47 protein-coding genes and 1 pseudogene (1 of these 48 running past the window's edge) are annotated in these 57,671 nt (G+C 62.9%); 32 read left to right on the top strand and 16 right to left on the bottom strand.

Translation table 11 applies throughout. The features are described 5' to 3' along the window. The 6 genes from EN869_RS26605 to EN869_RS26580 form a co-directional block, all read left to right on the top strand. Positions 1–511, top strand: partial view of an adenylate/guanylate cyclase domain-containing protein gene (locus EN869_RS26605; protein ID WP_127229938.1) — the 3' end only. Its footprint begins 827 nt before the window's first position; 511 of the gene's 1,338 nt are visible here — the last part of the coding sequence; its start codon lies off the left edge, out of view; it ends in the stop codon at positions 509–511. Positions 512–655: 144 nt separating this feature from the next. Then, positions 656–2,551: an ABC transporter ATP-binding protein gene (locus EN869_RS26600; RefSeq protein WP_127229939.1), complete on the top strand. Its 1,896-nt coding sequence runs from the start codon at positions 656–658 to the stop codon at positions 2,549–2,551. After that, positions 2,548–4,446, top strand: a complete 1,899-nt coding sequence (locus tag EN869_RS26595) for an ABC transporter substrate-binding protein (RefSeq protein ID WP_127229940.1) — start codon at positions 2,548–2,550, stop codon at positions 4,444–4,446. The genes EN869_RS26600 and EN869_RS26595 overlap by 4 nt, the downstream gene beginning before the upstream one ends. A 2-nt stretch (positions 4,447–4,448) precedes the next feature. Next, positions 4,449–5,447 (top strand): ABC transporter permease, encoded by a 999-nt coding sequence (locus EN869_RS26590; RefSeq protein ID WP_095817435.1) that lies wholly within the window; start codon positions 4,449–4,451, stop codon positions 5,445–5,447. After that, positions 5,444–6,625, top strand: a complete 1,182-nt coding sequence (locus EN869_RS26585; RefSeq protein ID WP_127229941.1) for an ABC transporter permease — start codon at positions 5,444–5,446, stop codon at positions 6,623–6,625. The genes EN869_RS26590 and EN869_RS26585 overlap by 4 nt, the downstream gene beginning before the upstream one ends. A gap of 209 nt (positions 6,626–6,834) precedes the next feature. Next, positions 6,835–7,314: a class I SAM-dependent methyltransferase gene (locus EN869_RS26580; RefSeq protein ID WP_127229942.1), complete on the top strand. Its 480-nt coding sequence runs from the start codon at positions 6,835–6,837 to the stop codon at positions 7,312–7,314. An 82-nt stretch (positions 7,315–7,396) separates the two neighbouring features. On the opposite strand, the gene EN869_RS26575 is transcribed toward EN869_RS26580, so the two are convergent. Then, a complete protein-coding gene (locus EN869_RS26575; RefSeq protein ID WP_127229943.1) occupies positions 7,397–8,812 on the bottom strand; it encodes an adenylate/guanylate cyclase domain-containing protein in 1,416 nt (471 codons plus the stop codon). A gap of 204 nt (positions 8,813–9,016) precedes the next feature. On the opposite strand from EN869_RS26575, the gene EN869_RS26570 reads away from it, so the two are divergent. From EN869_RS26570 to EN869_RS26560, 3 genes are all read left to right on the top strand, one after another. Continuing rightward, a complete protein-coding gene (locus EN869_RS26570) occupies positions 9,017–9,841 on the top strand; it encodes a hypothetical protein (protein WP_127229944.1) in 825 nt (274 codons plus the stop codon). 176 nt (positions 9,842–10,017) lie between these two features. Continuing rightward, a complete protein-coding gene (locus EN869_RS26565; protein ID WP_127229945.1) occupies positions 10,018–10,542 on the top strand; it encodes a GNAT family N-acetyltransferase in 525 nt (174 codons plus the stop codon). Positions 10,543–10,592: 50 nt separating this feature from the next. Next, positions 10,593–11,978, top strand: coding sequence for a hypothetical protein (locus tag EN869_RS26560; protein ID WP_127229946.1), 1,386 nt, complete (start codon positions 10,593–10,595; stop codon positions 11,976–11,978). A 46-nt stretch (positions 11,979–12,024) separates the two neighbouring features. Here EN869_RS26560 and EN869_RS26555 read toward each other — a convergent pair whose 3' ends face one another. Next, positions 12,025–14,931, bottom strand: a complete 2,907-nt coding sequence (locus EN869_RS26555) for a trifunctional glycosyltransferase/class I SAM-dependent methyltransferase/polysaccharide deacetylase (protein WP_245489306.1) — start codon at positions 14,929–14,931, stop codon at positions 12,025–12,027. A 386-nt stretch (positions 14,932–15,317) separates the two neighbouring features. Here EN869_RS26555 and EN869_RS26550 point away from each other — a divergent pair, with 386 nt between their 5' ends. Together EN869_RS26550 and EN869_RS26545 are read left to right on the top strand one after the other, a co-directional pair. After that, positions 15,318–18,617 carry an adenylate/guanylate cyclase domain-containing protein gene (locus EN869_RS26550; RefSeq protein ID WP_127229948.1) on the top strand — a complete coding sequence of 1,100 codons (3,300 nt, stop codon included), beginning with the start codon at positions 15,318–15,320 and terminating at the stop codon, positions 18,615–18,617. A gap of 19 nt (positions 18,618–18,636) precedes the next feature. Continuing rightward, positions 18,637–19,317 carry a redoxin domain-containing protein gene (locus tag EN869_RS26545; RefSeq protein WP_127229989.1) on the top strand — a complete coding sequence of 227 codons (681 nt, stop codon included), beginning with the start codon at positions 18,637–18,639 and terminating at the stop codon, positions 19,315–19,317. Positions 19,318–19,665: 348 nt separating this feature from the next. Here the strand turns inward: EN869_RS26545 and EN869_RS26540 are convergent, their stop codons facing one another. Then, complete coding sequence (locus EN869_RS26540) at positions 19,666–20,520, bottom strand: SDR family oxidoreductase (RefSeq protein ID WP_127229949.1); 855 nt, start codon at positions 20,518–20,520, stop codon at positions 19,666–19,668. 135 nt (positions 20,521–20,655) lie between these two features. Between EN869_RS26540 and EN869_RS26535 the strand changes: the two genes are divergently transcribed. Beyond that, positions 20,656–21,003 (top strand): helix-turn-helix domain-containing protein, encoded by a 348-nt coding sequence (locus EN869_RS26535; RefSeq protein WP_127229950.1) that lies wholly within the window; start codon positions 20,656–20,658, stop codon positions 21,001–21,003. 122 nt (positions 21,004–21,125) lie between these two features. On the opposite strand, the gene EN869_RS26530 is transcribed toward EN869_RS26535, so the two are convergent. Genes EN869_RS26530 through EN869_RS26520 form a run of 3 tightly spaced genes read right to left on the bottom strand, consistent with a single transcriptional unit; the run spans position 21,126 to position 24,683 of the window. Continuing rightward, a complete protein-coding gene (locus EN869_RS26530) occupies positions 21,126–21,941 on the bottom strand; it encodes an alpha/beta hydrolase (protein ID WP_127229990.1) in 816 nt (271 codons plus the stop codon). Positions 21,942–21,949: 8 nt separating this feature from the next. Beyond that, the gene (locus EN869_RS26525; RefSeq protein ID WP_127229951.1) at positions 21,950–23,437 is read right to left on the bottom strand and encodes an NAD-dependent succinate-semialdehyde dehydrogenase; all 1,488 of its coding nucleotides are present in this window, start codon (positions 23,435–23,437) and stop codon (positions 21,950–21,952) included. 19 nt (positions 23,438–23,456) lie between these two features. Continuing rightward, positions 23,457–24,683, bottom strand: coding sequence for an iron-containing alcohol dehydrogenase (locus EN869_RS26520; protein WP_127229952.1), 1,227 nt, complete (start codon positions 24,681–24,683; stop codon positions 23,457–23,459). 218 nt (positions 24,684–24,901) lie between these two features. Between EN869_RS26520 and EN869_RS26515 the strand changes: the two genes are divergently transcribed. Next, entirely contained in the window at positions 24,902–25,600 is a 699-nt protein-coding gene (locus EN869_RS26515) for a GntR family transcriptional regulator (protein ID WP_127229953.1), read from the top strand. 15 nt (positions 25,601–25,615) lie between these two features. Then, a complete protein-coding gene (locus EN869_RS26510; RefSeq protein ID WP_127229954.1) occupies positions 25,616–26,209 on the top strand; it encodes a DJ-1/PfpI family protein in 594 nt (197 codons plus the stop codon). Positions 26,210–26,297: 88 nt separating this feature from the next. Here the strand turns inward: EN869_RS26510 and EN869_RS26505 are convergent, their stop codons facing one another. The 6 genes from EN869_RS26505 to EN869_RS26480 form a co-directional block, all read right to left on the bottom strand. Then, on the bottom strand, positions 26,298–27,032 hold the full coding sequence (locus EN869_RS26505; RefSeq protein WP_127229955.1) for a ribonuclease activity regulator RraA: 735 nt from the start codon (positions 27,030–27,032) through the stop codon (positions 26,298–26,300). Positions 27,033–27,056: 24 nt separating this feature from the next. Beyond that, complete coding sequence (locus EN869_RS26500) at positions 27,057–28,214, bottom strand: mandelate racemase/muconate lactonizing enzyme family protein (RefSeq protein ID WP_127229956.1); 1,158 nt, start codon at positions 28,212–28,214, stop codon at positions 27,057–27,059. 30 nt (positions 28,215–28,244) lie between these two features. After that, positions 28,245–29,342 (bottom strand): ABC transporter ATP-binding protein, encoded by a 1,098-nt coding sequence (locus EN869_RS26495; protein ID WP_127229957.1) that lies wholly within the window; start codon positions 29,340–29,342, stop codon positions 28,245–28,247. A 10-nt stretch (positions 29,343–29,352) separates the two neighbouring features. Next, complete coding sequence (locus tag EN869_RS26490) at positions 29,353–30,243, bottom strand: carbohydrate ABC transporter permease (protein ID WP_127229958.1); 891 nt, start codon at positions 30,241–30,243, stop codon at positions 29,353–29,355. Next, on the bottom strand, positions 30,240–31,199 hold the full coding sequence (locus EN869_RS26485) for a sugar ABC transporter permease (protein WP_127229959.1): 960 nt from the start codon (positions 31,197–31,199) through the stop codon (positions 30,240–30,242). The genes EN869_RS26490 and EN869_RS26485 overlap by 4 nt, the downstream gene beginning before the upstream one ends. Positions 31,200–31,337: 138 nt before the next feature. After that, positions 31,338–32,819: a sugar ABC transporter substrate-binding protein gene (locus EN869_RS26480; protein ID WP_127229960.1), complete on the bottom strand. Its 1,482-nt coding sequence runs from the start codon at positions 32,817–32,819 to the stop codon at positions 31,338–31,340. A 217-nt stretch (positions 32,820–33,036) separates the two neighbouring features. Between EN869_RS26480 and EN869_RS26475 the strand changes: the two genes are divergently transcribed. The 5 genes from EN869_RS26475 (at position 33,037) to EN869_RS26455 (ending at position 38,014) form a co-directional block, all read left to right on the top strand. Further along, positions 33,037–33,747 carry a GntR family transcriptional regulator gene (locus EN869_RS26475; protein WP_127229961.1) on the top strand — a complete coding sequence of 237 codons (711 nt, stop codon included), beginning with the start codon at positions 33,037–33,039 and terminating at the stop codon, positions 33,745–33,747. 48 nt (positions 33,748–33,795) lie between these two features. Next, the gene (locus EN869_RS26470) at positions 33,796–34,962 is read left to right on the top strand and encodes a mandelate racemase/muconate lactonizing enzyme family protein (protein ID WP_127229962.1); all 1,167 of its coding nucleotides are present in this window, start codon (positions 33,796–33,798) and stop codon (positions 34,960–34,962) included. 53 nt (positions 34,963–35,015) lie between these two features. Continuing rightward, positions 35,016–36,374, top strand: a complete 1,359-nt coding sequence (locus EN869_RS26465; protein WP_127229963.1) for a mandelate racemase/muconate lactonizing enzyme family protein — start codon at positions 35,016–35,018, stop codon at positions 36,372–36,374. 104 nt (positions 36,375–36,478) lie between these two features. Continuing rightward, complete coding sequence (locus EN869_RS26460) at positions 36,479–36,805, top strand: NIPSNAP family protein (protein ID WP_127229964.1); 327 nt, start codon at positions 36,479–36,481, stop codon at positions 36,803–36,805. Positions 36,806–36,814: 9 nt separating this feature from the next. After that, a complete protein-coding gene (locus EN869_RS26455; RefSeq protein ID WP_127229965.1) occupies positions 36,815–38,014 on the top strand; it encodes a mandelate racemase/muconate lactonizing enzyme family protein in 1,200 nt (399 codons plus the stop codon). Positions 38,015–38,041: 27 nt separating this feature from the next. Here the strand turns inward: EN869_RS26455 and EN869_RS26450 are convergent, their stop codons facing one another. Both EN869_RS26450 and EN869_RS26445 read right to left on the bottom strand, forming a co-directional pair. Further along, the gene (locus tag EN869_RS26450) at positions 38,042–38,848 is read right to left on the bottom strand and encodes a class I SAM-dependent methyltransferase (protein ID WP_127229966.1); all 807 of its coding nucleotides are present in this window, start codon (positions 38,846–38,848) and stop codon (positions 38,042–38,044) included. A gap of 9 nt (positions 38,849–38,857) precedes the next feature. After that, on the bottom strand, positions 38,858–39,787 hold the full coding sequence (locus tag EN869_RS26445; protein WP_245489308.1) for a 2-dehydropantoate 2-reductase: 930 nt from the start codon (positions 39,785–39,787) through the stop codon (positions 38,858–38,860). 344 nt (positions 39,788–40,131) lie between these two features. Between EN869_RS26445 and EN869_RS26440 the strand changes: the two genes are divergently transcribed. From EN869_RS26440 to EN869_RS26425, 4 genes are all read left to right on the top strand, one after another. Continuing rightward, positions 40,132–41,016, top strand: coding sequence for an adenylate/guanylate cyclase domain-containing protein (locus EN869_RS26440; protein ID WP_127229967.1), 885 nt, complete (start codon positions 40,132–40,134; stop codon positions 41,014–41,016). A gap of 418 nt (positions 41,017–41,434) precedes the next feature. Then, positions 41,435–42,418 (top strand): ABC transporter substrate-binding protein, encoded by a 984-nt coding sequence (locus EN869_RS26435; RefSeq protein WP_127229968.1) that lies wholly within the window; start codon positions 41,435–41,437, stop codon positions 42,416–42,418. 92 nt (positions 42,419–42,510) lie between these two features. Then, complete coding sequence (locus EN869_RS26430) at positions 42,511–43,314, top strand: ABC transporter permease (RefSeq protein ID WP_127229969.1); 804 nt, start codon at positions 42,511–42,513, stop codon at positions 43,312–43,314. A 122-nt stretch (positions 43,315–43,436) separates the two neighbouring features. Next, on the top strand, positions 43,437–44,195 hold the full coding sequence (locus tag EN869_RS26425; RefSeq protein WP_210213828.1) for an ABC transporter ATP-binding protein: 759 nt from the start codon (positions 43,437–43,439) through the stop codon (positions 44,193–44,195). A 180-nt stretch (positions 44,196–44,375) separates the two neighbouring features. On the opposite strand, the gene EN869_RS26420 is transcribed toward EN869_RS26425, so the two are convergent. Continuing rightward, positions 44,376–45,995, bottom strand: a complete 1,620-nt coding sequence (locus tag EN869_RS26420; protein ID WP_127229971.1) for a GMC family oxidoreductase N-terminal domain-containing protein — start codon at positions 45,993–45,995, stop codon at positions 44,376–44,378. A 234-nt stretch (positions 45,996–46,229) separates the two neighbouring features. Here EN869_RS26420 and EN869_RS26415 point away from each other — a divergent pair, with 234 nt between their 5' ends. From EN869_RS26415 to EN869_RS26400, 4 genes are all read left to right on the top strand, one after another. Then, a complete protein-coding gene (locus EN869_RS26415) occupies positions 46,230–47,504 on the top strand; it encodes an NAD(P)/FAD-dependent oxidoreductase (protein WP_127229972.1) in 1,275 nt (424 codons plus the stop codon). A gap of 36 nt (positions 47,505–47,540) precedes the next feature. Beyond that, positions 47,541–47,957, top strand: a complete 417-nt coding sequence (locus EN869_RS26410) for a RidA family protein (protein WP_127229973.1) — start codon at positions 47,541–47,543, stop codon at positions 47,955–47,957. A 5-nt stretch (positions 47,958–47,962) separates the two neighbouring features. Then, positions 47,963–48,637, top strand: a complete 675-nt coding sequence (locus EN869_RS26405) for a DUF1028 domain-containing protein (RefSeq protein WP_127229974.1) — start codon at positions 47,963–47,965, stop codon at positions 48,635–48,637. Positions 48,638–48,787: 150 nt separating this feature from the next. Further along, entirely contained in the window at positions 48,788–49,717 is a 930-nt protein-coding gene (locus EN869_RS26400; RefSeq protein WP_127229975.1) for a LysR family transcriptional regulator, read from the top strand. 3 nt (positions 49,718–49,720) lie between these two features. Here EN869_RS26400 and argE read toward each other — a convergent pair whose 3' ends face one another. Further along, the gene (gene argE / locus EN869_RS26395; protein ID WP_127229976.1) at positions 49,721–50,878 is read right to left on the bottom strand and encodes an acetylornithine deacetylase; all 1,158 of its coding nucleotides are present in this window, start codon (positions 50,876–50,878) and stop codon (positions 49,721–49,723) included. A 222-nt stretch (positions 50,879–51,100) separates the two neighbouring features. Between argE and EN869_RS26390 the strand changes: the two genes are divergently transcribed. The 5 genes and pseudogenes from EN869_RS26390 to EN869_RS26370 all read left to right on the top strand — a co-directional run bounded on the left by EN869_RS26390 (position 51,101) and on the right by EN869_RS26370 (position 57,250). Then, positions 51,101–53,173, top strand: coding sequence for an NAD(P)-binding protein (locus EN869_RS26390; protein ID WP_127229977.1), 2,073 nt, complete (start codon positions 51,101–51,103; stop codon positions 53,171–53,173). 315 nt (positions 53,174–53,488) lie between these two features. Further along, the gene (locus EN869_RS26385; protein ID WP_127229978.1) at positions 53,489–54,442 is read left to right on the top strand and encodes a sulfonate ABC transporter substrate-binding protein; all 954 of its coding nucleotides are present in this window, start codon (positions 53,489–53,491) and stop codon (positions 54,440–54,442) included. 73 nt (positions 54,443–54,515) lie between these two features. Beyond that, complete coding sequence (gene ssuD, locus EN869_RS26380; protein ID WP_127229979.1) at positions 54,516–55,673, top strand: FMNH2-dependent alkanesulfonate monooxygenase; 1,158 nt, start codon at positions 54,516–54,518, stop codon at positions 55,671–55,673. Further along, positions 55,670–56,450 (top strand): annotated as a pseudogene (locus tag EN869_RS26375) (ABC transporter permease subunit). Before ssuD ends, EN869_RS26375 begins: the two are co-directional and overlap by 4 nt. Positions 56,451–56,458: 8 nt before the next feature. Next, positions 56,459–57,250, top strand: a complete 792-nt coding sequence (locus EN869_RS26370) for an ATP-binding cassette domain-containing protein (protein ID WP_127229980.1) — start codon at positions 56,459–56,461, stop codon at positions 57,248–57,250. Positions 57,251–57,671: the final 421 nt, after the last annotated feature.

The following is a 57,671-nucleotide window of genomic DNA, read 5'->3' as shown; positions in this document are numbered from 1 at the left end:
TTGCGAAAGGCACCGTTCGCAGTCCGAGATCGCCTGCCAGGCTGCCCTTGCGGCCGCGCACAAGGCCAGCGCGCGCATGATGGATCTCAACCTGCGCAGAAAGGAGCAGGGGTTGTCCGACATCAAATTTGGTATCGGCCTGCATGTCGGCAATGTGATGTTTGGCAATGTCGGGCTTACCGATCGGCTGACATTCTCTGTCTTCGGCTCGGCTGTGAACGAGGTCCAGCGCCTCCAGACCCTGACCAAGAAATATCCGCACAGCGTTCTGGCCAGCAAAGACTTCGCCGGCTATTGCGGCGCCAACAGCTGGCTGACGCTCGGCAACGAGGAACTGGCTGGCATCAAGAAGCTGACGGTCCTTTCCCCCGATCTGTCGGGAGCTCTCGCACCCGATGAAGACGGTGCGCCGGAGTATGCTCACGACAGAAGATCGGACGCCGAGCAGGTCATGCTGCTTCATCGCGATGCCGCGCGGATGGCGGCGGGCGACCCGAGCAAGCTCCAGTAACCGCCACAATCTGGCCCGATCGCCTTTGGTAGCCAGTTCGGTCGTCGGTTCCGTCGCTGGCGACCGTTTCGAATCCAAGTTGCTCTGGGCTGGCAATGCGCTAGTCTCGCTTTCTGGAGCTGCCAGAGTGGGGCTGGTGTGAGAATGAATTCGGGTGTCGATCTGCTGCGGATCGAAGACGTTGGCATCTCTTTTGCCATCATCGGGGGGCCGTTGCATGCCGTCAGGCGTGCAAATCTCCGCGTTCTGCCCGGTAAGGTTACCGCGCTTGTGGGCGAGTCAGGTTCCGGAAAATCGGTTCTCAGCCAGGCCGTGATGGGCATTTTGCCGAACACAGCCCATGTTCGCGGCCGGATCCTGTTTTCCGATCCTGAGAACCCCGGCACGACGCAGGATATTCTCAAGATGCCGCGTGATGGGCCCGAAATCCGGGCGTTGAGAGGCCGCCGCATCGGCAAGATCTTTCAGGAGCCGATGACATCGCTGTCGCCGCTGCACACGATCGGCAACCAGGTCAGTGAATCCCTGCAGATTCATACGCCCATGGCTCGGGCGGAGCGCAAGGCACGGACCGAGGAAATGCTGAGCCTTGTCGGCTTTCCCAATCCCAAGCGCGCCTATGACATGTATCCCTTTGAACTTTCAGGAGGATTACGTCAGCGTGCCATGATCGCCATGGCGCTTATCTGCCGGCCCGCTCTGTTGATCGCCGACGAGCCGACGACGGCGTTGGATGTCACCATCCAGGCGCAAATCCTGCAATTGCTGCGCGGGCTTCAGACCAAGCTGAACATGGCGATGCTGCTGATCACGCACGACCTCGGCGTGGTCGCCAATGTCGCCGACGAGGTGGTGGTCATGTACCATGGCGAGATCATGGAGGCGGGACCTGTGGAGGCGATATTCCGCCGGCCAGGCCATCCTTACCTTAAGGGGCTGATGGCAGCCGTTCCGCATTTCGACCTGAAGCCTGGCGAACGACTAAAGGCGCTGCGCGAGGTGCCGGTGAATGTCGGGAACCTGCTCGGCAAGCAGACCGCGCCGGCATCGAAGGGGCCGGACGACATCCTGCTGTCGGTCAGGGATCTGAAAAAGACCTTCACCATCCGCAAGTCCGGATGGTTCGGCGGGGATCATCAAACCTCCGTTCGCGCCGTGGACGGCGTGAGCTTCGATATAAGGCGGGGTGAGTGCCTGGGTCTGGTCGGCGAAAGCGGCTCCGGCAAAACCACCGTCAGCAAGATCCTCATGCGGGCTGTCACCCCAAGCGGCGGCTCTGTGATCTTCAACGGCCGCGATGGACCGATCGACGTCCTGGAAGGCGAGGGAGACGCCCTGCACACGCTCCGCGCGAAAATCCAGATGGTCTTTCAGGATCCGGTTTCGTCGCTTTCACCTCGCATGACGGTGGAAAACATCTTGAGCGAGCCGCTGGAAATCCATCAACGTGGCAATGCCGCGTCCCGGTTAGCCACGGTCAAGAGCTTGATGCAGGCAATCGGGCTCGATCCACGCTTCATCAAGCGGTATCCGCACAGTTTCTCCGGAGGGCAGCGCCAGCGTATCGGCATCGCGCGCGCGTTGGCGCTGGGGCCTGAACTGCTGATCTGCGACGAGCCGGTTTCGGCGCTCGATGTCTCTGTCCAGGCGCAGATCCTGAACCTTCTGAAGGACCTGCAGAAGGAACTGGGCCTTACCTACCTGTTCATATCGCACAACCTGGCTGTGGTGGACTACATGGCAGACCGCATCGCTGTGATGTGCGGCGGGCGTATCGTCGAGCTTGCGCCGCGCGAAATTCTGCTCAGGAAACCGATCCACCCCTACACGCGCTCACTGGTCGCCGCAGTACCTTTCCCCGATCTCGACAGGCCGATGGATTTCAAGACGCTGAAGCTCAGCGGCGCTTCCGACACAAGCGCATGGGGACCGCAATTCCGCGACGAGGGCGAAGAGGACGTGCTGTCGCCGCTCGATCTTGGCGGCGGCCACCTCGTTCTGGCCCGACGCTCGGCCGATGCCAGCGAGCTACGCCATTGATCAGCCGGCGCGCCCTCCTTGGACTGATGGCTTCGGCATTCGTGCCGAGCACTTTGCGCGCCGGCGATCTGGAACCGGAATTTCTTCAGCCTCTGCTGAAGGCCCTGGCGCTGCCGCCACTCGCCGAACGCTTGCCCAAGCGCCCGCGCGTGTTGAATCTCGCTGCGATGGGCCGGCAGCCCGGCCAGTATGGCGGCACGCTGCGCACGATCATCGGCAGCCAGAAAGATATCCGGATGATGACCATCTACGGATATGCTCGCCTGGTTGGCTATGACGAAAAGCTCAACCTGCAACCCGACATTCTCGAAAGTTTCGACGTGGCGGACGATCGCGTCTTCACTTTCAAGATACGGGAAGGACATAAATGGTCTAACGGCAGCCTGCTGACGCCGGAGGATTTTCGCTATTGCTGGGAAGATGTCTGGCTGAACGATGAGCTTACGCAGGGCGGGCTCCCCCCGACTCTGCTGGCGGACGGCAAGCCGCCACGCTTCGAGATCGTCGACCCGCTGACGGTCCGCTATAGCTGGGATGCGCCCAATCCCGACTTCCTGCCCAAGCTCGCTGCCGCTTCGCCGCTATCGCTTGTCCTGCCGGCCGCCTATCTCAAGCAGTTCCACAAGAAATACCAGGATCCGTTCCGGCTCGCCGGCCTGATGGAGGAGAACAGGGCCAAGAAATGGACGCTCCTGCATATCCGCATGTCGCGGCAGTATCGCCCGGAGAACCCGGAACTGCCGACGCTCGATCCCTGGCGGAACCGGACCAAGCCGCCGGCCGAGCAATTCATCTTCGAGCGGAACCCATTCTTTCATCGAATAGACGAGAATGGCCGGCAGCTGCCCTATGTTGACCGGGTAGTCATGAATGTGAGCTCGTCGGCAATCATTTCCGCCAAGACCGGTGCGGGTGAGAGCGACCTGCAATGCATGGGAATCGACTTTGCCGACTACGCCTTCCTGAAGGACGCGGAGAAGCGCTACCCGGTGAAGATGCATCTGTGGAAACGCACACAGGGTTCGCGGCTGGCGCTGCTGCCCAACCTGAATTGTGCCGACCCGGTGTGGCGTGGCATTCTTCGCGACGTGCGCGTGCGCCGGGCGCTTTCGCTTGCCGTGGACAGGCGCGAGATCAATTTGGCGGTGTTCTACGGATTGGCGCAGGAAAGTGCCGATACGGTCCTGCCGGAGAGCCCGCTCTACCGGCCGGAATTCGCGAAAGCCTGGGTCGCCCATGATCCCGACCAGGCCAATGCCCTGCTCGATGAGGTAGGGCTTCAGAGGCGCGACGATGACGGTCTGCGGATCCTTCCCGATGGACGCCCGGCGCAGGTCATCGTGGAAACGGCCGGCGAAAGCACGCTGGAAACCGACGCGCTCGAACTCATCACCGATCACTGGCGGCAGGTCGGCATCGCCCTGTTCGTCCGGACTTCGCAGCGCGATATCTTCCGCAGCCGCGCGCTAGGTGGCGAGATCATGATGTCGATTTGGTCGGGCATCGACAATGGTGTACCGACCGCCGATATGAACCCCTCCCAGTTGGCCCCCACCATGGACGACCAACTGCAATGGCCGCTCTGGGGTGCTCACTACCTGTCTCACGGCACGGTCGGGGAGGCGCCCGATCTTCCGCCTGTCGTCGAGTTGATGGCTTTGCTCAAGCGCTGGAACGTTTCGACCGAAGCCGCGGAGCGCGCAGAAATCTGGAATTCAATGCTGTCGATCTACACCGATCAGGTGTTTTCGATCGGCACGGTGAACGGAACGCATCAGCCGGTTCTGGCGTCCTCGCGGCTGCGCAATCTGCCTGACAAGGCGCTCTACGGCTACGACCCGACCGCCTATTTCGGTGTCTATATGCCGGACACATTCTGGCTTGGAGAGTCCTAAGCGTGCTTCGATATATTGTCTGGCGCATTGCTGTGATGGTTCCAACGCTGCTGATCATATCGGCGCTGGTGTTCACGATCATCGAACTTCCCCCGGGCGACTATTTCGACAGCTATGTTGCAGAGCTTCGGGCTCAGGGCGAAGCGGTGGATTCCGATCGCATCCAGATGATGCGCAAGGAGTATGGTTTCGACAAGCCGCCGGTCATTCGCTACTTCTACTGGGTCGGCGGAATGCTGCATGGCGATTTCGGCTATTCCTTCGAATATGAGCTGCCGGTTCGCGATGTCATCGGTGACCGAATGTGGCTGACCGTGCTGGTTTCCTTCGTCACGATCATCTTCACCTGGCTCATCGCCTTTCCGATCGGCATGTACTCAGCCACCCATCAGTACAGCTGGGGCGACTACGGCCTGACTTTCTTCGGCCTTCTTGGCCTTGCCATTCCGAATTTCATGCTGGCGCTGATCCTGATGTATTTCGCCAACATCTGGTTCGGCACGTCCATCGGCCATCTCATGGACCAGCAATATCTCGGCGAGCCGATGAGCTGGGCCAAGGCGAAGTCGATCCTCGCCCATCTCTGGATCCCGGTCTTGATCATCGGCACCGGTGGCACGGCAAGCATGATCCGGCGGCTGCGCGCCAATCTGCTCGATGAGCTACACAAGCAATATGTCGTGACCGCGCGCGCCAAAGGCCTTCATCCGTTCAAGGCGCTGGTCAAATATCCGCTGCGCATGGCGCTCAATTTCTTCATTTCAGACATCGGCTCGATCCTGCCGGCCATCATCTCCGGCGCCGAAATCACGGCGATCGTGCTGTCTTTGGAAACTACCGGGCCGATGCTGATCAAGGCGCTGCAAAGCCAAGACATGTATCTGGCGGGGTCATTCCTGATGTTCCTCGCCTTCCTGACGGTCATCGGCGTCCTGATTTCCGACCTGGCGCTGGCGCTGCTTGACCCACGAATTCGCTTGCAAGGCGGCAGCACCAAATGAACACGCAATCGCCGCTGCCCGCTCCGGGTGCTCCACTGCAACACTACGTTTCCATCGCGCCCTTTGACCTGCAGTCGGTCGAGGCGATGACGCCTGAGCAGTCGAAAGTCTTCCAGGCGTCGCAGTTGCGGCTGATGTGGTGGAAATTCCGACGGCACCGGCTTGCCCTCATTTCCGGCATATTCCTGGCAGCGCTTTATCTTGGGATACTGATCTGCGAGTTCCTGGCGCCTTACAATCTGCACACGCGCAACATGGACTACATCTATTCGCCACCGCAGCGGGTGCACCTGTTCCACAACGGCCAGTTCGTCGGGCCGTTCGTCTATGGCCGCCAGATGACGCTGGATATGGACACGCTCAAGCGGAACTATGTGGACAAGCAGGATGATGTTCAGCGGATCCGTTTCTTCTGCAAGGGCGACAGTTACCTGTTCTGGGGCCTGATCGAAGGTGACAGGCATCTTGTCTGCCCTGCCGAAAACGGCCAGCTGTTTCTAGCCGGCACCGACAGGCTGGGGCGCGATGTGCTCTCGCGCATCATCTACGGCGCACGCATTTCACTGACGATCGGCCTTGTCGGCATCAGTTTCAGCTTCGTCCTTGGCATCATCATCGGGGGGCTGGCCGGCTATCATGGCGGTATGTTCGACCTGATCGTTCAACGGATCATCGAAGTTCTGCAATCGATTCCCAGCATTCCGTTATGGCTGGCTCTGGCGGCGATCATGCCGATAACCTGGAGTCCGATCCTGATCTATTTCGGCATCACCGTCATCCTCGGGCTGCTCCACTGGACCGGGCTGGCGCGGGCCGTGCGATCAAAGCTTCTGGCCTTGCGCGAGGAGGACTACGTTCTAGCCGCGCAATTGATGGGCGCCAGCAGCAGCCGCATTATCCGGCGGCACCTCATCCCGGGCTTCATGTCGCATCTGATCGCGACGGCGACGATCTCCATCCCCGGCATGATCCTGGGCGAGACTGCGCTGAGCTTCCTTGGGCTCGGCCTGAGGGCGCCGATAACCAGCTGGGGCATCCTGCTCACCGAGGCGCGCAGCGTCAGCGTGATCGCGTTCTATCCATGGCTGCTTTTGCCGATCCTCCCCGTCATTCTCGTCATCCTGGCATTCAACTTCCTCGGCGACGGCTTGCGGGACGCGGCGGACCCCTACAAGTGACATCGCCGCCACGCCGCGCACCGGTTCGCCCGCTCGACCGGTACGACGCTTGTCGGCAGCCTGTTTGATTGTTGCAGGGTTCATCGTTCGCCTCTATGTCTGCCGAGAAGCGATCGGGGCTGAAGACGTCGCCCTCGGGTTTCACCCGTGAACCGCTCTGGTCGCGGGCATTTTCAATTGCTGAGCTGGTTCAGGACACATAGACGCATATGAGTCGCCTCGATAATTTCATCAGCAGGATGAGCGCACAGCGCGACATTCTCAATCAGATCTGCCCCGAGGTGGCGAAGATGGAGGGGCCGGTGCTCGAGCTGGGCCTCGGCAATGGCCGCACGTTCCACCATCTGCGTGAGCTCCTGCCCGGGCGCCGGATCCTGGTTTTCGACCGTGAGGTTGGCGCGCACGCCAGTTCGATTCCAGACGCTGAGAATCTCGTGCTCGGCGAGATCCGCGAGACAGCGGTCAGGTTCGTCGGCATCGACGCCGCTCTGGTTCATGCTGACATCGGCACCGGCTATGACGATCGCGATGCGATAACCTCTACCTGGCTTCCGGGCCTGATTGCGCGCCTGCTTCGCGTCGGCGGCTTCGCGGTCAGCGGCACGCCGCTCGATCACCCGCTGTTGCAACGCCTCCCGCCGCCGACTTCGGAGCCCGCCGATCGTTATTATCTCAGCCGACGCGTGTGAGGGCGCAGACGATCCAGGCCTTCAGGGGCCGAGCCTTCAGGGGCCGAGCCTTCAGGGGCCAAGTCTTCAGGACTAAGCTTCTTCAGGGGATCGTATATACTGCTATCTCCCGCTCAATGCCGCGCAGCGAGACCTCGTGGGGCACCGGCGTCAGCGCCTTGCTGTGCAATAGATCGGCGGTGAGATTGTCGTCGACCACCGCATGAGTGGCGAAGATCGCCTGTGCGTTAGCAAGGTTCTGCACCCGCGAAGCAATGTTGACCGTCTGGCCGAAATAGTCCTGTCGCTCGTTCATGGACACGGCGATGCAGGGACCGGCATGGACTCCGATCTTGAGCAGCAGGTCCTCGCGCCCGCTCTTCTCGTTGAGCGCACGCATGGCATCGCGCATCCTGAGGGCCGCGGCAATCGCACGATCAGGCGTCGCGAAGGTCGCCATCACCGCATCGCCGATCGTCTTCACCACGGCGCCCGCCTCCGCCGCCACGATCTCGTGCAGAACTTGGAAATGCGCGCGCACGAGATCGAAGGCCGAAAGGTCGCCCACCCGTTCGTAAAGCGCGGTCGATCCGCGCAGGTCAGTGAACAGGAAGGTCAGGCTGGTGATCTTCAGGCGCTGGTTGATGTCGAGCGTATCCGTGCGGTAGAGGTCGCGGAACGTCTGATTGGTGAGCAGGCGCTTGGCGGTGAGGAAGGGCCGGCGCCTGCCCAGCAGATCGTGCAAGCCCTGGCCGGCGATGAACACCGTCGGCAGCACGCGTGTGTCGGTCCTGTTTTCCAGTGAAATGCGCAACGGGCCGGGTTGCATCTCCAGCGTCTGGCTCTGGACATGGTCGCGATCGAAGACCAGCGAAAGGCTTCGGCGCTCCTTTGTCGGCTCACCCTTCACGTCGATGAACTGCACCGAATGGGTAACCGGCTCGAAGACGATGATGAAATCGGACGGAAGCTGTACGGTCAGAACCGCCTTTTCACCGGGCGCAAGCTCGATGTCCTCCAGCGAGATATCTTCCATGATTTTCGCGAAGTCTTCATCGGGCAGATCAACGCCGGACGCCCAATAGATCTGCCGGAAATATTCCAGCGGCGGCAGCTCATGCGGATTGTGGGCTGCAATCCTGCGTATGCGGGGACTGACGGTGAATGTCACCTCGACCATCTCGTCGAGGGTCGGCGAATAGCCCGAGGCGCAAAGCGCGCATGTGTATTCGTCCTTCTGCACGGTTTTCAGCGTGGCGTTGGTGTCGAGCACGCCGCCACAGCCGGGGCACAGGACATTCCAGGAGACGTCGAAGATTCCCACCCGCGCCGCGTGGAGAAAGGCTCCTATGGCGCGCTCCTCGTCGAGCCCATGCTTGCTGGCGAAAGCCGGCACATTGATGCGGCAAAGCTCGCGGTCATCGCCCTCCGCGATAGTTCGCCTGATCGCGTCGACCGCTATCGGATCGACATCGCTCGATTGCCGCAAAAGCGAGAACAGATCCTGGGCTTCGTTCATCGTAAAGGCTCCGGAAAATGCGCCCCGGGGGCGTGTTGACCGGACCGCGCTTGGTCCGAATGACGCATTTTACTTCGAAACGGACCGTACGGCCAATTCGAATAGACAAGCACGGCGACGGTTCGATTTCCATTGGACGGATTTTCTCCGACTCCAAGCGGCACTATGATGGCGCATGGGCATCGATCTTTGGGGCTCTCTCCCATGCCGAAATCCGACAATCCGCCGTTTCCAGGGGCCCTGCGCCTTTTCTCCGCGGCCGTCATCATCGTCCTGATCGTGGGCGCCGGCCTGTTTTTCGCGCCCGCGCTGGTCAAGCCGCGCTGGCCCTGGCCCGTCACGCCGTTCAGCGCCCGCTTCCTCGGCGGCTTCTACACCGCCGAAATGGCGGTGATGGCGGCGCTCTTGTTCTGGAATCGCTGGTCGCCCGGCAGGCTGGTGCTCGTCATGGCCTTCATCTTCACCGTCATCGTGTCGGCGGCTTCGTTCATCAATCTCGGCTATTTCAATTTCGAACGAAAAGCGGCCTGGCTCTGGTTCCTGGTCTATCTTGCCTCGGCCGCGGTATCCGGGCTGTTCCTGTGGCGGGCCAGGGCCCGTCCTTCGGCAAAAGGCGTGACCTTGACCCCCGCATGGCGCGGCTACATGTCAGCGGAAACGGCGATCCTTGGGCTATACGGCATCGGCATGTTGGTGGTTCCCCGGGTGGTCAGCAGCAGCTGGCCATGGCCGGTCGATCCCTTCCACGCCCAGGTCTACAGCGCCATCTTCCTCGCCGGCGCCGGCGGTGTATATCTCCTCTGGAAAAACGCGCCGCGCGAGGAACTGCTTGTGCTCGGCCTGGCGCAGTTTCTTGTTGGCCTGCTTGCCATCCTTGGCCTGGTCATCACCGACGCTGCGGTGCACCGGATCGACTGGACGGCGACAAAGACATTATGTTGGCTCGCCCTTTTCGGCTGGATCGGTCTCAGCGGCGTCTTCAAACTCTACGCTTCCTTCGGGCATTTTAGCTCGCAATCGGCATCATAGTTTAGGGACACGACTGGATTTTCAGGTGACGTCCGGTGCATCGTGCCGGACCGATTGCCTTAGAGCATTTCACCGTTTCAAAGGAAACGGCGAACTGCTCTATCTCTTTGTTCTGACGCAATTCCGGGCGGAAAACCGCTTACACTTTTCCTGGAATTGCTCTAGCCGGGAACGCCATGACCAGTACGACCTCGCCATCCTCCGAGAAGATCCAGCCGCAGCTCCGAGCCGTCCGGCCAAGTGATGCGGAGGCGCTTTGCGCTATCTTCAACATGCCGGGCTTCCGCTGGGGCACGCTCCGAATGCCCTTCGAGAGGGTGGAGCAGGTGGAGCGGCGCATCGCCAAGTCCGGCCAGGAAACCACCTGGATCGTCGCGGAGCTGGAGGGCAAGGTCGTCGGCCATGGCAACCTGGTCGTGCAGAGTTCGCCGCGCCGTTCGCATGTCGGCGAGATCAATATCGGCCTTGACGATGCCTTTGTCGGCAAGGGCATCGGCTCTGCCATACTTTCCGCGCTGCTTGACGTGGCCGATAACTGGCGGGCCCTGAAGCGGGTCGAATTGACCGTCTATGCCGACAACGAACCGGCCGTCCGTCTCTACACGAGCCACGGCTTCGAGGTCGAAGGTCGGCATGTGAAGGCCGGCTTCACCGACGGGCAGTACCACGACCTCCTGAGCATGGCCCGACTGCGGTTCTGAGATTCGCTGTTTCCCTTGGCGTTTGCAACACATGCGGCTAGACGGGACCAATGACCGCCGTCTTTGATCCAACCCCTACGCCTCCGGTGGAAATTCTGGCTGTGCTGTCGCTGCTCTGCCCGGAAGTCGCACGCGACATCGAGCAGAACTGGAATGCACCGGTTTCCGACTACGCCCGCCATCTGTGGCGGCCGGTGGCAAGGCCTGTATCGGGCCCGGCGATCGCCGCCCGCTCGATCCTGCGCGACGTCCTGCGTCAGCGCCTCGATGCGATCATGCAGCCTGAGGAGGTCGCCAAGGTCCTGGAAGAGTTCGAGCACAGACCGGTCATTCAATCCGGCCTGCACTGCCTCCTCCTAATGGATCGGATTACCTTCGATGCCCTCCTGCTTGCCTGGCTCGGCGCGGTAGAAAACGGGCTGTCGGCCTTCTTCGGCTTCATGGGAACGACGATGACCATGGAGACCGTTGGCCGGGAGGGGCCGGGATGGCTCGATGTCGGCGACGACAAGGTCAACCTGTTTGGCTTGGGGCGCCACAAACTGTGCCGCAAGAGCGTCTGCGTGGCCGGTCCTGTCTCCCTCAACAAGCGCGCGATCGAAGCGGTTGGCGATGAAAAGGATGCCAGCCGCTGGCGGGGCACACTGCTTGCCAGTCAGGACAAGGTGTTTGGAACCGCCGCCGATGCGCTGACAGCCCTCAACGAGGATCTGGTCGCCAATTGGGATCGTTCCGGCATGGCCGCTCCCGTCTTCATCGATGATCGGCTCGCCGCTTCTGCCATGGCTCGGCATCTGGAACATGACGGCAGCCTTCTTTCCAGGCTGCTCACCCAGCCCGCAAGACGCCAGCGTCTCGACCGTGCCTTGCAAGAGGCCATGTCGAGCCCGTTTGGCAGATTCCTGCCCAATGCCACGGACTATTTCTGGGGCATCCGCGAGGAGCGCGTGCGCAGGCTCGTCCTCGACAACGGGCACCTGATCGAGCCTGACAGGCCGCATGGTCTTTCCGTCCCGTTCGAGCGGCCGCATCTCAGGCAGGCGCTGCTGGACGGCATGCTGCTGCCGAACCTGTTTCTGATGTTCCTCGTGCTTGCCATATTGCCACGGGTGCGGGTTGTGGGCGGCCTGAGACAGATTGGCTATGTAGCGCTTTTCCACTCGATCCTGCTGGCTGCGCTGGACGAAAACGCACCGGAAGAACTTGATCTGGCTGCGGAGCTGCAGATTCGGGAAAATGCCTGGGGCACGCGGGTCATCGATGAAAAGATCTCGGTCCGCGAGCAGCTGGCCGGCCTGCCGGAAGGGGCGCTCTTCCCGGACCTGCTCCGGCAATACCGATTGCGGACATTTGCCGAGACGACCGACGACTTGAAACTGGTTCGCGAAAACGCCCGATGGCGCAAGATCGGCAAGGCAGCGATCAACGCGACCTGAGGCGCATAAACCGGAAGCGACGGGGCTTATCGATGGGCCGGCCGCTTCATCCGAGCACGGCCTCGACAATGGCAACAAAGTCATCGAGCGAGCGATCCCCACGAATCTCGATGCGCGGAAGGTCGATGGGATCGCAATCGAGGTCCGCCGGCCCGTGTCTGCCGCCGAAGCCGATCCGATAGCCGCACTCCCTGGCCAGCCGGCCAAGCCGCCGGTCGGTGACAGAGAAGGGCGCCGCGAACGCCGTGGTTGGCCGACCGGTCCACCGCTCGATGAACATACGAGAGCGCAGGAGCTCGGCGGCCAGGTCGGAAGTCGACAGACCATCGATCGCGCGATGCGTCGCCATATGGCTTCCGAAAAACGCACCTTCGCCCGCGAGGCGTCGCACCGTCCCGGCGTCCATAAGCGGCGTCAGCGGACCGTTGTGGGCGTCCCACTCTGCACTTTTGCCCACCAAGTCCGTCACCAGGAATACTTCCGCGGTCAGGTCGTTCTTGCGCAAGGCCGGCCAGGCATGGTCGGCAAAGTTCTGGAAACCGTCATCGAATGTGATGAGCACCGGGCGGCCAACGAAAGGCTGACGGTCGGCGATGAACCGTTCGAGCTGCTCGGAACTAATCGCGTGGAAGCCGTTGGCGCGCAGCCATGCCATCTGGCTGGCGAATGCGGCGGGCGTGCACCGAAAACGGGCGAGGGCGGCCGGACCATCGTCGGCGACGCTGTGATACATGAGGACAGGGATGCGCTGCCGCCGCTCGCTGCGTGCGACGTCGCGGCGCAAGGCCCGCGCCCCGCCCCAGACGATATTTCGCGCGACTCCTAATCCGACGGGCGCGCGTATTGGCACATGATCAATCATCGGTTCCGTCGCCACGTCGCCTGGTGACAGGCGGCGGAAACGGTCTATGCGATAGAGCTCGGTCTCAATCGATTGCTCGAGGACGAGGCCTTCGGCCGCTGCCAGCGTCTCTGAGATCGCTTGCGCGCCGAATGTGTTCCAGTCGAAGCCCGTCCTTTCGGGATTGTCGCGCAGCACGAATGCGTGTGCGCTGATGAAACTGCCGCCAGGCGCCAACGCATCGACAAATTTTTTGGCGATGCGCCGCAACTCGGCGAGATCATCCAGGTAGTAGAGCACTTCCGAACAGAAGATCAGATCCATTTCGCCCGGCAGCGTGTCCGCGGAGAAATCCAGTACGCCGAACTCGACATTCGGCTGATCGCTGCATCGCTCGCGCGCCCGCCCGATGGCTACGGCGGAGATGTCAGTTGCGGTCAAATGGCCCACTCGCGGCGCCAACTGCCGCGTGAAGTGGCCCTCCGCGCAGGCCAGCTCAAGCGCCCGTCCGATGGGACCGGCAGGCAGAATTTCGAGCTGCCGCTCATATTTTTCCTGCTCATAGGGCGAACCGTAGTTCCAGGGATCCTCGGTCGCGAAATGGCGGTCCCAGAACGACGTGCGATCATTGTCGTGGTCATCCGCGGCGGGTTTCCGGCGCGGTGCCGCAAGACGCTCTGCAGGTTCGGCGCTCGACCGAACCTGTTCCTGCGCCTCAGTGGCCAATCGCGCGAGTTTGCCGAAGTGGCTGTCCCGATCGGACCGGCTTTCCGCTATGGACGACGATGCCTCGGCTGCAAACGTGTCGGCACCGGCGCCCTTTTGCTGCGCAAGCCGCTCAGGGGGCACGAGATTCAGGATCAATTCAATCCAATGACGCCTTGTCACTCTTCCGAGTGCGCCGAACTGGATGCGAGCCTCGATCCGCCTATCTATCATCAGATAGGCATAGATCTGGTCGATTCCGTCCGGAATTTCGGTCGAGGTCGGATTTCGAGCGTCGACGCGAAGTCCGAGTGTCCGCCCCAGTTTGCGCGGCGCGGCAAGGTCATCGAAGTCGAGAAGCATTTGCTCAAGGTGATACTGGACGCGGCGACCAGCTCCGGGATCGCCGTAGAGCTTGCCGAGTTCGATGGTCAACTCGGTGATGGCGCCGCCGAACCTGTCCCACCTGGCTCCCAATTGCGCCGGCACCGACAGGCTTCCCACCATCAGGCCATCGAGGACCACCTTGGCGTTGTCACGCGCCCACTTGCGTCCTGCCGGGAGCGCGCGCAGGGACCGCGAGTTGATCGAGAGCGAGCCACGGCCGCAATCCGACGCAGCGTTCCACAACGCGAACCACGCGAGGGCTTCGGCAGCCGTGCCGCCGTTGGCCTCGATCGCCCCATTGGCGTGAGCCGGTGCCGGGTGTTTGACCCTGGGATCAGGCGAAAAGCCGCGGGCGATCACGATTTCCGCATCCGCCATCATCTGCGCCGAATTGCGGGAGAGCGCGTTGGGATTGATCCGATGGAAAGCGAGCGGCTCGTCGACCATCACCCAACGTCTGCCCAGACGTGCGAGACGCTGCCATAGGTCCCAGTCCTCCCAAGTGCGCAGCGAAGCGTCGAAACCGCCTAACCCGACAATCGCCCCCCGGTCGACCAGCAGCGCGTGCGTGCAAATGACACAGCGGCGGGCGAATGTTTCGAAGGGCTGGACCGCCACCTCCGGCGAGATGCTCGGCGGGGTGAGCGCGCCGTCCGGAATCACGCGCCGGGAACCGCAATAGGCGGCCACCGCATCGGGAGCGGTTTTCAGCGCGGACAGCATTTTGGCGAGGAAGCTGGCATCCACCCAATCGTCGGCATCCAGAAACATCAGCCACTGGCCGCGCGCTGTCGAAATCCCGCTGTTGCGTGCGCGGGCGGGGCTATTGGCGGAAATGGTTAACGTCTGAAACCGGGCATCGCGCTCCACATAAGCGGCGATGATCGCGGGGCTGCGGTCCGTGGAGGCGTCGTCGACGATGATCGCCTCCCAATCCGCTATTTCCTGTTCGAGCAGGCTATCGAGCGCGCGCGCCAGCGTCGCCTCCGCGTTGTGCGCAGCAACCACGATTGAGACCAAGGGGTTATGCGCCACGCCGTCTTACCCGCGCCTGGTTCGAAGGGAGAACAAGGGTCCCGAAAAATAGCCGGCGATTTCCTGGTTCATCGAGCTTTGGTTTTCTTCGGCAAGAGTCGGCGACTGACTAGAACGGGATAACGGCATCGGATAGCAGCGCCGCTCTGTCAAGATCGAGGTGAATTGGAGGCAGGCAAAAGAGCCTTGAAGACAGGCTTGAATAACAAGCGCTCATGCCGACCGCCCAGAGCCGCAATCGATGCGCCTGGGCGAGACAAATTGCGCAACCGCTTGCTGGTCGGCCGCGATCGGTCCATCCTTGTGAACACCCTGGCCGTGAAGCGCGTAGCGAGATCACGCCGTCACGGCCGCAAGTGAGGTCTTGTTCCATGGACTGCTTGGGCTGCGGTTTCGAGGTTGAGAGCGGTTTCGCCTTCTGTCCGAAGTGTGGCAAGCGCCAGCCCGTGCCATGCGCCAGTTGCGGCTACCTCTGCGCACCTGATTTCGAGTTCTGTCCGAAATGTGGGGCCAGCGTCGGTGCGCCTGCAAAGGCCGTCGAACGGCCCGCTCCGACACCAAGCCGGACCATTGTGCCGCCTTCTCGAACTCCGTCGCTGCTTGCGAAAATCGAAAGCGAAGACGGGCTGCATCCCGTCTCCGACGCCGATCGCCGAACGGTAACGGTCCTGTTCGCCGACCTTTGCGGCTTCACGACGCTCAGCGAGCAGCTCGACCCCGAAGTCATGCAAGCGCTGCAGAACGACTTGTTCAAGGAATTGACGGCGGCGGTGCGAAACTTTGGTGGTTTCGTCGACAAATTCATAGGCGATGCGCTGCTGGCTTTGTTCGGTGCGCCCGTCGCGCATGAGGACGACCCGGAACGTGCGCTTCGCGCCGCTCTCGACATGATCGCCCGGACGGCGCGGCTCGGCGAAAGCACCTCCCACTCCGGCTCGCCTCTGTTACTCCACATCGGCATAAACACTGGTCCGGTCGTTACTGGAGGATTGGGCATCGGCACCGCCAAATCCTATTCGGTGACCGGCGATACGGTGAATACGGCGCAACGCCTGCAATCGCTGGCCGCACCGGGTGAGGTGCTGGTCGGCGAGCTCACTCACAGGCTGACCCGGCATGCCTTCTCTTACGAGTCGCTGGGGGATGTCGTGCTTCGCGGCAAGGCTGGCAGCGTGCTCGTCCATCGACTGGATGGACCGCTTGCGGCGCCGCGTGCAGCGCGCGGGTTAGAGGCGCTCGGCCTCAGCGCGCCGATAATAGGTCGCGGCGCGGAGCTCAATAGAATGCTGGCCAGCCTTGACCAGGCGTGCGGCGGCTCGGCTCAGCTTGTCCGCCTCGTCGGAGAAGCCGGTATCGGTAAATCGCGGCTGGTTAAGGAGTTCGTCGCCCGCGTCGGCGACGAGGATCGTTTTCGCAACGTCGCCGTGCGGCAGGCCACGTGCTCACCGCTGGGCGAACAATCATTTGGCGCCTTGGGCGCAGTGGTGCGCAGCGCTGCCGGGATGATGCAAAACGACAATGGGGAGGAAATGCGGGAGAAGCTCGCAGGCTTGCTTACCGATCTCGGCCTTCAGGGCGAGGAGGCGAAGCGGCTGATGCCTTTGCTCTACCATGTGCTTGGCCTTGGCGACCCCGATGCCACCTTGCAGCATGTCGAGCCCGAGCAGTTGCGTCGGCAAATTCTCTACGCAGTCCGCACAATCATCGAACGGCGGCTTGCTTTGTCGCCGCTGTTGATTGTGGTCGAAGATCTGCACTGGGCCGACGCCGCGTCGCTCGAGGCCTTGCGTTTCGTGATGGACAGGTTGGAACGCACGCGGTTGATGTTGCTGGTCACGCATCGTCCGGCGCCGGACAACGACCAGCTCGACTCAAGTCGGGTCAGCCACACAGCGCTCAGGCTTTCGCCGCTGAACAGTGATGAAGGACGCAGCCTGCTGGCGGCGCTTTTCGGCGAGAGCTGGGTAAGCTCCACGGGCAGCCTTGTCGACCAGATCCTCGAGCGCGCGGGCGGCAACCCGCTTTTTATAGAGGAGATCGTTCGCGGCCTTATCGATCGCGGTGTCCTGGTGCGCGAGGGCCAGCGATGGCGGACTGTGGCAGGCGAAGTCGCAACCGGCATTCCCGCCACTATCCAGGCAATGCTGCTTGCCCGCGTCGACCGGCTGCCCCAGGAGGTGCGCCGGTTGGCCCAGGAAGCGGCGGTAATCGGGCCGCGCTTCGACGCCACACTCCTGAAAGCCGTGACAGCCGACCCGGGCCGGCTGGAGGCCGGCTGCGAACTGCTATGCGATGCGGAAATCATCGAGGAAGTTGCAGGATCAGGCTCGGTCTCGTCGCAAAGCTACCGCTTTACGCAAACATTGCTGCAGGACGTGATCTACCAGAACCTGCTCCTGCAACGCCGCACCGACATCCACGGGCGGGTCGGTGCTGCCTTGGAGCAACTGTGCGGCGATAAGCCGGAACGGCTCGAGGATTTGACCGCGCTCGGTCATCATTTCGCACAGAGCGCCGAGCGGGAGAGGGGCGCGCATTACCTGCAGACAGCGGGCGATCGCGCTCGCATGATATACGCCAACGACGACGCCCTTCGTTTCTACGAGCGAGCACTGACTGCGTTGCGCGAGACAGGGCAAACACCGCTCAAACTGGCGATCGCAGAGCGCATTGCCGACTTGAGCGGCCCGACAGGCCGCCGCGACGTCGCGCACCAGCACTACGAGACGGTGCTGCAGGCATATCGCGCGTCAGCCGATCGTGTCGCTTCGGCGCGGGTTTTGCGTAAGATCGGTCGGCTGCTCTGGGACGTCGGCAAGCGGGACAACGCCGAATCTCATTACGCCGAAGCGGCAGCGCTGCTCGATGGCGCGGATGCCCCGGTCGAGCAGGCGCATCTCTGGCAAGAACGTGGCCGACAGGCGTTCCGTAGCGGAGACAACGCTCTCGCGGCAAAATGGGCTGACGCGGCGCTGGATTGCGTACGCACGCTGACAACCGAGCATGTTTCCGAGATAGGGCGTGATGCCACTCTTGTGACCGCCGAGGCGCTCAATACCAAGGCTGTCGCGTTGGCACGCCTTGGACGAGACCGCGAAGCCGTTGGCCAGGTCGAGCGCAGCATCGAATTGGCCGAAGCCGCCGGTCTACTGGGCACGGCTTGCCGCGGCTACACCAATCTCGGCGTGCTTTACACGACCATCGACCCGACAAAGGCGATGGAGGTCTGCCGGCGTGGTCTTGAAGTGGCGCGCCATATTGGTGATTTGGGTTTCCAGGCGCGCCTCCTCGCCAATCTGGCGGTCGCTTGCTGTACGTTCACGGATCGCTGTCCGACGGAGGGCGTGCCTGCCGCCGAGAAAGCCATCGAGATCGACCGGGCGCTCGACCAGCGCGAGCATCTGTCGGTGCCGTTGATCGTGCTTGGGCAAATCCACCAGTGCAACGGCCGTCCGGAACTGGCGATTGGCTTGTTCCACGAAGCACTGGACGTAGCTCGCGAAACGGGCGAACCGCAACTGCTGTTTCCGTGCTATGATGGTCTTGCAACGCTCAATCTCGACCTCGATAATCTGGCCGAGGCCGAGCGCTACTTTTCCCTGGCGCAGGGTATATGCGCCCAGCACGGGCTCGACCCGGAAGGGCTTGTGGTGCTGCCTTTTCTCGACTAGCCGGGGTGGGAGGTTGGCAATGTCAGCGCGCATTGACTTGATACCGCTTCAACCGGGCGACCGTGCGCCGAACGTGGTGCTCGACGCCATTACCCAGGAAGGCAAGATCGCGCTCGACGATTTTCGCGGACAAAAACCGGTCCTGGTCGGCCTTTTCCGAGGTCTGCATTGCGCGTTCTGCCGGCGCCATATCGCAGCCCAGGCTCGGCTTGATCCGGAGCTGCGCGAAAAGGGCGTGGGGAGCCTGACGGTGGTCAACACGCCGATCGAGCGGGCGCGTCTCTATTTCCGTTACCACCCGATGCCGAATCTGCTCGCGGCCTCCGATCCTGAACGCGCTTCACATCGTGCTTTTGGATTGCCCAATCTCGAATTCACCGAAAACGAGACGCAATGGCCGTACAAGGTCTCGATGTCGGCGGCAAAGGATATGCGGGTCGACTTGCCAGGCGAGTTGCCCGCTCCAATGGATCCTTTTGCGGCCAGCGAATTCCTCGACAAGAAGGACCATTACGAAGTGACCGAAGCCGACGAGCAGATGATGGCGACCGGACACGGACAATTGATCGGTCAGTTCCTACTCGACCGGCAGGGTATCGTCCGCTGGAGCTTCACGGAAGTTCCAGAGGGTGGGCGATACATGTTTGCGGCGCCAAGCCCGCGGGAGCTGATGTCAGCCGTGTCGCAGGTCGCCCAATAGACAGCCGGTTGGGCCGCTGACGACGCCTTCCGGTGCCCTCAATAGGGACATCGCTGCGCGCCGAAGCACCACGCGTGCTTGCGCTGCATCTCGGGCTCAACCTGACTACCTTCAGCCTCGCTGCTGGCCACTTTGCTCAATGAGATCAATTGGGTTTGCATAGCGCTACTGTCTCGATTCCCGTCTGGAGACGATCTGGGCCTTGACTGTGTGTGAGTGGAGTTTTTGCCTAATCTCGTGAATGCGTCGATCTCACGTGACTTCGCGAGACTAAGTGGAGGTCGAGCCCCTTTGCCCTGCCAGAATCCACGCCGGTTCTGTCGACGTGACATCGGCTGAACGCCTGGCTCAGCCGTGCACGGAGGCCGCGACGAGGCTCTGCATCGACGTGGTCGGACGACCGATCAGCCGCCCCAGCGCGCCACCGTTGTCGAACAGCGCCCCGCGTGAGGCAGCGGCGTCGGCGTCGGCCAGAAGTGCAGCGAGATCGGCTGGCAGGCCGGCGCCCGTCAACACATCCCTGTAGTCAGCCTCGGACAGGTCGTTGTAGATGATCGTCTTGCCCGATTGCCGCGAGACTTCCATCGCAAGCTCGGCAAATGTGAAGGCATGGTCTGCGGCGAGCTCATAGGTCTTCCCCGCCTGGTCGCTGGCCGTCAGCACCGCGGCTGCGGCCTCGGCATAGTCCCGCCGCGCCGCGGATGAGAAGCGCCCGTCCTTCGCGGCGCCGACGAAGGCGCCGTGCTCAAGCGCTGCCGGGAGCACCATGAGATGGTTTTCGGCGTACCAGCCATTGCGCAGAATCACTGCCGGCAGGCCCGAGGCCACGATGGCCTTCTCCGTCTGCCGATGCTCGATCGCGAGCGTCGCGGGCGACGTGTCGGCGTGCAGCATGCTCGTGTAGGCGATCAGCGAAACGCCGGCCGCTCTTGCCGCGTCGATCACGGCACGATGCCGTGGAAGGCGGCCCCTGACTTCGGTCGAGGAAATCAAAAGCAGCTTCTCGACGCCGGCCAGCGCCGAACGGAGCGTGTCCGGCCGGCCATAGTCGGCCTCGCGCACGATCACGCCGCGTTCGGCCAGATCGTTGGCCTTTGCAGGGTTGCGAACCGCCGCGACGATCCGGTCGGCGGGAATGGTCTTTAGCAGCGCCTCGATAACGAGGCGGCCCAGTTGTCCTGTTGCTCCAGTTACTGCGTACATCGTCCAGTCCATTTCATGGTTGGGATGGGTTCGGGAGCCTTACATAGTGGCCATAGTTACCCATGGAAACCACGTATCTTGTGGTTACCTCCATTTTCCGGTAACCAACTGGAAACTGCCGGTGAAGGATGGGCGATGGTGCTCAAGGTACGAAAGTCGGTAAGGGCGCCTCTCGGCTGCCCGATGTCGAGGTGTATGGCTCTGCTTGGCGGCTGCTGGACGCCGGAGGTGCTTTGGTCCTTGAGCGAAGGCCCGCGCCGGTTCTCGGAATTGCGCCGTGACAATCCCTTCATCTCGGCGAAGGTTATGACGACCCGGCTGCGTGACCTTGAGCAGCGTGGCGTCTTGACCCGCCACGTCATGCCAACGTCGCCTCCAACAGTGGAATATGAGCTGACGTCATTGGGCCAGGAACTGCTGCCCGCGATCAGATCGATCGTCGAGGTCGGCTCGCGCCTGCTGCTGCGTGACTCTTCAGAGTAGATCCTCCGAAGGAGCTTTTGCGATCGGGACCCAGGTGGGCAATCGCCGGCTCAGGTGCATTTGGTGGTGGTTCCAAAAGCAGAGGGGTTCGGCGATCCTGCCGACTTCCGGCGGTGTGGCTCTCATACACCCAACAGTCGAGCCAACAATGCCGCGGCTTCAGTGCCGGCGATGCCGAGGTCGCGAACGCTGCTCATGTGGTTGGCCGCTGCAAGGCTTGTACGCGAGACGGTCAGGCCTTGGCGTTCGAGTTTCTCTGCGAAAGCGGCGGCCTGGCCGTGGAAGGGCGGCGTTTCCTCGGCGCCGACGGATATCTCGACCGCCACGCCCGGATCGAAGCTGTGATCGATCGGCGAGAACCGCTCAACCTCCTCGTCGGTGATCGCGATCTCACGAGCCAGAAACGACTCCTGCAACGGTCTTAGATCGTAGATACCGCTGAGCAGGAGGGCGCCTTTGATGCCTGAAGGCCGGCTGTGCCCGCCGAAAAGCATCGTCGCGAGATGCGCCCCGGCGGAATGGCCGCTTACCGTCAGTTGGTCAGGATCGCCGCCGTAGCTCGCGATATGGTCATCTATCCATTGTCTCGCGCGGCGTATTTGATCGACGATCGTCGCCATTCTCACGCTCGGCATCAATGCGTAATCGACGATGACGGCAATCGCCCCGGCGCTGGTCACGGTGTCCGCCACGTAGAAATAGTCGCGCTTGGAGAACATGCGCCAGTAGCCGCCGTGAATGAACATGTGCACCGGCAGGCGATCGCGTTTTCCCTGCGGGAAGAACAGGTCGACGGTCTCGGTGCTGTTCGGCCCATAAGCGACGTCGGCGACCATCGGGACTTTCGCCCTTGTCTCGGCGCTGCCGCGAACGATCTCGGCGACGATATCGTCGAATTCGGGGACGTGGTCGCGAATACGGAATGGATCTTTCGCCATCTGTCTCATCAGATCGTCACGGCGATGTATTTCGCCTCCATGAACTCGGCGATGCCGTGCTTCTGCCCGCCTTCGCGCCCAAGCCCGCTCTGCTTGACGCCGCCGAAGGGCGCGGCAGGGTCCGACATCAGGCCGCGATTGAGCGCGATCATGCCGGACTCGATCTTCGAGGCCATGCGCATGCCCTTGGCAAGGTCGCGCGTGTAGATGTAGGCGGCAAGACCGTATTCGGTGTCGTTCGCCTTTGCGATGACTTCCGCCTCATCTTCGAAGCGGCTGATTGGGGCCACGGGACCGAAAATCTCCTCGCGGGCCATGGCGGCGTCGGCTGGCACGTCGCTCAACACGGTGGGTGGATAGAAAAATCCTCGGCCTTCAGCGATCGCGCCGCCGCACAGAACCTTCGCGCCGCGCGCGACCGCGTCCTGGACGAGCCGATCGATCTTGTCGACGGCCTTTCTGGTAATCATCGGTCCGCATTCGGTTTCCGAATCCGTGCCCGGGCCGACGGCAAGCGCCGCCATGCGTTTGCGCAGGCCTTCGGTGAACGCGTCATGGATGCCCGCCTGCACGTAGAGCCTGTTGGCCGCCGTGCAGGCCTCGCCGGCATTGCGCATCTTGGCGATCATCGCACCGTCGAGCGCCGCTTCCAGGTCGGCGTCGTCGAGCACGATGAAGGGCGCATTGCCGCCAAGTTCCATCGAGCAGGAAATGACGTGCTTCGCCGCCTCGCCGAGAAGCCCGCGACCGACGCCGGTCGAGCCGGTGAAAGACAGCTTCCGCACCCGCGCGTCGGCCAGCATGGCCGCAGTGACCGGCCCCGGATTCGAAGTGGTGATGACGTTGACCACGCCCGGCGGCACGCCGGCCTCCTCGTATAGGGCAGCGAGCGCGTAGGCCGTCAGCGGCGTCTCGCTGGCCGGCTTCAGGATGACGGTGCAGCCGGCGGCAAGCGCCGGCGCGATCTTGCGCGTGGCCATTGCCGCCGGGAAATTCCACGGCGTTATCAGAACGCAAATGCCGATGGGCTGGTAGTCGACCACGATGCGGTTCGCGCCGGACGGCGCAAGGCCGAACTCGCCGCTGATGCGAACCGCTTCCTCCGCGTTCCAGCGGAAGAACTCGGCCGCGTAGGCGACTTCTCCGCGCGCGTCTCGCAGGGCCTTGCCGTTCTCCAGGGAGATCAATACGGCCAAGGTCTCGGCACGTTCGGTCATCAGCTCGAAGCAGCGCCTCAGGATCTCAGAGCGCTTGCGCGGCGGGGTCTCGCGCCAGCCGGTCGCTGCCCGTGCCGCCGCCTCGACCGCTGCCGCGGCGTCGGCGAGCGTTGCGTCCGGAACCGCCGCGATCACAGCTTCGGTCGACGGGTCGACCACTTCGATGACGCGGCCGTCGGATGAGGGGCGCCATTTTCCACCGATATAGAGTCCATGCGAAAACGCGGCATATTCGGACATGTCGGAATCCTGGTCGATCAGGTCTATCGAAATGTTCATGGGGTTCGGGCTCCGTCCCTCACATCGTCACAGCGGACATATCGCCGCGATAAGCAGCCCTGACCAGGCGCTGCATCGCCGGTAGATCGAAGGGGCGGGGATTGTTCTTGATCAGCCGGTCGATGCCGAGCGCCTGTTCCGCCGTCCAGTCGATCTTGTCCTCGGGAAGGCCGAGGTCAGCCAGCGTTCGCGTGATGCCGATCGCGTTGAACAGTCGCGCTACTTCCGTGATCGTGGCGTCGGCCAGCTGATCGGCACCGCGGTCCTGGCGGGGCAGACCGAGCGCAATGCCGATTTCCGCGATCTCCGCGGTTGCCGCTGGCAGGTTGTAGCGCATCACATAGGGGAGCATCGTCGCGACGCCCAGCCCATGCGGCGTGTGGGTGAGCGCACCGACCGGATACTGCACGGCATGGGCGGCTGCCGTTCCCGCCGTGCCGAAGGCGCATCCGGCGGCCAACGCTCCCATCATGACATCGGCTCGCGCATTCTCGTTCGACCCGTCGCGATAGGCTGCTTCGAGGCTGCGGCCCAGGAGCCTGATCGCCAGCAGGGCGAAATGATCGGTCAGCGCGCTCTTGCCGACGAAGACATGGCGTTGCGGCAGATCGGCATCGGCACCGCGTCTTGCCGCGGTGAAGGCCTCGATCGCATGCGTTAGCGCGTCGGCGCCGGTGATGGCGGTCAGTGATGGCGGGCAGCTCGCCGTCAGGTCCGGATCGCACAGCGCAACCGCGGCAATGAGATGCGGGCTGGAGATGCCGACCTTCAGCGTCCGCTCTGGGTCGGAGATCACCGCGACGGGAGTGACTTCGGAGCCCGTGCCGGCCGTAGTCGGCACGGCAATAAGGGGAAGGGTAGGGCCCGGCACCTTGAACTCACCATAATAGTCCTGGAGCTTGCCGCCATGACTGATGAGCAGCCCGGCGCATTTCGCCATATCGAGGCAGCTGCCGCCCCCGACCCCGATCACCATGTCCGCCCTGAAACCCTTCGCCTGTGCGATACAGGCGCCGACGCTGTCGCGCGGCACGTCCGGCAAGGTGCGGTCGTGGACGAGCGTGTCGATCTGGGCAGCCCTTAACCCATCGAGCATTTCGATGAACTCGGGCGTGCTGGCGAGCCGTTCGTCGGTGCAGATGAAGGCACGCCGGCCATATCGGCCGGCAATGGCAGGCAGCGCATGGCGCTGGCCTTTGCCGAAGAGAATTTCGCGCGGCAGGCGCGCGGCCGCAAACAGGGTCATCGACTGAGATCTTTCAAAACAAACTGATCGGCCACGTTCGTCGCCGATCCGGACTTGGCGGGATCCCTCGGCTCAGTTTTCTTGCCGCTCCGGGCCCCAAGCGCGGCCGCGTCCATAAAGCGTTGCACTGGTTCATATCCTCTATCAAATCGTATACGATATAGTATTGAACTGGCTGGAGCATCGTGTTAGGCCTTGTTGCTGTCAAGAGGTAACCGATGGAAAATCCCGACCTGACGGTTGAAACCGAAGCTCGCTCAAGCGGTCGCATCCAGCGCGCCAACAGCTTGGCGGGCGATGTTTACGAAGCAATCTTCGCGCAATTGATGTCGCTGAAGATTCCGCCGGGATCGCGCATTACCGTCGATAACCTTGTCAGAGAATTCGACGTTTCACACACGCCTATCCGCGAAGCGCTCGGGCGGTTGGAAGGCGAGGGCCTCGTCGTGAAGACCCATTTGATCGGCTATCGCGCGGCTCCGCAAATCACGCGGCGCCGGTTCGACGAGCTCTATGAACTTCGCCTTCTGTTGGAGCCCGCTGCCGCCGCCAAGGCTACGGCAGCGCTGGATGGAGAGCGCCTCGCGGCCTTGCGGGAAGCGGCCGGCGTGATGGCGCGGCGGGTGGGGAAGGACGAGAGTCTGCGCTATTCCAATTTCGCGCGGCAGGACGCGATCTTCCACGACAAGATCATGGAGTTCGCGCAGAACGAGCTCATCCGCGAGACGCTGAACCACCAGCATACGCACTTCCACATCTTCCGCCTGATGTACCACTCGCGCGTCACCGAAGAAGCGCTGGATGAGCACGAGGCCATTCTCGCCGCTTTCGCGGCCGGCGATGCGCACGCCGCCGAGAAGGCGATGCGGGTGCACATTGAGAATTCGCGGAACCGACTCCTGCCCGCCTTCGAGTGACCGAAAGGACAAGTCATGCCAGCCAAGAAAATCCTGATGCTGACCGGTGAGTTCACCGAGGAATACGAAACCTTTGTCTATCAACAGGCGATGGAGGCCGTCGGCCACACCGTGCACGTCGTTTGCCCCGACAAGAATGCCGGCGACGTGATCAAGACCTCGCTGCACGATTTCGAGGGTGACCAGACCTACACCGAGAAACTCGGTCACCATGTCCTGATCAACAAGACGTTCGCCGACGCCGAAAAGCAGCTCGACCAGTATGACGCCGTCTATTGCGCTGGCGGCCGGGGGCCGGAATACATCCGCACCGACAAGCGCATTCAGGCGATGGTGCGCCATTTCCACGAAACCAGGAAGCCGATCTTCACCATCTGTCACGGCGTGCAGATCCTGATTGCGGTCGATGGCGTCGTACGCGGCAAGAAGGTAGGTGCGCTGGCGGCCTGCGAACCGGAAGTGACGCTCGCCGGCGGCACCTATATCGACCTGTCACCGACCGAAGCCTATGTCGACGGCACGATGGTTTCGGCCAAAGGCTGGACTGCGCTTGCGGCCTTCATCCGGGAATGCCTGAAGGTGCTCGGCACGGAGATCCGCCATGGCTAAGTTTTTCGGTAAGCAAAAGGTACTTGAAGGGGGTGAGCGTTTGTACCGCTCCGAGTACACAAATTAGGTCGCGACGTTCGTTTGGCCGCTAGCGCCTTGTCTTGCGCCACTCCTCATACTCTCCACGGGCGTCATCGTGCAGCGGATAGTAGCGCTGCAGCGGTGCGCCCTGCATGAGCTTCTCTCGCGAAAACTCCTCCCAATCATGGTGCTTCTGCGCCTCCTCGATCACCATGGGCGCCATCGCCACGGGAACCACCACCGCCCCGTCATCGTCGGCGACGATGATGTCGCCGGGGATGACGGTGACGCCGCCGCAGGCGATCGGCACGTTGACGGCATTGGGATAGATGCTGGTCTGCACGTGATAGTTGGGCGTCCAGCCGCGCAGCCATAGCGGCAGGTCGAGCTTTTCGACATTGGGCCGGTCGCGCATGCATCCGTCGATGACAATGCCCGCGCCGCCCCGGCCCTTGAAATAGGTCGACATCATATCGCCGAAGACGCCGGACCTCATGTCGCCGCGCGCGTCGACCACGACCACATCGCCCTCCTGCGCGTGGTAGAGCACGTGGCGATGCAGCTGCGTTTCCGGATCGGCATATTCGCCCTCGTTGAAGAGGTCCGGCCGCTGCGGCAGGAACTGCAGCGTCAGCGCCGGCCCGACGACCGACTTGCCGTGGTTCTGCGCCACGGGGCCGACCATATGCGGGCTGCGAAAACCCATATGGCCGAGCGTGCCGGCAACCGTCGCGGCGCCGATCTCCTTCAGCGCGTCGATCAGGTCCTTTGGCGGCCGCTTGATGTCGGTTGTATGCGTCATTGTCGGACTCCGGATGAGATGGAACTACCAGTTGGTGACGGAACCGTCGCGGCGCTTGAGATGCGGCGCTTCCCAGAAGCGAAAACTCTGCGCCTGGATCGCCGCCTCGTTGACCTCGACGCCGAGTCCCGGCTGGTCGCCGACCGGGTAATCGGTGCCGTCCAGCCGTGGCTGCACGGGAAAGAACTCGGAATTGTCGAAGCCCAGCTTCCTTTCGGGCACCCTGGTTTCGAGCCAGGCGAAGTTCGGCACCGCCGCGCCGAGATGAATGGTTGCGGCCGTGCAGACAGGGCCAAGGGGATTGTGCGGCATCAAATCCACATAATGCGCCTCGCTCCAGCCGGCGACCTTCATCGCCTCGGTGAGCCCGCCGACATTACACACATCGAGCCGGTTGAACTGGTGGATGCCGCGCTCGATGAAGGGCAGGAACTGCCACTTGCTGGCAAATTCCTCGCCGATGGCGAAGGGGATATCGGTCATGGTGCGCAGGCTCTCATAAGCCTCCGGCGTCTCGTCGCGGATCGGCTCCTCGAGGAAATCGAGCACACCGCGGCCGAGCTTGTTGCAGAAGCTCGCCGCTTCGGCCACCGACAGTCGATGGTGATAGTCGATGCCGAGCGCGACCTCGTCGCCCAGCGCCTCGCGGGCCCTGTTCAGCATGGCGGCGGTAGGACCGATCGACTCGCGCGGCTCGAAAAGCTCCTTGCTGCTCTGCCCGGCTGGGAAGAAGCGGATCGCCTGCCATCCCTGTGCGCGCAACTCGCGGGCGCGTTCGATGGCGGCATCGCCTTCGGCCTCGTCCCCGGTCGAGGCGAAGGTGGGGATGCGGTCGCGCTGCTTGCCGCCGAGCAGCTCGTAGACCGGCACACCCAGCGCCTTGCCCTTGATGTCGTGAAGGGCGATATCGATGGCGGAGATCGCCGCCTGCAGGACCCTCCCGCCTTCGAAATACTGGCTGCGATAGAGCTCCTGCCAGATCCGGCCGATCTGCATGGTGGCGCGGCCGATGAGAAACTCGCGATAATGCTCGACCGCGCCGGCCACGGCCTTCTCGCGACCGCTCAGGCCGCTCTCGCCCCAGCCGGAGATGCCCTGGTCGGTCTCGACCTTGACGAGCATCTGGTTACGGGTCCCGACCCACACCGGATAGGGCTTGATCGCAGTGATCTTCATCGTCATTCCCCCATGGCCCCCTGCGCGTTCGCTGTCTCAGTTGGCTTCGAGCGCCATTTGCGTTTCGCTGTCGAACAGGTGAATGCGCTCCTGGTCGAACTCGAGCCAGATCTGCTCGTCGGGTACGACGGTGATGTTGGGGGACACGCTGATGTTGACGATGGCGCCGGAGAGGAACGCCTGCACGAAGGTGACGTCTCCGGTCGGCTCCACCGTGTAGGCCTTGGCCGGAATGGCGCCGGCAATGGCGCTCTTGTGCAGCTTGATCGTCGAATGCCTGGCGCCGAGCACGACCTTCCTGGTGGTTGCTCGCGCGACCTTCTGGGCGTTGCGCGGCGACAGCGCGAGGCTCCAGCCTTCGGCGCTTGTCAGGACCTCGCCGCCGTTTGCCGTCGATGCCTCCAGCGGAATGAGGCTCATCGCCGGGCTGCCGACGAAGCTTGCGACGAACATGTTGGCGGGATGGGCGAAAACCTGAGCCGGTGAATCATATTGCTGCAGGTAGCCGCCATTCATCACCGCCATCCTGTCCGCCATGGTCACGGCCTCAAGCTGGTCGTGTGTCACATAGATGATCGTCGCCTTGAGGTCCTGGTGGAACCGCTTGATCTCGGACCGCATCTGCACGCGCAACTTGGCGTCGAGATTGGAGAGCGGCTCGTCCATCAGGAACACCGCCGGATCGCGCACGAGGGCGCGGCCGAGCGCCACGCGCTGCTGTTGCCCGCCGGACAGCTCGCGCGGCTTGCGTTCGAGCAGCTGCGTCATGTCGAGCACGCGCGCTGCTTCCCTGACCTTCCTGTCGATCTCGTCCTTGGGCAGCTTGCGCATCTGCAGCGGGAAGGCGAGGTTCATGTAGACCGACTTCTGCGGATAGAGCGCGTAATTCTGGAACACCATGGCGATGTCCCGGTCCTTGGGGTCGAGGTCGTTGACCACCCGCTCGCCGATGAAGATGTCGCCCGACGTGGCAGAGGTCAGGCCGGCGACGAGATTGAGCGTGGTCGTCTTGCCGCAGCCCGAAGGGCCGACCAGCGCAACGAACTCGCCATCATTGATCGTCAGCGAAACGTCGTTGACGGCTTTGAAGCTGCCGTAGGTCTTGACGAGATCTTTGAGGACCACATGCGCCATCCGAAACTCCCTAGTGCTTGACCGCGCCTTCTGTGAGCGCGCGTACGAAGTATCGTTGCAGGAGGAGGAACAGCACCACGACGGGCACGCTCATCATGAAGCTGGCCGCCATCAGGCCCGGAAAGTCCGTGGTATTTTCCGAGAAGAAGCGCTGGATGCCGACCGGCAGCGTCAGCTGTTCGTTCTTGGAGAGGAAGGTGTAGGCGTAGATGTATTCGTTCCATGCGCCGATGAAGGAATAGATCGCGGTGGCGATGATGCCCGGCGCCGAGAGCGGCATCACGATCAGGACGAAGGCCTGGAACCGCGTTGCGCCGTCGATGCGCGCCGCCTGCTCGAGCTGCACCGGGATGTTGTCGTAAAAGCCCTTCAACAGCCAGATCGCCAGCGGCAGGCCGAAGGTGAGGTAGGTCAGAACAAGCGAGCCATGCGTGTTCACCAGTCCGATCGCGCGCATCAGGATGAAGAGCGGCACGAGGAAGATTACCGCCGGGAACATGTTGCGCAGCAGGACGGCGAAAAACAGGAAGTTCCGGCCCGGGAAAGTGAAGCGCGAGAACGCGTAGGCCGCGGGAACCGCCACGATCACCGAAAGGATGGTCGTGGCAGTGGAGACGATGAGACTGTTCCAGAAGAAGCGCAGGAAATCCTGACCGACGCTGTTCTGCGGATCGAGCAGCTTCTGGTAGCTGTCAAGGGTCGGCTGGTCGGGCCACCATTGCGGCGGAAACTGCATAGCCGCGAAGCCGGACTTGATCGAGGTGAGCAGCATCCAGATCATCGGCAAGGCGGTGTAGAGCAGCATGAACACCAGGAAGGCGCGCCCGCCCCACCGCCATCCATCAATGCGCACGCGGCGGGCGGTCCGACCCCGTGGGGTCGTCTCGGAAACCGTGCTCATGCGCTGCCGTCCTTCCGCTCGTTGCCGCTCAGCGCGCGGACATAGAAGTAGCCGAGCGTCATCAGGATGATGAACAGAAGCACCGAATAGGCCGATGCCACGCCCCACCGCTGGCGGCCGAAGGCGAGCTCATAGATATGGGTGATCCAGATATGCGAAGCGTTGGACGGGCCGCCGCCTGTCATGATCCAGGGGATGATGAAAGAGTTGAAGTTGGCGACCGCCAGCAGCAGGATCGTCACCGTCGAGACATTGCGCAAATGCGGGAAGGTGACGTGCCAGAAGCGTTGCCATGCGTTGGCGCCATCGACCTTGGCGGCGCGTAGCAACTGCTCGGGGACGGTCTGCAGGCCGGCCGTCATCATGATCATGGCGAAAGGGAACTCGCGCCAGATGTTGACGACGATCAGCGAGGGCAGCACCGTTGAGACGCTGTCTATGAAATTCGGCGGTCGGCTGGCCCATCCGAGCTCGACCAACACCGCGCCGATGATGCCGAAATCCGAATGGTAGATCCACTTCCAGATATAGGAGGCGGCGACGGCGCTGATGACCCAGGGAATGATGAGGATGGCGCGCAGGACACCGCGGCCGATGAAGTCGCGATGGAGCGCGAGCGCGGCGGCAAACCCTAGGACAAAGGAAAAGAAGGTGGATGCGACTGTCCAGATCAGTGTGTTGAATGTGACCTGCCAGAACACCCCGCTGGTCAGGATGGCGGTGTAATTGTTGAAACCGACGAAGATCTTGTCCCGGAGCTGCAGGCCGGGTGGCGTGTTGAAGAACGACAATTCGATCGTGTAATAGATCGGATAAGCGATGACGATGAGCATCACGGCAATCGCCGGAAGCACATAGGCGTAGTCGGCGCGATGCTCCCACATCTTGCGGAGCACATCGGACCTGGCGGATTGCAATGTTCGGCGAGCCTCGACCTTGCCGCTCACGATCGTCACTTTGGCGTGCCCTTGTTCTTCAGAAGGGACCGGCCGCGCTCGCGGCGCAGTCGGTCGGATCGCAAGTCATGCTTCTTAGTCAAAGAGATAGAGCATGATGTCGTCCGAAAACCGCTTCACACTTTTCGGCATCATGCTCTAGAGTCCGCCGCCCATCAGGTCCTTCACCTTCTTGGCCGCGTCGTCGGCCGCCTGGTCGACGCTCATCGCTCCGGTCAGGGCATTCTGCAGCATATCCGGGATGATGATGTTCATGATCTCAGGCGACTGTGGCAGCGCCGGGAAGGGGATGCCGTATGGCAGCATCGACGTCGTGACATCGAGGAACTTGATGCTGTCCAGACGCTCCTTCATCCATTTGGTCTTGAAGCCGTTGAGGTTGCCGGGGTTCGAGCCGGCGTAAGCCATCTTCAGCGACCATTCGGGGCTCGTCCACATGCAGATGATGGCCTTTGCCGCCGGCTCGTCCACCTTGCCGCCCTCGACATATTCGGGCTTCAGGATGTGGATGTTCGAGCCGCCGAACACCACGGCGCGCTTGCCGTCGGGACCGGTCGGAATGAGGCCGTAGCGCATGTTGTCGATGACGGTCTGGGCCTTGTCCTTGTCAGCGCCCGTCGCCTTCTTCTGCAGGTCGAGCATGACATTGTAGTCGGACGGGTGCGAGATCATCATGCCGAGCTGGCCGGCCAGGAACAGCGGCTGGTTGTCGGCCTGCTGGTTGGTGAGCGCCGAAACCGGAACCGATTTGTCGCGGACATACATGTCGTAGGAGGCCTGCAGCGCCGCCTTGCTCTGCGGGCTGTTGAGTTCGATCTCCTTATAGGTCGGGTTCGCCTTTGCTTCGTCGAAGACGCCGCCGCCATAGGCCCACAGCTGCGGCATGAAACGGTAGGGTGTGTTGCCGGCATTCTTGCGCGCCACGAGGCCGTAACCGGCAATGCCGAGCTTGTCATGGATCTGCTTGGAATACTTGACGACGTCGTCCCAGGTGGCCGGAGGCTTGTTCGGATCGAGGCCCGCCCGCTTGAAGATGTCTGCATTCCAGATGAACGCCATCGTCTCGTTGTTGGTCGGAATGCCGTAGGTCACGCCGTCCCAGGTCACGGCCTTCATGGCGCCGGGCCAGAAATCCTCGGTCGAATAGCCGACATCCTCGGGCTTCAGCGGTTGCAGATAGCCTTTTGAGGCGAACTCGGTTCCGCCCAGGATTTGCAGGCGGACCGCCATCGGCGCGGCATTGCCAAGGAGCGCCGTGCGGAACTTGTCGAGCAGGTCGTTATAGGTGAGGGCCTGTTCCTCGAGCTGGATGTTCGGGTAGGTCTTGCGGAAGGTTGCGAAGAAATCCTTGTAATACTGGCGCAGGAGGTCGGGGTCGCCCTCGAACACGCCCTGATACCAGAATGTCAGTCGCCCCTTGTAGTCGAGCGGGGTGACCTTGGCGCAATCGCCGGCCGTGTCGAAATCCTGCGTGCCGGCAATCGAACGCACATATTCCGGCGACCACTTGCTCAGATCGACCGGCGGCGCGGCAAGCGCCGAACCCGACATCAGCGATATCGTCAATGCAGTGGAGACAGCGCCGCGCAAGACGGCACCGCCGACTGTGATCCTCCTCATAGGTCTCCTCCCAGGTTCTCCTATGCCGCTCCGCGCCTACGCAAGCGGTCCTTGGTCGTTTCGATCGCGGGGATATTTCTCCGCCCTAATGTATCCCTTCGATCACTTTATACGTTTTCAGATCGCAGAATAGCTGTCAACGCAGCAAATCGTACATTGTTTTGTCGAAGCCATGCGTGATATAGGCCAGCATGTGTATTGGACTAGGGGGACGGCCTTGGCGGAAACGAACGATTTCAAAGCGGAGCCACCCGAGGGGATTGACGCTCTCGGGGCATCGAGCGAGGGCGCCTCGCTTTACGAGCAGATAAGGGAAGACATCATCGAGGGGCGGCTCGCCGCCAACGAGCGGCTCGTGGTCACCGACCTCGCCCGCCGTCACGGCACCTCGACCAATCCCGTGCGCGAGGCGCTGCAATTGTTGCGCGGCGAGGGCTTCGTCACCTTCGTTCCCAACCGGGGCGCGCGCGTCCGGCCCATCGATCAGGATTTCGTCCGCGATATCTACGAGATCGGCGTTCTCATCGAGCCCGCGCTGACGCGCTGGTTTGTGGGAATGGCGACCGAGGAAGACATCGCCGAGCTCGAACGCCTCCAGGGCCTGATCGAAGAGAACAACTTCGCCGACACGCTCAGGCACAGCGAGCTGGATACAGCCTTCCACACCGTGATGTACCAGCGGCACTATAACCGCCACGCCGCCGAGCTCTGGTGGAAGCACCGCGAGGTGCTGCGAGCGGTGAGCCGGCGTTTCAATTTCACGCTCGCCCGGCGCGCCGCGATCATCCGCGAGCATCGCGAGCTCATCGCGCTCGTAAAATCGGGAGAGGCCGACAAGGCGGCCGAACTCATTGCTCGTCATGTCGAGGGTTCCGGCAGGCATGTCCTCGAACACATGCGCGCGCGCAGCGCCGCCCGGGCAGGGTAGCCGATCCACGATATCGTCAGCCTGGCCATTTCAGAGAGGATAATTCAGATGAAAATCACGAGCATTCGGCCGTGGCTGATCAAGTCCGACGCTTCCTACTGGGGAGAGTACCTGTTCGTCGAAGTGACGACCGACGAAGGGGTCAGCGGCTGGGGCGAGATCACCACCACGACGAAGCTCGCCAATCGCGCGCTGTGCACGATCCTGCGCCAGATCGGCGCCGCCGTGACAGGGGAGGATCCGGCTCGCATCGAGCATCTGTGGCACAAGATCTTCCGCAGCTTCACCTATATGGGCAGCCGCGGCGCCGCCGTGGAATGCGTAAGCGCCATCGACATAGCGCTTTGGGATATCCGCGGCAAAGTTCTCGGCAAGCCGATCTACGAATTGCTGGGCGGACCGGTGCGCGATGAAATCTCGCTTTACACTCATCCTAACCAGGCCAAATTCACCAGCAAGGAAGCCGTGGTCCGCGAAATTCGAGACATCGTGGAGTCGGGCCACACCGGGCTCAAGTTCGACCCGTTTCCCCACCAGGGTCCCAGCGTCGATGGCGTGGCCCGCGAAAGACGGGACGGCTATCTCGACGGGAGCATGACTCGCAAGGACGAGCGTGAAGCCGCCGAACTGACGGCGCTGATCCGCGAGACGGCGGGGCCCGATGTCGACATCCTCATCGACGCGCATGGCCGCTTCGACGCTCCCACCGCCATCCGCCTCTGCCGCAGCCTGGAGGAGGCCGGCCAGATCGACTGGTTCGAGGAGCCATGCCCGCCCGAGAGTCTCAATGCGCTCAAGCAGGTGCGCGACAAGGTCAGCGCCGCCATCTCGTGGGGCGAGCGCGGCCACACGAAATGGGATTTCGTGCCGGTGCTCGAAAACAAGCTCGCCGACTACATCATGCCCGACGTCACCTGGACCGGCGGCATCACCGAACTGAAGAAGATCTCGGCCCTGTGCGAAGCCTATTACGTGCCGGTCTCGCCGCATGACGCCGCCGGACCGATCAACGTGGTCGCGGGAGCGCAGGTGATGATGACCGTTCCCAACTTCTACAAGCTCGAAACCTCGGAGTGGGATCTCTCCAAATACGATCACCTCATCGACAAGCCTCTTGACGTTTCGAACGGCAACCTCAGGCTGACGTCGAAGCCGGGTCTCGGTGTCGAGATGAACCGCGATTACCTGCAGGCCCACGAGATCGAGCTGGGCTAGCACTGCTTAAAGCCCGGCGGGCGGGGCCACTCCCAGAGGAACGAGGACAAATCATGCCAAAAACGGATGGAGCCGACGAGGCTCTCAATCGGGTCAACACCAATTCCAGGGCGTCAGAGCTCCGCATCATCGACATGCGGGTGGCCGAGATCGTCGGCGCGCCTTTCACCTCGGCGCTGCTCAAGATCTACACCAACCAGGGCATTGTCGGGCTCGGCGAGGTGCGCGACGGCGCCAGCGCCACCTTTGCGCTGATGCTGAAAAGCCGACTTCTCGGCGAGAATCCTTGCGACATCGACCGCCTGTTCCGCCGCATCAAGCAGTTCGGCGGCCATGGGCGGCAGGGCGGCGGCGTCTCGGCGGTCGAGATCGCGCTCTGGGACCTCGCCGGCAAGGCCTATGGCGTGCCGATCTACCAGATGCTCGGCGGCAGGTTTCGCGATCAAGTGCGCGTCTATTGCGATACCGACGCCGAGAAGCCGAGCGGCACGGAGACCGGCAAGCGCCTCAAGGCGCGCATGGAGCGCGGCTTCACCTTCCTCAAGATGGATCTGGGGCTGATGCAGGTCGCCCACATTCCGGGCGCTGTCACAGCGCCCGCCGGCGCGCTCGAAGGGTTTCACGCCAACCCGCGCGGCCGCGGCGGCACGCTCGCGGAGCGCAAGGCCCGCAATCTCGCCTACGACACGCAGAATGTGCGGCACCCGTTCACGGGCCTGCATTTCACCGAAAAGGGTATAGACCTGCTGGAGCAATATATCCACGAGGTCCGTGAGGTCGTCGGTTACGAGATCCCCTTGGCTATTGATCATGTCGGCCACATCTCGCTGCAGGACGGCATCCGCCTGTCGCGCCGTATCGAGAAGTATGTCCCTGCCTGGCTCGAGGACGTGATCCCCTGGCAGTACACCGAGCAATACCGGCAGTTGCAGCAGGCGACCTCCGTGCCGATCTGCACCGGCGAGGACATCTACCTCAAGGAGGGTTTCGAGCCTCTGCTGAAGAGCGGCGGCGTCTCCATAATCCACCCGGACCTGCTCACCAGCGGCGGCATCCTGGAGACCAAGAAGATCGGCGACATGGCGCAGGACCACGGTGTCGCCATGGCGATCCATATGGCCGAAAGCCCGATCGCCGCGATGGCCGCGGCGCATGTCGCGACCGCGACCGAAAACTTCATGGCGCTCGAATACCACTCCGCCGATGTCGATTGGTGGGATGACATCGTCACAGGCCTTCCCAAGCCGCTCGTCAAGGACGGCTTCATCACCGTGTCCGACAGACCGGGGCTGGGCATAGACGATGTGGTCGACGAGGTGATCTCGCAGCATCTGCAGCCCGGTGTCACGGGGATATGGCAATCGACCGAGCATTGGGACAATGAATACAGCTGGGACCGGACCTGGAGCTAGCCCAGACTCTCTGTCCTCATTCCCCCAGGCTCACAGGGCCACCGCCCCGAGCATTTGCGTCGACCTCTCCGAAGCGAGAGGCGAAGAAAGAAACGGACGAAACGATGATCTACGAACTGCGTATCTATGACTGCCTGCCGGGCAGGCTGCCGGCTTTGCTCAAGCGCTTTTCCGACCAGACGCTGGCCATCTGGGAGAGGCACGGCATCCGCCAAGCCGGGTTCTTCACCACGGTGATCGGCGAAAACAGCAATCGCCTCACCTATTTACTCGCCTGGGAATCGCTGGCCGAGCGTCAGGCGAAATGGACGGCTTTCGTCACCGATCCGGCATGGCACAGGGCCGTCGACGAGTCTCAGCGCGACGGGCAGATCATTGCCAATATCAGCAGCCAGTTGCTCACGCCGACAGCTTTCTCGTCTGTGAAATAGGACTGCGCCATGAAGATCATCGACCTGCGCTGCGCCGTCATCGGCAAGCACCCGATCGTTCGCATCGTCACCGACGAGGGCCTCCATGGCCTGGGCGAGGTCGAGTACACCAAGACCTACCTGAAACCCTTCGTGCTGCATTTCCGCGAGGCGCTGATCGGCGAGGACCCGACCGACGTCGAGCGGGTCATGCTGAAGATCCGCCAGCGCGGTTCGTTCAAGCCCTATGGCGCGGCGGTGAGCGCGATCGAGCATGCGCTGTGGGACATCGCCGGCAAGGCCGCGGGCGTGCCGGTCTACAAACTGCTCGGCGGCAAGGTGCGCGACAAGGTGCGCGTCTATAACGGCTCGATCCGCCGCAAGCGCACGGGCGACCGGCCGGAGGACTACGCCGCCGATGTCAAATGGATGATGGAGCAGCCGCAGAACTTCTTCATGGTCAAGCAGGGCATCTCGTTCCACTCCAACATGAAGGACTCTATCGAGGGCTTCCATTACGGCGTGACGCAAAAGAAGGCCGGCTATCACGGCGCCATGGACCAGGGGGCGATCAGCGAGCGCGGTTTCAACCATATGCTCGACTGCGTGATCGCGATGAAGGAAGTGCTGGGCGACAAGGTCAGCCTGGCGCTCGACTGCGGCCCGGGCTGGATGCTGCCCGACGCGATCAAGTTCGCCCGCGCGGTCGAGAAATACAATTTGATGTGGCTGGAGGACATGCTGACCGGCGACTATGTGCCCTGGGTCAATCCCCAGGCCTATCGCGAGCTGACGACCTCCACCTCGACGCCGATTCATACCGGCGAGCAGATCTACCTGCGCCACAACTTCAAGGAGCTGATCGAGACGCAGGCGGTGCGGGTCATCGGTCCCGATCCGGCCGATATAGGTGGCATCGCCGAGCTCAAATGGGTCGCCGAGCACGCCTATATACACTCGATCCTGATGGCGCCGCACGGCACCGCCAACGGCCTGCTCGGCCTCGGCGCGCTGATCAATGTCTGCGCCACCTTGCCAGCCAACTACATCGCCTTCGAATATCCGAGCGCCTCCGACCCGTGGTGGGAGGAGCTTGTCACCGGATTGCCGCCGCAGATCGTGAAGGACAGCATGGTGGACTTGCTGGAAGCGCCGGGGCTAGGGCTCGATATCGACGCCGAGGCGGCAAGAAAATATCTCAGGGAAGAGGATGCCGGCTTCTTCGACTGACCGCCAATGGCAACTTCGAGGATCAATTCAGCAGGAACTGCCGGCTTCGCATCCTGGTATACGCGCCCAGTTCCAGAACCGGAACACCCTGCCCATTTTGTTGGGCATCATGAATATCTCCTCCGCATGGGAAAAGCCGGCGTCCTCGCCCATTCCGAGCCATCTGGTGACGGTTTCCGGGAAATCGGCCAGAAGCATGTGTCTTTCCATCGAAGCAAATTCCTCATCCGAAACGGCCGACCACTCGTGGCGCAACAGGGAAAAGCGCGCGAGCCACGCGGTGCGATCCTCTTCTTCGAACAGCGCAGGCTCAGAGATGACAAACAGGCCCGTCCCGCCCAGGGCTCGCCGGGCGTCATGCATCAGTTGTGCCTTTCCTGCTGCCGGAAGATGGTGCAGCGACATGCCGATCCAGATTACATCGACCGGCTCACACCATTTTTCCATCGCTTGCGCGAAATCGCTGCAGCGCAGCTCGACCGGACAAGGCAGGCCATCGAGTTCCTGAGCCGCCAGTCGCAGACATGCCTTGGACAAGTCGATGCCGACGTAATTGCCAATCGCCATCGTCCTCAGCATTGCGGCGGAGGCGCTGGCATCCCCACAGGCGATGTCGAGAAACCGGAATGACGCCGGTGCGTGCTCGACAAGCAAACCGCGGAGGATGCCGTACACCTCGCGATGGAACATGAGGTTCGCTCCCATGATCCTGCGATATGTTTGCAGTTCCCTGTTGAACATATCCTGAGAGCCGGCGGCGTCGCTTGCTGCGACCAACATACTGTCGTTCGAGGAACCTCCCATCGCAATCCTCCCCCCGATGAATGCCGCCATTTTTTGTTTTCACGTTGGGATTCTGGCGTTGCTTCCCATTGCATGAAGGTGGAGCGCACGGAACACCGCCGTGTGCGCTGGCGTAGCAACCCCCAGTTTCATTCCCAGATGATGCATCCGCCCGGAAAGCCAAGCCACCTCGATGGGCTTTCCTCTTTCGAGATCGTTGGCCATCGAGGATTTCACATGCGGGGGAAATGCAGACCATCTGGTCACGACGCGGTCCACGAACCCATCCGCCATCGGATGCCCCGCCGCGTCGGCAACCGCCATTCCTTCATCCCGCAACTGCTCGATGAAGATGCGCGCCTCCGGATCGGCAAGAATAGGGCCGATGCCCGAACGCATGAGCGACGTCCCCCCAGAGAAGGCGGCGAGCGTTACGAACTTCTCCCAGAGCACATCATCGATGTCGGCAACCGGTTTCAGTTCAAGCCCGATGGAGCGATCGCACAGCGTTTTCAGCTCCTGGATGACAGGATCATGCTGGCCGCCGACCAGGATGTGCGGCAGCCCGCCCGAATGGATGACTTCACCCGGTCCGCCAATGAAACCCGAAAGATAGGTGGCGCCGCCAATCACGCGGTCGCCCTGAACGTGACGACGAAGGACATCGATGCTGTCGATGCCGTTTTGCAGTGTAACGACGCGCGTCCTGTCGGTTAAGAGCGGTGCAAGCGATGCGGCCGCCGGCTCGCCGTCGTAAAGTTTGACCGCGAAGATTACGAGATCGACTGGACCGATATCCGCCGTCGCGGCGCTCGCTGACACCGGCGAGAGAACAAAGCTCCCGAGGTCGCTGTGAATTCGCAGCCCGGTATCAAGCATTGCGGCAAGGTGCTCTCCGCGAGCAATGAAGCTCACGTCGGCTCCTGCCTGGGCGAGTCTGGCGCCGATATATCCGCCGATGCCGCCCGCTCCCATCATTGCGACGCGCATGCCATCCCCTCGACGTCACCCGCAATCCACGGCCCGTGGCTCTGGAGCAGCGAAGGCCAGTACGAAGATAATATTAGCAGTTTCTTGACTAACCGACCAGCAGACCGTTGCAATCGCGCGGCCGACGTCATGGCGTGCGGGCGCAAAGCCGCCAACTTCACTGTCTTTCAACGCGCAGCAGGAACCTCACGGAGACCGGTTCGTCACAGCTTGCGAGCAAGATCGTTGATTTCATTGACAAAAAACTAGCTTCGGCCTGACACGAAGCGCCGCCCCAGCCCGGGCGCGCAAAGGCACCTTTGGTGTGTTATATACGCTGCGTTCTCGGGGCGGATACGAGATCGATGGATCAGGAAAGACTTCTAGCCGCAGTCCTCTTAGCCGATGTCGTGGGCAGCACGCCCCTCTATGAGCGCATCGGTGACGAGGCCGCTCTGCGGCAGGTTTCGGATTGCCTGGACGCGATGCGGGCGATCGTCGCGCAACATGGCGGTGACTACATTTACTCGAAGGGCGATGACGTACTTAGCCTGTTCGAGAGCTCGGAGATGGCGCTGAGGGCCGTCAGCCAAATCAGCCACCAATTGACGAAAGGGCCGTTGACCGCCCGCATCGGACTGCATTTCGGGGCGGTCATTCGCGCGCGGGGCGCGGTATTCGGTGACGTTATCAATGTCACCGCAAGATTGTCGACCACGGCCAACCCCGGGGAAGTGCTGATCAGCCAGAGCTTCTTCGAGGCCCTTTCCGCGAGGAGCCGCGGTAGCTTGCGGCTCCTCGACAAAATGGACTTCAAGGGGAAGCAAGAACTCTTCGATGTCTATACCCTGGGGAGCGACGACAGGGCCCTCAGCACGCAGATCGCCAGCGGGAACACCGTTATCGACAGGCGCTTTGCCCCGCCGCAGCCGATCAATCTGATCATCCGCTATGGAGATCAGTTGCGATCCTGCCGAAACAACGAATTCGTGACGATCGGCCGATCCGCGGAATGCAATATTGTCGTCGACCGGCCCTGGGTCTCAAGGCACCACGCGACCTTCACCATTGCGAACGGCAAGGCCCGGCTTATCGAGCGAAGCTCGTCGGGCACATTTGTGTCGATGGGACCCGGCCATGAAGTATTCGTACGCCGCGAAGAAATTCTCCTCTTCGGCTCCGGCGTCATCTCGCCTGGACTGAGGTCGTCCCTCGGCAACGCTCAGGTTCTTCATTACGAAATTGTCTGAGACCGACGCTGCGGGACTCGTTAGCGCGTTGTTTTTACGCATTCCGGACGGAAGGCTACGGCGAAATCGCCGAGCCTGACCACTCACACTTTTCCCGGAATTGCCCTGGCCGCGACCGGCTTCAAGCGGCAGCAGCGATCTCTTCGCCAATTCTGCATGCGCGCGGCGCTGGTTCGCGGGCGCCGACAATGCTCGCAAGCTCGGCGACGAGGGAAGAACCGCTGCTTCGGTTTCGGCGAAGCAAAGGACAGAAAAAGACTTCTTTTGGCGATCTGGCCCGGATGCTCTCTTGCGGGGCCTAGAACACGCAAGGCCCGCCCGGGAGGCGACGCATAACAAGAGAGCGGCTGCGAAACACCGCTTGGCTTAGGCCACCTGAACGGGCCGATGCCGGCAACAGCCATGGGGAACCACGACAATGAAGACATTCCGAAACTGCCTGATGACCGCGGTCAGCGCAGGACTGCTCAGCCTGGGGCTTGCCGCCCCGGCCGACGCCGGCGCCATTCGCCTCGGCATGACCACCTGGGTCGGCTATGGGCCGCTGTTTCTTGCCCGCGACCTCGCCTACTTCAGGGAAGCCGGCGTCGACGTCGACCTGAAAGTGATCGAAGAGTCGGCGCTCTATATGGCGGCGGTCGCCGGCGGCGATCTCGATGGCGCGGCCTCCACGGTCGACGAGCTGATGAAGTACCGTTCCGACGAGCTTTGCTTCAAATATGTCGTGGCGCTTGACGACAGCCACGGCGGCGACGGCGTCGTCACGCAGGCCCAGGTCAAGTCGCTCAAGGATCTGAAGGGCCAGCCCGTCGCCCTGAACGAGGGCTCCGTTTCCGAATTCTGGTTCAACGTGCTCCTGAAAAAGGAAGGCATGACCGAGGACGATGTCAGCGTCACCAACATGACCGCCGACGACGCCGCGGCCGCCTTCATCGCCGGCCAGGTTCCCGCCGCTGTGACCTGGGAGCCGCACCTCGCCGAAGTCCGCAAGGGCGGCAAAGGCAAGGTGCTGATCGACTCTACGACGACGCCCGGCCTGATCGTCGATGTGATCGCGCTCAAATGCGACCTGATCGAGAAGCATCCCGAGGATGTGAAGGCTCTCATCAAGGGCTATTACAAGGCGGTCGACTACATCAAGACCAACCCGGAAAAGGCCTATAAGATCATAGCCAAGGGCATTGGCGGCTATCTCGAGAAGCCTGAGGATTTCGCGGCCGGCGCCCAGGGCGTGCGCTACTACGACCGCGCCCGCAACCTGGAATTCTTCGGCACGCCGGAAAAGAGCGAGGCGTCCGAACTGGTCAATTTCGCGCAGGACATCTGGGGCAAGGCCGGCAAGCTCAAGATGACGATCGACGCGAAGACCATCCTCGACACCAATTACATCAAGGAACAGTGAGCCTTCGAAACCCAACGGGGTCGGCCTGACAGGCCGACCTCTGTTTTTCTCGAAAGCTGTGCTTCGCGCTTTAGATCAACGGAGGCCATCTCATGGCTCAGCGGCGGACGGCGTGGACGCGCCTGACGACCCCATTCGCCAACATTCCGGCCAGCACGGCAACCACGCTCGCATTGGCGATGTGGATTGTCGTGATCGGCGGCTGGGCCTTGCTGTCCTATGGCCGCGTCGTGCCGAACATGTTCCTGCCGACACCCGGAACGGTGCTGCAGACGACGTATCGCATGTCGCTTGACGGCAGCCTTTTCTATCACACCTTGACCAGCGCCAAGGTGGTGCTTCTCGGTTTCATCGTGTCGTCGGTGATCGCGGTGCCGCTGGGGCTGTGGATGGGCACCTACCGGGCGGTGCAGGCGCCGCTGGAGCCGCTGGTCAACTTCATCCGCTATCTGCCTGTGACCTCCTTCGTGCCGCTGTTCATCCTGTGGATCGGCATTGGCATCGAGCAGCGCATAGCAGTCATCTTCTTCGGCACGTTCTTCCAGCAACTGGTGATGATCTCCGACTGCGCGCGCAGCGTCTCCAGGGACCTGGTCAACGCCTCCTACACTTTGGGCACCAAGCGCTCGGAAGCGGTGTGGCATGTCATTTTCCCGGCAGCACTTCCAGCGATCCTCGACACGCTTCGCGTCACCATGGGCTGGGCCTGGACATATCTGGTCGTGGCGGAACTCGTCGCGGCGTCGAGCGGCCTCGGCTATATCAGCCTCAAGGCGATGCGCGGCTTCCAGGTCGATGTGATCTTCATGGCCATCGCCGCGATCGGGCTTCTCGGCCTCATCACCGACACGGCTTTCCGCATTCTTCGTGCAAGGGTCGCGCCATGGGCACCTTGATCATGAACGCAACCTCGCAAACCGCAGCCGGATCAAGGGCAGCAATGACCGAAACCACCAAGGCGAACAACCCGGCCGGGGTGGCCAATGCAGTCGGCGACCCGCGTTCGGCCGGCACCACGATGGCCATCGAGGACGTGACGCTGCGTTATGGCGACGCCAATGGCGCGCTGGCACTGGACGATGTCTCGCTGAAGGTGGCCAAAAACGAGTTCTGCGTCATCGTCGGCCCTTCGGGATGCGGCAAATCCAGCCTGCTCTATCTCGCGGCCGGCCTCAATGACGTGACCTCGGGCAGCATCAAGGTCGACGGCAGGGAAGTGATCGAGCCCGGTCCCGACAGGGGCATGGTGTTCCAGAGCTACACCTTGTTTCCGTGGCTGACGGTGCGCGCCAACATTGAATATGGTCCCAAGCGCAAGGGCCTGCCGGCGGAACAGCGCAGGCAGATCGTCGACCAGTATCTCAACGAGGTCGGCCTCGCGCCTTTTGCGGACCACTATCCCGCGCAGCTCTCAGGCGGCATGAAGCAGCGCGTGGCGATCGCGCGCGCGCTCGCCAACGACCCGGCCGTGCTGTTGATGGACGAGCCGTTCGGCGCGCTTGACAGCCAGACTCGCGGCACCATGCAGAAGCTGCTCCTGCGCGTCTGGGAGCGGCAGCAGAAGACCGTGCTCTTCGTCACCCACGATATCGACGAGGCGCTGGTGCTGGGCGATCGCGTCCTGGTGATGACGGCGAGGCCCGGCAAGATCAAGGCCGAGATCAAGGTCGACATCCCGCGGCCGCGCTCGATGGACGTGATCCTCGAGCCCGACTTCATCGCGCTCAAGCGCCGCATCCTCGGCCTTTTGCACGACGAGATCGACGAGGATCACTAAATAGCCTCTCGACATAGGGTTTCTGAAAAGGTTGCAGGCTTCAGCGCAGACGCTGGGATTGGCCGAAGCCTCTCAGCTTCGTCATCTGCGCGCGTCGCTTCGCTCGCTGCTCCGCCATCGAATGACGTTTGGGGGGCTTAAGGCAATTCCGGACGTTGGCGACGGTTCACCAGCGGTGGCCTACTTGCCCCCGCTACATGTCGCGCCCAGGATCATCTCGGATGCCTTCTGCCCGATCATCATGCTTGGCGCGTTGGTGTTGCCGCCGATCAGCTTCGGCATGACCGAAGCATCCGCGACGCGAAGCCCTTCGACGCCCCGCACCTTCAGCGTCGCCGGATCGACCACGGCCATGGCGTCCGTTCCCATCTTGCAGGTCCCGACCGGGTGATAGACGGTCAGCGCCTCGGCGCGCAGATAGGCGAGGATCTCGTCGTCGCTGCGGACGTCCTTGCCAGGAAGCATCTCCTTGCCGCGCACCGCGTCGAATTCGGGTGAGGCAAAGATCCGTCGCGCGATCTTGATGCCTTCGACCAGCACCATGGCATCGTCTTCATGCGCGAAGAAGCAGTGGTCGATCAGGACGTCGCGTCGGGAGCTGTCCCGCGACAGCCTGATCTCGCCCACGCTTTTCGGCCTGAGCACGCAGGTGTGAATGGCGTAGCCATGGCCGTATTCGATCAGCCTGCCGCGATGGCTGCGATATCCGGGCACGAAGTGGAACTGGATGTCTGGAAGCCCGTTGGCGTGCCTGGTCTTCGCAAAGCCGCCGGCCTCGACATAGTTGGTGGTGAGCATGCCCTTGCGGCGCGCGAAATACTGGAACGGCGCTGCCGCGATACGAGGCAGGTTGGCAAGCGACAGGCCGAGCGTCCTGGTGCTTCTGGAGCGCACGGTGATCATGCCGTCGACATGGTCCTGCAGGTTCTTGCCGACGCCCGGCAGGTCGAGCACCGGCGTGATGCCGATCTGCCGCAGCTCAGCCGCCGGTCCGATGCCTGACGCCATCAGGATCTTGGGCGAGTTGATGGCGCCGGCCGAAAGCAGGATCTCTCGGTTGGCCGAGAACGTCTTCTGCTGGCCCTGATGCCGCACGCGCATCCCCGTGGCGCGACCCTCGGCGATGACCAGATCGATCACCTCGCATTGGCTGAGCAATGTCAGGTTCTTGCGATGAAGCAGCGGACGCATGAAGGCGCTGAAGCTGCTGAAGCGCTGTCCGCGGTCCTGCGTGACGTTGTAGATGCCGACGCCGAACTGGCTCTCGGCATTGAAGTCAGAATTGGCGGGCAGTCCGGCATTTTTACCGGCCTGGACGAACATGCCGGAAAGCACGTTCGGATCGCGCGGATTGTCGACCAAAAGCTCGCCATCGCTGCCGTGATAGCGCGGGTCCTGGGCCTGGAGATTGCGCTCCAGCTTTCTGAACACCGGCAATACGTCGCTGTAGGCCCAGCCGGCGCAGCCGAGCCCGGCCCAGTCGTCATAGTCTTCGGCTGCGCCGCGAATATAGACCATCGAGTTGATCGAGCTCGATCCGCCCACCGCCTTGCCGCGGTTGACCGGAATCCTGCGGTCGTTGAGATGGGGCTGCGGTACGCCGACAAAGCAATAGTCGTAGTTGGGGTTGCCGTAGAGCGAGAGGATGCCGGCCGGCACCTTCACCCGCAGGCTGTTGTCGCTGCCGCCGGCCTCGATCAGGCAGACTCTGACAGATGGGTCGCCGCTCAGCCGATTGGCGACCACGCAACCGGCCGAACCGGCGCCGACGACGATGTAGTCAAAGCTCCCAGTCTGCATGCCCAGCCCCTCGAGAATGCCGGAACTCTAGGTGCGTCCATGGGTGCGAGAAATTCGGAAATGGTTACGCGTGACTTCGGAGATTCGTTATGGGCTCGCGCCGGCACGTGCTGCTACTTGTGAGCGCCAGCAAGAAGCGGTCGGATGGCGCAGCCTGTCTGCATCCACCCGCTACCCAAGATCGGTTTCATCCCGCGCAGCGGAAGCTGCCGGATGGTCAAAAAAGGACTGAGCATGTCGGTTGAAACGGTAGACACGCTTGTCGTCGGTGGAGGCCAGGCCGGGGTGGCCATGAGCGAGCACCTGAGCAAATGCGGCGTGCCTCATCTGGTTCTCGAGCGCGGCCGGATTGCCGAGCGCTGGCGCTCGCAGCGCTGGGACTCGCTCGTCGCCAACGGTCCGGCCTGGCATGACCGGTTCCCGGGCATGGAATTTCCGGTGACAGGTCCCGATGGCTTTCCGCCCAAGGAGGAGGTCGCCGACTATTTCGTCGCCTACGCTAAGCAGATCAATGCGCCGATCCGCTGCGGCGTCGAAGTCAAGCTGGTGCAGAGGAATGTCGGCCGTCCGGGATTCCGCGTCGAGACGTCTGACGGCGTGATCGAAGCCAACAGCGTCGTTGCCGCGACCGGACCTTTCCAGGTTCCCGTCATCCCGCCTCTCGTCCCCGCGGATAGCGGCATCCGGCAGATCCATTCGAGCGCCTACCGCAACCCGGCGCAGTTGCCGAAGGGCGCGGTGCTGGTGGTCGGCGCGGGATCGTCGGGCGTGCAGATCGCCGACGAGCTGCAGCGCTCAGGCAGGCGCGTCTATCTTTCGGTCGGCGCGCATGACCGTCCGCCGCGCGCCTATCGCGGGCGCGACTTCTGCTGGTGGCTGGGCGTGCTCGGCAAATGGGACCTCGAAACGCCGGGGCCCGGCACGGAACATGTCACGATAGCGGTCAGCGGCGCGCGCGGCGGCGAGACGATCGATTTCCGCCGGCTGGCCGCGCAAGGGCTCACGCTGGTCGGCATGACAAAGACATACCGGGACGGCGTGATGAGCTTCGCGCCGGACCTTGCGAAGAATATTGCCCGTGGCGACGCCAATCTGATGTCGCTGCTGGACGAGGCCGACGCCTATGTCGCGCGCAACGGCCTCGACCTTCCGGAAGAGCCGGCGGCTCGCCGGATCGACCCCGATCCGGACTGCGTGACCAATCCGATCCTCAATCTCGATCTTGCCGAAGCCGGCGTGGCGACAATCATCTGGGCGACAGGCTTTGCCGTCGACTACAGCTGGCTGAAGGTCGATGCCTTCGACGAGAAGGGCCGGCCACGGCATCAGCGCGGCGTCTCGGTCGAGCCGGGGATCTATTTCCTGGGACTGCCCTGGCAGTCGCGCAGGGGGTCGAGCTTCATCTGGGGCGTCTGGCACGATGCCAAGCATGTCGCAGACCGTATTTCGACGCAGCGCAAATATCTCGCCTACCACGCCGCCGCTAAGCGCGAACCCGTGGACGCCTGACCAAAGCTGCGAGCCCGACCCCTGATGGAGACCAAGATGGCGCATACGCGAATTCGCAAATTCAACACCAAGGACACCTATCCCGAGCAGAAGCTCGACAACGACCTCTGCCAGGCGGTCGTCACGCGCGGCGGCAGGACTGTCTATCTGCGCGGCCAGTGCCCGCAGGACCTCGACACCGCCAAGAACATCGACAGCCACGATCCGGTCGAGCAGACGCATAAGGTCATGCAGAACATCAGGCAGCTCATCGAGGAGTGCGGCGGCAGAATGGAGCATCTGGTGAAGGTGGTGGTCTACATCACCGACGTCCGCCATCGCGAGGCCGTCTACCGGACGATGGGCGAATATATCAAGGGCGTGCATCCGGTTTCGACCGGGCTGGTCGTGTCGGCACTCGCGCGGCCGGAATGGCTGGTCGAGATCGACGGCACCGCCGTCATCCCGGACTAAGCGCCATGACCTTCTCCATCGTCGCGCGCTGCCGGCGCACAGGCATGTTCGGGGTGGCGGTGTCCTCGTCGTCCCCAGCTGTCGCCGCCCGCTGCGCCTATGCGCAGGCCGGCGTCGGCGCGGTCGCCAGCCAGAACGTCACCGACCCGACGCTTGGGGTCCGGGCCTTGGAGCTGATGGCGCTTGGCGCTTCCGCCGCCGAGGCCGTCGCGATCATCAAGCGCACGGCGGCCTTCAGCGAATACCGGCAGGTGCTCGCGGTCGACGCGGCCGGCGGCAGCGCCATTCATTCCGGACCGAAAGCGCTCGGCATCTGGGCCGAAGCGCGCGGCGAGGATGTCGCCTGCGGCGGAAATTTGCTCGCCAACGACGGAATTCCACAGGCCATGGTCGATGCGTTCCTCGCGTCCGAGGGCCATCTCGGCGACCGGCTGATCGCCACGATGCGTGCCGCGCTCAAGGCCGGCGGGGAGGCAGGGCCCGTTCGCTCCGCCGGCATGAAGCTGGTGCGCGATGTATCCTGGCCCGTCGCCGACCTGCGCTGCGACTGGACCGAGGACTGCCCGATCGAGCAACTCGCAACGCTGTGGGGGATCTACAAACCGCAGCTCGATGCCTACGTCACCCGCGCCCTCAATCCGTCCGATGCGCCGAGCTACGGCGTGCCCGGTGACGAGTAGTACCAGCAGCCTGGAGCAAGCCTGAGCGAACTCAGTCACAACGACTGGATCGGCAAGGCATCCGCGATTCGTTTTCGCGACAAGGCTTTCATCGACGGCAAGGATCAGCCCGACTTGATTGCAGCGACCAAACGGGCATCATAGACGCCCATGCCGCTCCGCTTCACGCTCAGACAACTCGAATATTTCGTCGCCGTCGGCGAGGCGGGCTCAATTGCCAAGGCGGCCGAGCAGGTGAACGTCTCGCCGCCGTCGATCTCGGCATCGATCGCGCAGCTCGAAGCGGAGTTCGGCGTCCAGCTCTTCGTGCGTAAGCATTCGCACGCGCTGGCGCTGACGGCGGGCGGGCGCCTGTTCCTCAAGGAGGCCGCGCGCCTGCTCAACGACGCGGACGCGCTGCACGACATTGCCGGCGATATCGCCGAAAAGGTGCGCGGACCGCTGGCGGTCGGCTGCCTGCTCACTTTCGCGCAGATCGTGCTGCCGGCGCTGCGCAGAAAGTTCGAGGACGCCTATCCGGATGTGCGCGTCCGCCAGTTCGAGCGCAACCAGGGGCAATTGTTCGAGATGCTGCAGCGTGGCGAAATAGACGCAGCACTCACCTACGATCTCGAATTGTCGCAGGACATGACGTTCGAGCCGCTGGTGCAGTTGCCGGCCTATGTGATGCTGCCGGCCGCGCATCGCCTGGCGGGGAGGGCGGGGATCACGCCGGAGGAGCTGGTCGACGAGCCGATGGTGCTGCTTGATCTGCCCTACAGCCGAGAATATTTCCTCTCGGCTTTCCAGGGCCTGCGACCCAGGATCGCCGAGCGCACCGGCGACATCGCCGTGATGCGCTCGATGGTCGCCAACGGCTTCGGCTACGGTATCGCCAACATGCGGCCGCTTAACACCATGTCGCCGGATGGCAAATTGCTGGTCTTCGTGCCATTGCTGGGCGACATCAGGCCGCTGACCATGGGCATTGCACTGCCCAACGCCGAGCACCGCACGCTGACGGTGCAGGCCTTCATCGATCACTGCCGCCGCTTCGTCGTCGAGCAGGGCGTCTTCGGCACCGAGCGCATCGTCAAGTAAGAGTCACGGCCAGCCTTCGGCGAGCCGCGACAGCAGCCGCTCCAGCATCTCGTCGCAACGCCGCAATTGTTCGATGCTGACAAATTCGTCCGGCTTGTGGCCCTGCGCCATGGAGCCCGGTCCACAGACGACGGAAGGCGTGCCGAGATCGCGGCTGAACAATCCGCCTTCCGTGCCGAAAGCGACTTTCATCGTGTCGTTGGCGCCGGTCAGCGATTTGACGAAAGCGACCGCTTCCGAAGCGGCCGGCGTGTCGAGCCCGGGATAGGTGTTGGTGATTTCGATGTCGATTGAGGCTTCGGGGGCGATCGAAGCGGCGTCAGAGGCAATGCGGGCCGCGGCAGCGCGAAGCCTGTCGAGAATGACGGCGGCATCGTCGGCGGCGACGTTGCGGATCTCGAAGTCGACGACGCAAAGGTTGGGCACGATGTTGAGCGCCACGCCGGCATTGATCTTGCCGACATGCACGGTGGTGTAAGGAATGTCGTAGTCGCCGTCGCGCGCGCCTTCGCGGGCGAGCCGCTCCTGTTCGTCGCGCAAGGCGCGCACGAAATCACAGCCGAGATGGATGGCGTTGAGCGCCAGCGGAGCGAGCGCCGAATGGCCTTCGCGTCCCTTGCAGACGGCGCGCGCCGCAAGCTTGCCCTTGTGCCCCGTGGCCACCTGCATGTTGGTCGGCTCGCCGACGATGCACAGCAGCGGGTGTTGCGGCGCTGCGCGCAGCATCTCGATCAGGTCGCGCACGCCGAGACAGCCGACCTCCTCGTCATAGGAGAGCGCCAGATGCAAGGGCGTGCGCAGCGGCATCTTCGAAGCCTTGAGGCAGGCTGCGAGCGCCGAGGCCACGAAACCCTTCATGTCTGCCGCGCCGCGCCCATAAAGCTTGCCGTCGCGTTGGGTCATCGCGAAGGGCGGCTGCGCCCAGTTCTGGCCATCGACGGGAACGACATCGGTGTGGCCGGACAGCATGATGCCGGGCCTGTCGGCCGGACCGATCATGGCAAAGAGGTTGGCCTTGTGACCGTCGGCGCTGTGGATCAGCTGGCTGGCTATGCCGTTTGCTCCGAGCAACTCCGCCGCATAGCCGATGAGGTCGAGATTCGAGTCACGGCTCACGGTCGGGAAGGCTATCAGCCGTTCGAGTATATCGATGCTGTCCATGTGTCTTGTCCCGTTGCCGCTACCGGCTGTCTACATCGGGCGATGGCCGCCCCTGAAGTCGCATTTGGCTCAGCTTCGATTTATTGCAGCCTAATTCCGGCGACGGGAGATTAGGCGCGTCCTAATCCGCGCAGAAGAATTCCGTAGTTTTCCCGCGCCCACTCCAACTTATGAGTAATCTCCAGAGCAACGGCAGCGCCAAGCCGACGGGAAGGGAGTTCCATGCGCGACCCACGCTACGACATTTTGTTCGAGCCGATGAAGATCGGTCCGGTGACGGCCAAGAACCGCTTCTATCAGGTTCCGCATTGCAATGGCGGCGGCTACCGCGATCCATCGGCCGCGGCCGAGATGCGGCGCATGAAATCCGAAGGTGGATGGGGCGTCATCTTCACCGAGCAGACGGAGATGCACCACACCTCCGAGATCACGCCCTTCATCGAGCTGCGACTATGGGACGACGCCGACATTCCGGCTTTGGCCAAGATGGCCAAGGCCATGCACGAATATGGCGCGTTGGCCGGCGTCCAGCTCGCCTATTCCGGCATCAACGGTCCCAACCTCTACACCAAGGAGGTTCCGCGCGGGCCGTCGGCCCTGCCGATCCGCACCTTCACCAACGATCCGGTGCAGGCGCGCGCCATGGACAAGCAGGATATCCGCGACCTGCGCCGCTGGCACCGCAACGCCTTCAAGCGCGCCAGGCAGGCGGGCTTCGACCTGGTGTGCCTCTATGGCGCGCACGGCTTCGGCATCATCCAGCATTTCCTGTCCACCGCCACCAACCAGCGCAGCGACGAATATGGCGGCTCGCTGGAAAACCGCTCGCGGCTGATGCGCGAGCTGATCGAGGAAGGACGCGACGCGATCGGCGACACCTGCGGCCTGACACTGCGGCTGTCGCTGGACGAGATGATCGGAGAGCTCGGCTTCGCCAATTCGGAGGTCCGCGACATGATCGAGATGCATGCCGAGCTGCCGGATCTGTGGGACCTCGCGCACGGCGCCTGGGAGGATTGCTCGGGGCCATCGCGCTTCAAGGAAGAGGCGGCGCAGGAGAGCCTCGTCTCCGGCATCAAGAAGCTCACCTCGAAGCCGGTCGTCGGCGTCGGCCGCTTCACCTCGCCGGACGTGATGGTCAGGATGCTCAAATCGGGCACGCTCGACTTCATCGGCTGCGCCCGCCCGTCGATCGCCGATCCTTTCCTGCCGAGGAAGATCGAGGAGGGCCGCATCGAGGACATCCGCGAATGCATCGGCTGCAACATCTGCATCACCGGCGACATGACTATGTCGATCTCGCGCTGCACGCAGAACCCGACCTTCATGGAGGAGTGGCGCAAGGGCTGGCATCCGGAGCGCATGCAGGCCAAGGGCGACAGCGACAGCGTGCTGATCGTCGGCGCCGGACCCGCCGGACTGGAAGCCGCCCGCGCGCTTGGCCTGCGCGGCTATCAGGTGGCCTTGGCCGAAGCGGGCACCGAACTCGGCGGCCGCGTGGCGCGCGAGTGCCTGCTGCCCGGCCTCTCGGCCTGGGGCCGGGTGCGCGACTATCGCCAGTACCAGCTCGGCCAGATGCCGAATGTCGACATCTATTTCGAAAGCCGGCTGTCGGCGGACGACATCCTGTCCTTCGGCTTCCAGAATGTCGCCATTGCGACCGGATCGAGCTGGCGGCGCGACGGCGTGGCGCGCGCCCATGTCGTGCCGATGCCGATCGATGCCGCCATGCCGGTCTACACGCCAGACGATCTGATGGACGGCAAGGTGCCGGGGGGCAATGTCGTGCTGTTCGATGACGACCACTATTACATGGGCGGCGTGCTTGCCGAGCTGATGGCGCGCCGGGACGCGAAGGTGACCCTGGTGACCCCTTCGGCCTATGTCTCCGACTGGACCCGCAACACGCTGGAGCAAGGCGCCATCCACCGCCGCCTGGCGGAGCTGGGCGTCGATATCGTCCTCAACCGGACCGTCACGAGCATCGCTTCGGGCGGCGTGGTCACGGCCTGCGTCTACACAGGCGCGCGGCAGGAGCTGGCGGCCGATGCCGTCGTCCTGGTCACGTCGCGCAATCAGGACGATGCCGTCTGGCACGCGCTGAAAGCCCGGGAAAACGAGTGGGCCGGCAGCGGCATCCGCTCGGTCAAGGTCATTGGCGATGCCGAAGCGCCAGGGCCGATCGCCTGGGCCACCTATGCCGGTCACCGTTTCGCCCGCGAGCTGGACGAAGCCGATATCGGCGATGCCTTGCCCTTCCGGCGTGAGGTGACGGCGCTGGCCGCCGACTCCTGATCGGCGGCGGCCAGCGCCGTCTTGCGCGCGTGACGGGAGGCTGCGCCAGGACCCGGGTGGGGGTTGGGGCCAACATCGCCGGTTGGCGCCGGGCGGGGAGTGTTTCCGTGGGTCTGGCAGTCGATAACGTCGTTCCGACCGAACGGGTGATGCGCGACGGCAAGGGCCGTTCGGCGCTTCCCGTCGAAAAACGAATCCTGTTCTTTCGGCGAACTCGCAATTTCGTTCCTCTACTATTTTTATAGATTTACCTAGCCTCAACCCGTTCAACCTGCTTAGCGCCGTTTGCGGCAGCCAAATCGAATGGGAGCGACCATGTTCAGCCTGACAAGACGTGTCTTTGGCATAGGCCTGCTTGCGCTTGCCGCGACGGCATCGCTTGGGGTCCAGGCGCAAGAGCTGAAGCAGTTCAACATCGGCTACCAGAAGACCGGCCTGCCGGTGATTGCCCGGCAGCAGCAGATCATCGAGAAGGCGCTGGCGGGCAAAGGCGTCACGGTCAAATGGGTCGAGTTCACCGCCGGCCCGCCACTGGTGGAGGCCCTGAATGTCGGCGCCATCGATGTCGGCTGGACCGGCGACGCGCCACCGATCTTCGGCCAGTCGGCCGGCGCCAACATCGTCTATGCCGCGGCGCTGCCCTCCAATGGCCAGGGCGAGGCGATCTTCGTCAAGCCGGCCTCCCCGATCCAGTCGCTGGCCGATCTCAAGGGCAAGCGCATCGGCGTCGGCAAGGGCACCAGCGCGCACAATCTGGTCGTTGCCGCCCTGGAAAAGACCGGTATCCCGTTCGACCAGATCACGCCCGTCTACCTCAGCCCCGCCGATGCGGCGGCCGCTTTCGCCAGCGACCAGATCGATGCATGGGCTGTCTGGGATCCGTTCTTCGCCATCGCTGAAACGCGCTATCAGCCGCGGGTGCTTGCCCGCTCCGCCGACGTGCTCCAGGTCAACACCTATTTCCTCGCCAACAAGGATTTCGCCAAGGCGCATCCGGATTTCGTCTCGACGACGATTGCAGCGCTTGGCGATGCCGCGAAATGGGCGGACCAGAATCGCAACAAGGTGGCCGAGGCGCTGCATGAGGTCACCGGCGTGCCGCTCGATGCGCAGACGATCGCCGCCAACCGCACCAAGTTCGGCATCTATCCGATCACCGCCGAGATCGTCGCCGGCCAGCAGGCGACGGCCGACCGCTTCTTCAAGCTCGGGCTGATCCCGAAAGCCGTGCGGGTTTCCGACGCCGTCTGGACCGCGCCGGGCAACTGATTTCCTTTCACGGCGCCGGGCGGCGAACCCCCGGCGCCGCCGTGTTTCTCCTGCCTTCTCCCGGGTATCAGCCATGACTGCTTCAGCCAACCCGCTCGATTTCTTCTGGTTCATCCCGACGCATGGCGACGGAACCTATCTCGGCACGGGGAAGCAGCAGCGTCCGCCGGAATTCGGTTACTTCAAGGAGATCGCGCAGGCGGTGGACCGGCTGGGCTTCCCCGGTGTGCTTCTGCCCACCGGGCAGAATTGCGAGGATTCCTGGATCACGGCCACTGGCCTTGCGACGCTGACCGAGAAGCTGAAGTTCCTGGTCGCGCTGCGACCGGGCGTGACGCTGCCAACCTTCGCGGCACGACAGACGGCTGCCTTGGACAGGGTGAGCAAAGGCCGCCTGCTGCTCAATGTGGTGGTCGGCGGCAATCCGACCGAGCTTGCCGGCGACGGCATCTTCCTGCCGCATGACGAGCGCTATGCGCAGGCGCAGGAATTCCTCACCATCTGGCGCAAGCTGGTCTCCGGCGAGCGGGTGAACTTCGAAGGCAAGTATTACCGCGTGGAGAATGGCCGCCTCGATCTCCTGCCGCTGCAGGAGCGGCCGCCGCTCTATTTCGGCGGCTCCTCCGACGCCGGGCAGGATCTCGCGGCCGACCTCGCCGACATGTATCTCACCTGGGGCGAGCCGCCGGCGCAGGTCGCTGAAAAGATCGCCTCGGCGCGCGCCAAGGCTATGGCGCGTGGCCGCAAGCTGCGCTTCGGCATCAGGCTGCATTTCATCGTACGCGAGACCGAGGACGAGGCCTGGCGCGCGGCCGAGCGGCTGATCAGGCATGTCACCGACGCGCAGATCGAGAACGCGCAGGCGCGGTTCCTCAAGGAGATGGACTCCGTCGGCCAGCGACGCATGGCCGAGCTGCATGGCGGCCGTCGTGACCGGCTCGTCGTCTCGCCCAATTTGTGGGCCGGCGTCGGCCTGGTGCGCGGCGGCGCCGGCACCGCGCTGGTCGGCACGCCGGAGCAGATCGTCGAGCGCATCCGCGAATACCAGGCGATCGGCATCGATACCATCATCGGTTCCGGCTACCCGCATCTCGAGGAAGCTTACCGCGTCGCCGAATTGCTGTTTCCGCGCCTTGGCCTGGGCACGAGGCGGCTCAAGGCGCATGACGACATCGCCAACGAATTCTCGGTCGGCTTCCATGGCGCCGGCCGTCTGCAGGCGGCGTCATGAGTCTGGCCAAGCGCCTTGCCCGCAACGGCACCGCCGGCTGGCTGCTGCCCGCGGCAATCATCGCCGGCTGGGAGGCAGCCGCGCGCGCCGGGCTTATCCCGGCGAATGTTCTGCCAGCGCCAAGCGCGGTGGCGGAGGCCTTCTGGCGGCTGACGCTGTCCGGCGAGCTGATCCGCAATATCGGCGTTTCGACGCTGCGCGCGCTTTCCGGCTTCGCCATCGGCGGCTCGATCGGCTTCGTGCTCGGCCTCGCAAACGGATTGTCGACGCTCAGCCGCGGGTTGACCGACACGACGCTGCAGATGATCCGCAACATCCCGCATCTGGCGCTGATCCCGCTGGTCATCCTGTGGTTTGGGATCGACGAGCAAGCGAAGCTGTTCCTGGTGGCGCTTGGCGTGTTCTTCCCGATCTATGTCAACACGCTGCTCGGCATCCAAAGTGTCGACCCGCATCTCGTCGAGATGGGCCGCGTCTACGGCATGGGCAGGCGAGAACTGTTCTTGCGCGTGATCCTGCCGGGCGCGCTGCCTTCGATCTTCGTCGGCCTGCGCTATGCGCTTGGCATCATGTGGCTGACGCTGATCGTGGCCGAGACCATCTCCGCCAGTTCGGGTCTCGGCTATATGGCCATGCAGGCGCGCGAGTTCCTTCTGATCGACGTCGTGGTGCTGTCGATCCTGATCTACGCGATGCTCGGCAAGCTTGCCGACTAGCCTTGCTCGTCTGCTCGAGCGGCTGTCGCTCGGCTGGCATCCCGCTTTCCAGAGCCGATGAGGTCTTCGATGTCGGTCGCCAGCCTCACTGCTGCCCGTTCCTTCGCGCCGGCGCCATCGCGGCCGATCGGCACTGTCGAGGGCAGGCGGGCCTTTGCCTTCAAGAGCGTGGGGAAACGCTTCGGTGACCAGACCGTGCTCGACGGCATCGATCTCGACGTGCCGGCCGGACAGTTCCTGGCGGTGATCGGCAAGAGCGGTTGCGGCAAGAGCACGTTGCTTCGGCTGCTCGCCGGGCTCGACAAGCCAACCAGCGGTTCGCTGTCGCTCGGCGCCGTCGAGGAAGGCAACAGCCGCACCCGCTTCATGTTCCAGGAACCCAGGCTCCTGCCCTGGGCGAGCGTGGTCAGGAACGTCGAGGTCGGGCTGACAGGCATTGCCGCCGGCGAGGAGGCGCGGCAGCGCGCGCTTGCCATGCTTGGCGAGGTCGGACTGGCCGAACGCGCCGGCGAATGGCCTTCGGTGTTGTCGGGAGGCCAGAAGCAACGCGTGGCTTTGGCTCGCGCGCTGGTCGGCCAGCCGCAAATCCTCGCGCTCGACGAACCGCTCGGCGCGCTCGACGCGCTGACGCGCATCGAGATGCAAAGATTGCTGGAACGCATTTGGCTCGACCAGAAATTCACCGCGGTGCTCGTGACGCATGACGTGGCGGAGGCCGTCGCGCTTGCGGACCGCGTGGTGGTGATCAGCGCCGGGCGGATCGCGCTCGACATCGATGTGCCCGTAGCCCGGCCGCGTCGGCGCGGCTCGGCCGAATTGGCCAGCCTTGAAGGCGAAATCCTGGACACACTTCTCGGCTAGAGCATTTCAGCGCTTCACGGAAACGATGAAATTCTCTATCTCCTTGTTTTTACGCACTTCCGGCGGAAAACCGCTCACACTTCCTGGAATTGCTCTAGATCTCTCTCGCCCTCGGCAGTGACAGCTGCCAACCTGCCCAGCGCAATTGCAACAGGCCGGCGGCAGCAGCACACCGCAGTCAACGTCGAGGCCCCATCGGGCATCCCGTAGTGGCTGGATATCCGTCACCTCACCGTTCCGTGAAAAATTGTTCGGTGAGAAGCCCTGCAAGGGCGGATCGTTCCTTCTAAGGCGAGCCAGAGTCTATAAAAATTATAGACATTGGACGCCCGCCTCGACATCCTGAGAGAGAGCCACAACATGCCCAATCCAACCGTCGTCGGTTTCTCCGGGAATTTCACGCGGCCGTCGAAGACGCGCG

Source organism: Mesorhizobium sp. M2D.F.Ca.ET.226.01.1.1, from assembly GCF_004022705.2.
In the GTDB taxonomy this organism is placed as follows: Bacteria; Pseudomonadota; Alphaproteobacteria; order Rhizobiales; family Rhizobiaceae; genus Mesorhizobium.
The sequence above is the reverse complement of the archived record's forward strand: the minus strand, read 5'-3'. Positions and strand labels throughout refer to the sequence as shown.

Excerpts from the sequence above, each read along its gene's own strand:
- EN869_RS26565 (WP_127229945.1), top strand. The coding sequence starts at position 10,018 with ATGACCAGTACGACCTCGCCATCCTCCGAGAAGATCCAGCCGCAGCTC.
- EN869_RS26495 (WP_127229957.1), bottom strand. The coding sequence starts at position 29,342 with ATGGCGCATGTGGTCCTCAAAGATCTCGTCAAGACCTACGGCAGCTTC.
- EN869_RS26530 (WP_127229990.1), bottom strand. The coding sequence starts at position 21,941 with ATGGCGAAAGATCCATTCCGTATTCGCGACCACGTCCCCGAATTCGAC.
- EN869_RS26535 (WP_127229950.1), top strand. The coding sequence starts at position 20,656 with ATGGTGCTCAAGGTACGAAAGTCGGTAAGGGCGCCTCTCGGCTGCCCG.
- EN869_RS26570 (WP_127229944.1), top strand. The coding sequence starts at position 9,017 with ATGCCGAAATCCGACAATCCGCCGTTTCCAGGGGCCCTGCGCCTTTTC.
- EN869_RS26400 (WP_127229975.1), top strand. The coding sequence starts at position 48,788 with ATGCCGCTCCGCTTCACGCTCAGACAACTCGAATATTTCGTCGCCGTC.
- EN869_RS26510 (WP_127229954.1), top strand. The coding sequence starts at position 25,616 with ATGCCAGCCAAGAAAATCCTGATGCTGACCGGTGAGTTCACCGAGGAA.
- EN869_RS26410 (WP_127229973.1), top strand. The coding sequence starts at position 47,541 with ATGGCGCATACGCGAATTCGCAAATTCAACACCAAGGACACCTATCCC.
- EN869_RS26435 (WP_127229968.1), top strand. The coding sequence starts at position 41,435 with ATGAAGACATTCCGAAACTGCCTGATGACCGCGGTCAGCGCAGGACTG.
- EN869_RS26515 (WP_127229953.1), top strand. The coding sequence starts at position 24,902 with ATGGAAAATCCCGACCTGACGGTTGAAACCGAAGCTCGCTCAAGCGGT.
- EN869_RS26405 (WP_127229974.1), top strand. The coding sequence starts at position 47,963 with ATGACCTTCTCCATCGTCGCGCGCTGCCGGCGCACAGGCATGTTCGGG.
- EN869_RS26505 (WP_127229955.1), bottom strand. The coding sequence starts at position 27,032 with ATGACGCATACAACCGACATCAAGCGGCCGCCAAAGGACCTGATCGAC.
- EN869_RS26490 (WP_127229958.1), bottom strand. The coding sequence starts at position 30,243 with ATGAGCACGGTTTCCGAGACGACCCCACGGGGTCGGACCGCCCGCCGC.
- EN869_RS26580 (WP_127229942.1), top strand. The coding sequence starts at position 6,835 with ATGAGTCGCCTCGATAATTTCATCAGCAGGATGAGCGCACAGCGCGAC.
- EN869_RS26415 (WP_127229972.1), top strand. The coding sequence starts at position 46,230 with ATGTCGGTTGAAACGGTAGACACGCTTGTCGTCGGTGGAGGCCAGGCC.
- ssuD (WP_127229979.1), top strand. The coding sequence starts at position 54,516 with ATGACTGCTTCAGCCAACCCGCTCGATTTCTTCTGGTTCATCCCGACG.
- EN869_RS26390 (WP_127229977.1), top strand. The coding sequence starts at position 51,101 with ATGCGCGACCCACGCTACGACATTTTGTTCGAGCCGATGAAGATCGGT.
- EN869_RS26600 (WP_127229939.1), top strand. The coding sequence starts at position 656 with ATGAATTCGGGTGTCGATCTGCTGCGGATCGAAGACGTTGGCATCTCT.
- EN869_RS26575 (WP_127229943.1), bottom strand. The coding sequence starts at position 8,812 with ATGAACGAAGCCCAGGATCTGTTCTCGCTTTTGCGGCAATCGAGCGAT.
- EN869_RS26455 (WP_127229965.1), top strand. The coding sequence starts at position 36,815 with ATGAAGATCATCGACCTGCGCTGCGCCGTCATCGGCAAGCACCCGATC.
- argE (WP_127229976.1), bottom strand. The coding sequence starts at position 50,878 with ATGGACAGCATCGATATACTCGAACGGCTGATAGCCTTCCCGACCGTG.
- EN869_RS26420 (WP_127229971.1), bottom strand. The coding sequence starts at position 45,995 with ATGCAGACTGGGAGCTTTGACTACATCGTCGTCGGCGCCGGTTCGGCC.
- EN869_RS26440 (WP_127229967.1), top strand. The coding sequence starts at position 40,132 with ATGGATCAGGAAAGACTTCTAGCCGCAGTCCTCTTAGCCGATGTCGTG.
- EN869_RS26560 (WP_127229946.1), top strand. The coding sequence starts at position 10,593 with ATGACCGCCGTCTTTGATCCAACCCCTACGCCTCCGGTGGAAATTCTG.
- EN869_RS26470 (WP_127229962.1), top strand. The coding sequence starts at position 33,796 with ATGAAAATCACGAGCATTCGGCCGTGGCTGATCAAGTCCGACGCTTCC.
- EN869_RS26540 (WP_127229949.1), bottom strand. The coding sequence starts at position 20,520 with ATGTACGCAGTAACTGGAGCAACAGGACAACTGGGCCGCCTCGTTATC.
- EN869_RS26520 (WP_127229952.1), bottom strand. The coding sequence starts at position 24,683 with ATGACCCTGTTTGCGGCCGCGCGCCTGCCGCGCGAAATTCTCTTCGGC.
- EN869_RS26585 (WP_127229941.1), top strand. The coding sequence starts at position 5,444 with ATGAACACGCAATCGCCGCTGCCCGCTCCGGGTGCTCCACTGCAACAC.
- EN869_RS26550 (WP_127229948.1), top strand. The coding sequence starts at position 15,318 with ATGGACTGCTTGGGCTGCGGTTTCGAGGTTGAGAGCGGTTTCGCCTTC.
- EN869_RS26545 (WP_127229989.1), top strand. The coding sequence starts at position 18,637 with ATGTCAGCGCGCATTGACTTGATACCGCTTCAACCGGGCGACCGTGCG.
- EN869_RS26445 (WP_245489308.1), bottom strand. The coding sequence starts at position 39,787 with ATGCGCGTCGCAATGATGGGAGCGGGCGGCATCGGCGGATATATCGGC.
- EN869_RS26465 (WP_127229963.1), top strand. The coding sequence starts at position 35,016 with ATGCCAAAAACGGATGGAGCCGACGAGGCTCTCAATCGGGTCAACACC.
- EN869_RS26385 (WP_127229978.1), top strand. The coding sequence starts at position 53,489 with ATGTTCAGCCTGACAAGACGTGTCTTTGGCATAGGCCTGCTTGCGCTT.
- EN869_RS26480 (WP_127229960.1), bottom strand. The coding sequence starts at position 32,819 with ATGAGGAGGATCACAGTCGGCGGTGCCGTCTTGCGCGGCGCTGTCTCC.
- EN869_RS26370 (WP_127229980.1), top strand. The coding sequence starts at position 56,459 with ATGTCGGTCGCCAGCCTCACTGCTGCCCGTTCCTTCGCGCCGGCGCCA.
- EN869_RS26460 (WP_127229964.1), top strand. The coding sequence starts at position 36,479 with ATGATCTACGAACTGCGTATCTATGACTGCCTGCCGGGCAGGCTGCCG.
- EN869_RS26500 (WP_127229956.1), bottom strand. The coding sequence starts at position 28,214 with ATGACGATGAAGATCACTGCGATCAAGCCCTATCCGGTGTGGGTCGGG.
- EN869_RS26525 (WP_127229951.1), bottom strand. The coding sequence starts at position 23,437 with ATGAACATTTCGATAGACCTGATCGACCAGGATTCCGACATGTCCGAA.
- EN869_RS26450 (WP_127229966.1), bottom strand. The coding sequence starts at position 38,848 with ATGGCGGCATTCATCGGGGGGAGGATTGCGATGGGAGGTTCCTCGAAC.
- EN869_RS26430 (WP_127229969.1), top strand. The coding sequence starts at position 42,511 with ATGGCTCAGCGGCGGACGGCGTGGACGCGCCTGACGACCCCATTCGCC.
- EN869_RS26425 (WP_210213828.1), top strand. The coding sequence starts at position 43,437 with ATGGCCATCGAGGACGTGACGCTGCGTTATGGCGACGCCAATGGCGCG.